This is a genomic window from Streptomyces sp. NPDC127114 (assembly GCF_042677525.1).
In the GTDB taxonomy this organism is placed as follows: Bacteria; Actinomycetota; Actinomycetes; order Streptomycetales; family Streptomycetaceae; genus Streptomyces.
The window spans coordinates 113,175-169,498 of sequence record NZ_JBHXTJ010000002.1 but is presented as its reverse complement, the minus strand read 5'-3'; the positions used below and the strand labels follow the sequence as shown (position 1 = coordinate 169,498).

The 56,324-nt window shown below is 73.2% G+C and carries 41 protein-coding genes and 1 pseudogene (1 of these 42 only partly in view); 16 read left to right on the top strand and 26 right to left on the bottom strand.

All coding sequences use genetic code 11. The annotated features are described in order from the left end of the window. Nucleotides 1-47 precede the first annotated feature (47 nt). Nucleotides 48-2,075, bottom strand: a complete 2,028-nt coding sequence (locus ACFVGS_RS02895; RefSeq protein ID WP_385689763.1) for a PKD domain-containing protein — start codon at nucleotides 2,073-2,075, stop codon at nucleotides 48-50. Nucleotides 2,076-2,279: 204 nt separating this feature from the next. Between ACFVGS_RS02895 and ACFVGS_RS02890 the strand changes: the two genes are divergently transcribed. Further along, nucleotides 2,280-3,323: a substrate-binding domain-containing protein gene (locus ACFVGS_RS02890; RefSeq protein WP_384409879.1), complete on the top strand. Its 1,044-nt coding sequence runs from the start codon at nucleotides 2,280-2,282 to the stop codon at nucleotides 3,321-3,323. On the opposite strand, the gene ACFVGS_RS02885 is transcribed toward ACFVGS_RS02890, so the two are convergent. From ACFVGS_RS02885 to ACFVGS_RS02875, 3 genes are read right to left on the bottom strand one after another with little or no spacing between them, the layout of a single operon-like run. Then, nucleotides 3,307-4,017 carry a sulfite exporter TauE/SafE family protein gene (locus ACFVGS_RS02885; RefSeq protein WP_384409877.1) on the bottom strand — a complete coding sequence of 237 codons (711 nt, stop codon included), beginning with the start codon at nucleotides 4,015-4,017 and terminating at the stop codon, nucleotides 3,307-3,309. The two genes, ACFVGS_RS02890 and ACFVGS_RS02885, sit on opposite strands and share 17 nt — an antisense overlap. Further along, complete coding sequence (locus ACFVGS_RS02880) at nucleotides 4,014-5,417, bottom strand: amidohydrolase family protein (protein WP_385689761.1); 1,404 nt, start codon at nucleotides 5,415-5,417, stop codon at nucleotides 4,014-4,016. Before ACFVGS_RS02880 ends, ACFVGS_RS02885 begins: the two co-directional genes overlap by 4 nt. Next, nucleotides 5,414-6,814: a uracil-xanthine permease family protein gene (locus ACFVGS_RS02875; protein ID WP_384409873.1), complete on the bottom strand. Its 1,401-nt coding sequence runs from the start codon at nucleotides 6,812-6,814 to the stop codon at nucleotides 5,414-5,416. Before ACFVGS_RS02875 ends, ACFVGS_RS02880 begins: the two co-directional genes overlap by 4 nt. Nucleotides 6,815-7,319: 505 nt before the next feature. Here ACFVGS_RS02875 and ACFVGS_RS02870 point away from each other — a divergent pair. The 5 genes from ACFVGS_RS02870 to ACFVGS_RS02850 all read left to right on the top strand — a co-directional run bounded on the left by ACFVGS_RS02870 (nucleotide 7,320) and on the right by ACFVGS_RS02850 (nucleotide 13,199). Continuing rightward, complete coding sequence (locus ACFVGS_RS02870) at nucleotides 7,320-8,744, top strand: nucleobase:cation symporter-2 family protein (RefSeq protein ID WP_385689757.1); 1,425 nt, start codon at nucleotides 7,320-7,322, stop codon at nucleotides 8,742-8,744. A 57-nt stretch (nucleotides 8,745-8,801) separates the two neighbouring features. Beyond that, nucleotides 8,802-9,500 (top strand): helix-turn-helix transcriptional regulator, encoded by a 699-nt coding sequence (locus tag ACFVGS_RS02865; protein WP_385689754.1) that lies wholly within the window; start codon nucleotides 8,802-8,804, stop codon nucleotides 9,498-9,500. Between the two features lie 204 nt (nucleotides 9,501-9,704). Continuing rightward, entirely contained in the window at nucleotides 9,705-11,447 is a 1,743-nt protein-coding gene (polX, locus tag ACFVGS_RS02860; protein WP_384409867.1) for a DNA polymerase/3'-5' exonuclease PolX, read from the top strand. Nucleotides 11,448-11,691: 244 nt separating this feature from the next. Beyond that, a complete protein-coding gene (locus ACFVGS_RS02855) occupies nucleotides 11,692-12,174 on the top strand; it encodes a DedA family protein (protein WP_384409865.1) in 483 nt (160 codons plus the stop codon). Nucleotides 12,175-12,263: 89 nt separating this feature from the next. Next, nucleotides 12,264-13,199, top strand: coding sequence for a MurR/RpiR family transcriptional regulator (locus ACFVGS_RS02850; RefSeq protein ID WP_385689750.1), 936 nt, complete (start codon nucleotides 12,264-12,266; stop codon nucleotides 13,197-13,199). A gap of 248 nt (nucleotides 13,200-13,447) precedes the next feature. Here the strand turns inward: ACFVGS_RS02850 and ACFVGS_RS02845 are convergent, their stop codons facing one another. The 6 genes and pseudogenes from ACFVGS_RS02845 to ACFVGS_RS02820 all read right to left on the bottom strand — a co-directional run bounded on the left by ACFVGS_RS02845 (nucleotide 13,448) and on the right by ACFVGS_RS02820 (nucleotide 22,747). Then, nucleotides 13,448-14,212: a hypothetical protein gene (locus ACFVGS_RS02845; RefSeq protein ID WP_385689747.1), complete on the bottom strand. Its 765-nt coding sequence runs from the start codon at nucleotides 14,210-14,212 to the stop codon at nucleotides 13,448-13,450. 65 nt (nucleotides 14,213-14,277) lie between these two features. Further along, nucleotides 14,278-19,056: a putative T7SS-secreted protein gene (locus ACFVGS_RS02840; RefSeq protein WP_385690028.1), complete on the bottom strand. Its 4,779-nt coding sequence runs from the start codon at nucleotides 19,054-19,056 to the stop codon at nucleotides 14,278-14,280. A 2-nt stretch (nucleotides 19,057-19,058) separates the two neighbouring features. Further along, nucleotides 19,059-19,715: a hypothetical protein gene (locus tag ACFVGS_RS02835; RefSeq protein ID WP_385689744.1), complete on the bottom strand. Its 657-nt coding sequence runs from the start codon at nucleotides 19,713-19,715 to the stop codon at nucleotides 19,059-19,061. A gap of 123 nt (nucleotides 19,716-19,838) precedes the next feature. Further along, nucleotides 19,839-20,144: pseudogene (locus tag ACFVGS_RS02830) on the bottom strand (hypothetical protein); the annotation flags it as partial. 246 nt (nucleotides 20,145-20,390) lie between these two features. After that, nucleotides 20,391-21,443: a TolB family protein gene (locus ACFVGS_RS02825; RefSeq protein WP_385689741.1), complete on the bottom strand. Its 1,053-nt coding sequence runs from the start codon at nucleotides 21,441-21,443 to the stop codon at nucleotides 20,391-20,393. Then, complete coding sequence (locus tag ACFVGS_RS02820; RefSeq protein ID WP_385689738.1) at nucleotides 21,440-22,747, bottom strand: MFS transporter; 1,308 nt, start codon at nucleotides 22,745-22,747, stop codon at nucleotides 21,440-21,442. The genes ACFVGS_RS02825 and ACFVGS_RS02820 overlap by 4 nt, the downstream gene beginning before the upstream one ends. 610 nt (nucleotides 22,748-23,357) lie before the next feature. Here ACFVGS_RS02820 and ACFVGS_RS02815 point away from each other — a divergent pair. The 9 genes from ACFVGS_RS02815 (at nucleotide 23,358) to ACFVGS_RS02775 (ending at nucleotide 33,102) form a co-directional block, all read left to right on the top strand. Further along, the gene (locus tag ACFVGS_RS02815; protein WP_385689735.1) at nucleotides 23,358-24,620 is read left to right on the top strand and encodes a hypothetical protein; all 1,263 of its coding nucleotides are present in this window, start codon (nucleotides 23,358-23,360) and stop codon (nucleotides 24,618-24,620) included. Further along, nucleotides 24,617-25,387, top strand: coding sequence for a WecB/TagA/CpsF family glycosyltransferase (locus ACFVGS_RS02810; RefSeq protein ID WP_385689731.1), 771 nt, complete (start codon nucleotides 24,617-24,619; stop codon nucleotides 25,385-25,387). The genes ACFVGS_RS02815 and ACFVGS_RS02810 overlap by 4 nt, the downstream gene beginning before the upstream one ends. Continuing rightward, nucleotides 25,387-26,643 (top strand): nucleotide sugar dehydrogenase, encoded by a 1,257-nt coding sequence (locus ACFVGS_RS02805; protein WP_384409847.1) that lies wholly within the window; start codon nucleotides 25,387-25,389, stop codon nucleotides 26,641-26,643. The genes ACFVGS_RS02810 and ACFVGS_RS02805 overlap by 1 nt, the downstream gene beginning before the upstream one ends. A gap of 5 nt (nucleotides 26,644-26,648) precedes the next feature. After that, nucleotides 26,649-27,752, top strand: a complete 1,104-nt coding sequence (gene wecB / locus ACFVGS_RS02800; protein ID WP_385689728.1) for a non-hydrolyzing UDP-N-acetylglucosamine 2-epimerase — start codon at nucleotides 26,649-26,651, stop codon at nucleotides 27,750-27,752. Between the two features lie 112 nt (nucleotides 27,753-27,864). Further along, nucleotides 27,865-28,842, top strand: coding sequence for a chain length determinant protein (locus ACFVGS_RS02795; protein WP_385689726.1), 978 nt, complete (start codon nucleotides 27,865-27,867; stop codon nucleotides 28,840-28,842). Nucleotides 28,843-28,856: 14 nt separating this feature from the next. Beyond that, nucleotides 28,857-30,425 (top strand): oligosaccharide flippase family protein, encoded by a 1,569-nt coding sequence (locus ACFVGS_RS02790; protein ID WP_385689723.1) that lies wholly within the window; start codon nucleotides 28,857-28,859, stop codon nucleotides 30,423-30,425. 1 nt (nucleotide 30,426) lies between these two features. Next, nucleotides 30,427-31,473, top strand: a complete 1,047-nt coding sequence (locus ACFVGS_RS02785; protein WP_385689720.1) for a hypothetical protein — start codon at nucleotides 30,427-30,429, stop codon at nucleotides 31,471-31,473. A gap of 175 nt (nucleotides 31,474-31,648) precedes the next feature. Next, nucleotides 31,649-32,311, top strand: a complete 663-nt coding sequence (locus ACFVGS_RS02780) for a class I SAM-dependent methyltransferase (RefSeq protein ID WP_385689717.1) — start codon at nucleotides 31,649-31,651, stop codon at nucleotides 32,309-32,311. Then, nucleotides 32,311-33,102 (top strand): glycosyltransferase family 2 protein, encoded by a 792-nt coding sequence (locus ACFVGS_RS02775; protein WP_385689715.1) that lies wholly within the window; start codon nucleotides 32,311-32,313, stop codon nucleotides 33,100-33,102. The genes ACFVGS_RS02780 and ACFVGS_RS02775 overlap by 1 nt, the downstream gene beginning before the upstream one ends. On the opposite strand, the gene ACFVGS_RS02770 is transcribed toward ACFVGS_RS02775, so the two are convergent. Further along, nucleotides 33,081-34,031 (bottom strand): glycosyltransferase family 2 protein, encoded by a 951-nt coding sequence (locus tag ACFVGS_RS02770; RefSeq protein WP_385689712.1) that lies wholly within the window; start codon nucleotides 34,029-34,031, stop codon nucleotides 33,081-33,083. The genes ACFVGS_RS02775 and ACFVGS_RS02770 overlap by 22 nt on opposite strands. Next, entirely contained in the window at nucleotides 34,031-36,121 is a 2,091-nt protein-coding gene (locus ACFVGS_RS02765) for an O-antigen ligase family protein (RefSeq protein ID WP_385689709.1), read from the bottom strand. The genes ACFVGS_RS02770 and ACFVGS_RS02765 overlap by 1 nt, the downstream gene beginning before the upstream one ends. A 44-nt stretch (nucleotides 36,122-36,165) precedes the next feature. Here ACFVGS_RS02765 and ACFVGS_RS02760 point away from each other — a divergent pair, with 44 nt between their 5' ends. Further along, complete coding sequence (locus ACFVGS_RS02760) at nucleotides 36,166-36,888, top strand: Wzz/FepE/Etk N-terminal domain-containing protein (RefSeq protein ID WP_384409830.1); 723 nt, start codon at nucleotides 36,166-36,168, stop codon at nucleotides 36,886-36,888. Between the two features lie 25 nt (nucleotides 36,889-36,913). Here ACFVGS_RS02760 and ACFVGS_RS02755 read toward each other — a convergent pair whose 3' ends face one another. From ACFVGS_RS02755 to ACFVGS_RS02690, 14 genes are all read right to left on the bottom strand, one after another. Further along, nucleotides 36,914-37,522 carry an acyltransferase gene (locus ACFVGS_RS02755; protein ID WP_384409828.1) on the bottom strand — a complete coding sequence of 203 codons (609 nt, stop codon included), beginning with the start codon at nucleotides 37,520-37,522 and terminating at the stop codon, nucleotides 36,914-36,916. A gap of 47 nt (nucleotides 37,523-37,569) precedes the next feature. Further along, entirely contained in the window at nucleotides 37,570-38,616 is a 1,047-nt protein-coding gene (locus ACFVGS_RS02750) for a glycosyltransferase family 2 protein (RefSeq protein ID WP_384409826.1), read from the bottom strand. Nucleotides 38,617-38,656: 40 nt separating this feature from the next. Then, nucleotides 38,657-41,911, bottom strand: coding sequence for a DUF4082 domain-containing protein (locus ACFVGS_RS02745; protein ID WP_385689706.1), 3,255 nt, complete (start codon nucleotides 41,909-41,911; stop codon nucleotides 38,657-38,659). Nucleotides 41,912-42,024: 113 nt separating this feature from the next. Continuing rightward, complete coding sequence (locus tag ACFVGS_RS02740) at nucleotides 42,025-43,140, bottom strand: DegT/DnrJ/EryC1/StrS family aminotransferase (RefSeq protein ID WP_385689703.1); 1,116 nt, start codon at nucleotides 43,138-43,140, stop codon at nucleotides 42,025-42,027. Further along, a complete protein-coding gene (locus ACFVGS_RS02735; protein ID WP_384409820.1) occupies nucleotides 43,140-43,850 on the bottom strand; it encodes an acetyltransferase in 711 nt (236 codons plus the stop codon). Before ACFVGS_RS02735 ends, ACFVGS_RS02740 begins: the two co-directional genes overlap by 1 nt. Continuing rightward, on the bottom strand, nucleotides 43,847-46,051 hold the full coding sequence (locus tag ACFVGS_RS02730; protein WP_385689700.1) for an aminotransferase class I/II-fold pyridoxal phosphate-dependent enzyme: 2,205 nt from the start codon (nucleotides 46,049-46,051) through the stop codon (nucleotides 43,847-43,849). Before ACFVGS_RS02730 ends, ACFVGS_RS02735 begins: the two co-directional genes overlap by 4 nt. Then, nucleotides 46,048-47,169 carry a Gfo/Idh/MocA family protein gene (locus ACFVGS_RS02725; RefSeq protein WP_384409816.1) on the bottom strand — a complete coding sequence of 374 codons (1,122 nt, stop codon included), beginning with the start codon at nucleotides 47,167-47,169 and terminating at the stop codon, nucleotides 46,048-46,050. The genes ACFVGS_RS02730 and ACFVGS_RS02725 overlap by 4 nt, the downstream gene beginning before the upstream one ends. A 52-nt stretch (nucleotides 47,170-47,221) precedes the next feature. Further along, the gene (locus ACFVGS_RS02720; RefSeq protein ID WP_384409814.1) at nucleotides 47,222-48,598 is read right to left on the bottom strand and encodes a sugar transferase; all 1,377 of its coding nucleotides are present in this window, start codon (nucleotides 48,596-48,598) and stop codon (nucleotides 47,222-47,224) included. Between the two features lie 622 nt (nucleotides 48,599-49,220). Continuing rightward, nucleotides 49,221-51,434, bottom strand: coding sequence for an NADase-type glycan-binding domain-containing protein (locus tag ACFVGS_RS02715; RefSeq protein ID WP_384409812.1), 2,214 nt, complete (start codon nucleotides 51,432-51,434; stop codon nucleotides 49,221-49,223). Beyond that, nucleotides 51,427-52,014, bottom strand: coding sequence for a phage tail protein (locus tag ACFVGS_RS02710; RefSeq protein ID WP_385689696.1), 588 nt, complete (start codon nucleotides 52,012-52,014; stop codon nucleotides 51,427-51,429). The genes ACFVGS_RS02715 and ACFVGS_RS02710 overlap by 8 nt, the downstream gene beginning before the upstream one ends. Continuing rightward, nucleotides 52,011-54,005, bottom strand: a complete 1,995-nt coding sequence (locus ACFVGS_RS02705; RefSeq protein WP_384409808.1) for a putative baseplate assembly protein — start codon at nucleotides 54,003-54,005, stop codon at nucleotides 52,011-52,013. The genes ACFVGS_RS02710 and ACFVGS_RS02705 overlap by 4 nt, the downstream gene beginning before the upstream one ends. Continuing rightward, on the bottom strand, nucleotides 54,005-54,427 hold the full coding sequence (locus ACFVGS_RS02700) for a GPW/gp25 family protein (RefSeq protein ID WP_384409806.1): 423 nt from the start codon (nucleotides 54,425-54,427) through the stop codon (nucleotides 54,005-54,007). The genes ACFVGS_RS02705 and ACFVGS_RS02700 overlap by 1 nt, the downstream gene beginning before the upstream one ends. After that, complete coding sequence (locus ACFVGS_RS02695; protein WP_384409804.1) at nucleotides 54,427-54,744, bottom strand: PAAR domain-containing protein; 318 nt, start codon at nucleotides 54,742-54,744, stop codon at nucleotides 54,427-54,429. The genes ACFVGS_RS02700 and ACFVGS_RS02695 overlap by 1 nt, the downstream gene beginning before the upstream one ends. Before the next feature lie 124 nt (nucleotides 54,745-54,868). After that, a protein-coding gene (locus ACFVGS_RS02690; protein ID WP_385689692.1) for a VgrG-related protein crosses the window boundary here: on the bottom strand, nucleotides 54,869-56,324 show its 3' portion. The gene runs 362 nt beyond the window's last position; the window shows 1,456 of its 1,818 coding nt (coding positions 363-1,818); its start codon lies off the right edge, out of view — the gene reads right to left on this strand; it ends in the stop codon at nucleotides 54,869-54,871.

Sequence of the window (56,324 nt, the reverse complement as noted above, 5' to 3'; positions counted from 1 at the left end):
CCACCGGTCCCTCCCTCGTGGGTGGGCCGGTGGCACGGCGTGGGGCGTCAGCCCTTGTGGATCACGATCGAGCCGCCGGCGAGGGCGGTCGTCGGGTCGGCGTCCGGTGCCGCGCCGATCTGGTTGTCGTAGACGAGGGTGTCGTCCGCGGTCTTCCAGACCCGCATCCTGAAGGTGTCCGGCGTGCCGTCGGTCGCGGTCAGCATGAACGAGTAGCCGGCGCTGCCGTTGACGGTGCCCGTGCCCTTGTAGATCGCCTTGTCACCGGCGACCACCAGCCACTGGTAGTCGGCGGAGTGGAAGTTCAGGTTCCCCGCCTTGAACTGGAACTCCGTGCTGCCGGTGGGCACGCTCGCGCCCTTCTTGTACTTCGACACGAAGCCGAAGTTCGCGCGGCCCGTGGCCCCCGGGTCGGCCGGGTAGGCGCCGGCCGGCGAGGTGATCCAGCCGCCGCCGGTGACGAACCCGCCGTCGGGGTCGTACACGACGACGAAGCCGCAGTGCTGGGTGTCGGACCCGCCGTCGTCGTCCGTGACGGTGACGGCGATGTCGTAGATGCCCGCGGCCGCGTACTGGTGCGTGCTGCCCACCGGGGAGCTCACTCCGGGAGTCTCGGTGGTGGTGCCGTCGCCCCACGCCACCGACATCGTGTGGGTGTCGAGGGTGCCCGGGTCGGTGAACGTACCGGAGAAGGCGACGTCCGTGCCGACCGCGTGGGGGTCGACCGGGCAGGTGGTCAGGGTGAGGTCGGGGGCGACGTTCTTCACGGCGACGGTCGTGGAGTCGTCGTCCGTGAGGCCGTTGTCGTCGGTCACGGTGAGCGTCACGGCGTCGCTGCCGTCGTCGAGGCCGTTGTACGTGGCCACGGGCGCGGACGCGTTGGTCAGTGAGCCGATGCCGGCGTCCGCGCCGCTCCAGGCGTACGAGACGACGCTGCCGTCCGGGTCGTGGCTGGCGGAGCCGTCGAGCGCGACCGCTGAGCCCTCGTCCACGGTCCTGTCGGGCCCGGCGTCCGCGACGGGCGGCAGGCAGTTGACGGTGACGACGACCTTGGGGAAGGTCACGGAGGCGTTCTGGTCGTCGTGGTAGACGACGGACTTGTTCACGTCCAGCGGCCCGCAGGGGGCGCCGCGGTGCTTCACCTGGTAGGTGATCTCCAGGTTCTCGTCCCCGAGTTCGGCCCGGGACCAGGTGAATCCGTCCGCGGTGACGTTGTTCACGGCCGATCCGGCGAGGCCGGCCGTCACCGTGCCGGGCACGAGCTCCCAGGGCGTGTCGAGCGTGACGGCGATGGACGGGTGGGTGGCGCCGGGCACCACGACCGCCTCCACGATCTGCTTCAGGAGGGTGTCGAGGCTGCCGAAGTCACCGGCCGAGAAGGTGTTGTCGGAGCCGGGGCCGCTGGCGATGACCTCCAGCGTGGCCTGCTGGATCCCGCCACCGACGCCCACGGCGAGAACGGTGGCCTTGGCCTGCAGGGCCGCCGCCTCGGCGGCCGTGTTGCCGCTGGTCGGCTGGCCGTCGGTGATGACGATCACCAGCTGGTTGCGGGCGGGATCGTCGGGACCCATCACGGCGTTGGCCTCGGCCAGGCCGCAGGCGATGCAGGTGCCGGTGTTCTGCTTGGGATTGGTGTCGATGGCGTTCAGGACGGCGTCCTTGTCGCCGCTGAGCGCGCTGACGGGCGGTGTCACGCCGTCGGCGAAGCCGACGACGCCGAACCTGCCGCCGTTGGTGAAAAGACCGTGGGCCGCCACGCCGTTGACCACGCTCTTGGCGAAGTCCTTCAGCTGGCCCCACTCGGTGCCGTCGATGCTGCCGGACTCGTCGAGGACGAGCACCAGGTCGGTCGGTGTCGACTGGGTGCTGGACTCGCCGTCGAGTCTCAGCTTCACGGTGGAGGTGCCGTACCGTGCGACGGCCGTGGGAAGGGCCGAGGCGTCGGGCACGGGCGCCGCCGAGGCGCCGGGCGCCAGGGCGACCAGGCCGGTCAGGGCGAGGGCAAGGACCGCGAGTCCGGCCAGGAGCGCCCGTACGGGCATGGGCATGCGCAGACGCGTCGATAACGCGTGCATCGATTCCCCCTAGGAATCCCCGCGGCGGGACGGGCACGCCGATGTCCCCGTCTCCGCCGGTGTCCGAGCACGGAGAGTGCCGAATTGTGTTCTTTACGTCAAGGGATTGTGCAGATCGGACGTGTGTACGTATCCGTGTGCGCGTCGCCCGGGTCGGCGATGATGGAGCCATCACCCGTGACGAGCACGCGAGGAGCGACGGAGATGCCCACTTCCGGGTCCGTGCCGAGGCCGCCGACGATCGCCGATGTCGCCCGCGCCGCCGGGGTGTCGCGGACGACGGTCTCCCACGCGCTCAACGGGATCGGCAAGGTCGATCCGCGGACCCGGGAGCGCGTCAAGCACGTGGCCGCCGAGCTGGGTTACCGGCCCAACCTGCGGGCGCAGCGTCTGCGGCGCGGGCAGGCCAGGGTCATCGCGCTCGCCTCGTCCATGCCGGTCGCGGTGGCGGGCGGGCCTTCGCGGCTCGGCTTCTACATGGAGATCGCCGCCGCCGTCGCGGAGAGCGCGCTGCTGCACGACTACGCGCTCGTGCTGGTGCCGCCCGTGCGGTCCGGTTCCGGTCTGGACTCCGTCGACATCGACGGGGCCATCGTCGTCGAACCCGACGTGAACGACGCGGCGGCGGCGCATCTGAAGCAGCGCGGGCTGCCGTACGTCACCCTGGGCAGGCCCGTGTCGCCGGAGGAGGCGGCGCCCTACGTCGACCTGCGCGGCGAGCTCGTCGCCGAGAAGCTGTTCTCCCACCTGCACGAGCAGGGTGCCAGGCGGCCGGCGCTGATGATCGGGTCGGGGGAGCGGCACTCGTCGGTCGACGCCCGCGCCGCGTACGAGCGGATCGCCGAGGCGTACGGCTGGCCGCCGACCGTGGTGACCGCACCCGAGGCGGGCGGGGAGGAGGCCGGTTACCGGAGCTGCGCGGAGCTGCTCGCCCGGCACCCGGAGACCGACGCCGTCTGCGGGCTGGTGGACGCGTTCGCCGTCGGGGCGGTCCGCGCGATCCGGGACAGCGGGCGCGCCGTACCGGACGACGTCATGGTCGTCACCCGGTACGACGGCCTGCGGGCACGGACCTGCGAACCGCCGCTCACGGCCGTCGACCTCCACCTGGACCGGGCGGCGTCCGACGCGGTCGAACTGCTCCTCGGACGGCTGCGCGGCGACGTGGCCGCCGACGAGGCGGTCACGTCGCCCGAGCCGCGGGTGATTCCGCGCGCGTCGTCGCTGAGGATCACAGCCCCAGTATGAGGAGCAGCCCGGAGACCAGCGCGAACCCGAGCACGGACAGACGCATCCTGCGGGCGTCCAGCCGGTCGTGCACCAGGCGGCTCAGCCACGCGCCGGCGGCGACGGCCGGCAGGAGCAGCACCGCCCGGCCGAGGTCCCCGGGATCACCCTGCCCGGTGGTGAACAGCAGGACCAGGGAGGCCACTTCCCCCACGAGGAAGCAGGCGGCGACGGTGGAGCGCAGCTCCGCCGGCGGCCGGTGCTGATAGACCAGCGCGAGCGGCGGACCCCCGACTCCGGTGGCCGTCTCCGTCAGCCCGGTCATCGCGCCCGCCGCGACGTAGGCGGCCCGGCCGGGGGCGAACGCGGGGGCCGCGAGGCTGAGGCCCGCCGCCAGGACGGTGGCGACGCCCACGAACAGGCCGAGGCTGCGGTCCGGGATCAGCCAGAGCAGGGCCAGTCCGCCGGGGGTGGCGGCGAGCCGCGCCGCGCTGATCCAGCCGGCCCCGCGCAGGTCGAGCGAGGCCCGCTCGCGCCAGGCGACGTACGCGTTGAGCGGGATCATCGACGCCAGGACGAACACGGGGAGCATCCCGGGGTCCAGGATCCCGGCCACGGGTGCGACGATCAGCGCGAAGCCGAGTCCGCTGCCGCCCTGGACGAACGCCGCGACGGCCACGGTGACGGCGAGGACGGCGAGTTCCTGCGTGCTCACCGCGCGGCGCTCCGTCCGCGTGCCGCGACGGAGGTGTGGTGCACCCGGGTGATGGCGGCCTTCGACACGGCGGTGCGGGCCAGTTCGGCGGCTCGCCGTACCAGCGCGGGGCCGTCCCAGGACGTGGGCCGGCCGCGCCAGAGCCGCATCCTGCCTCCGACGAACACCGCGGTGATCTGGTCGCGGTTGCCGCGCCGCACCAGCTCCCACGGCAGGTCCCAGGAGAGGGCGAGTTCGGGGTTGGTGACGTCGACGAGGAGGAAGTCGGCGGCCAGGCCCTCGGCGACGGTGCCGGTACGTGCCCGCAGGCCGACGGCGTCGGCGCTGCCGCGGGCGGCGTGTTCGAGCCACGTCCAGCCGGCGCCGCACGAGGAGTCGCCGCTGGCGAGGCCGTACGCGATCCGCTGGGCGAACTCGGCCGCCTCGGCGAGACGGAATCCGTCGCCACGGGTTCCGTCGGTGCCGAGGCCGAAGCGGATGCCGCGCTCGGCCATGGCCAGGGCGGGAGCCACCGCGTTCCCCTTCCACGCGCTGGCGACGGGGTTGTAGCTGACGGCGGTTCCGGTGTCGGCGAGGAGGGTCAGCTCGCGGGGCGTGAGCATGGTGGCGTGCGCGGCGAGCAGGTGCGGGCCGAGCGCGCCGACGCGGTGCAGGTGTTCGAGCGGCCGCAGGCCGTGCCGCAGCAGAGAGCGTTCGACACTCGCCAGGTGCTCGTTGACGTGGATCTGGACGGTGGCTCCCGCCTCCGCGGCGAGACGGGCGACGTGTGCCAGGGTCGAGTCGGTCGCCGCCTCGGGGACGGACACGGCGAGCGAGGGGTGGACGAGCGGGTCGCCGGCGTACCGGGCGAGGTGCCGTTCCGCCCGGTCGGGGACGGAGCGGACGCCGGTGGCGTGCTCCCCCTGGTCGGCGTCGTCGCAGACGAGCCCGAGCACGCAGCGGATTCCGGCGTCGCGGGCGGCGGAGGCGACGACGTCGACGTCCACGCCGGCCCGCGTGCCGGCGTCGGCGACCGTGGTGAAGCCGCCGCGCAGGGCCTCGTACGCCGCCAACTTGGCCGCCACGTACGCGGATTCCTCGTCCAGTGCGCCCTCCAGCGGCACCCACACCCGCCGGAAGATCTCGGACGGCTCCCCGAAGGCGAGCGCGGAGCCGAAGCTCTGCGTGAGGTGGTGGTGGGCGTCGACGAAGCCGGGCATCAGGAGATGGCCGGGCAGCCGTGTCCCGTCGAGGTGGGGATGCGCGTGCCGGAGCCGGTCGACGGGGCCGACGGCACGGAACGCGCCGTCGGCGACGACCACCCCGAAGCCGTCGGCAGGCCCTTCGGGCAGCAGGACGGCGTCCGGTACGAGGAGGAGCGGGCCGGGCCCGTCGAGGAGCTCGGGGACGATCGGGTTCATCGGTCACTTTCCGTGCGGCCGGCGGCCAGGCGGGCGACGACGCCCGGCCTGACGTGGTGGAAGAGGACGTTGAGGACGGCGGCGACGAACGCGCCGACGGCGACGCCGCTCTCGAGGAGGATGCGGAGGTTCGGCGGGAAGCCCGCGTACACGCCCGGGACGAGGATCGGCAGCAGGCCGAGCGCGAGGGCCACGGCGCAGACGAAGGTGTTCGTGTGCCGGTCGAGGTCGGAGCGGCCGAGCATCTGGATGCCGAGCACGGTGATGACCGCGAAGACGACCATGGCGGTGCCTCCGATGACCGCCGGCGGTATGACACTGATGGCGCGGGTCACGGGGGCGAGGAAGCCGATGGCGACGAGGACCACGCCGGCCGCGGCGGTGACGAAGCGGCTGCGGACGCCGGTGACGCGGACGATCCCGATGTTCTCGCCGCTCGTCACCATCAGCGGCAGTCCGAAGAACCCGCCGAACAGGGAGGTGAGCGCGTCGCCGCGGATGGTCCGGGGGACCGTGGTGCGCGGGTCGACGTCCTTGCCGACGGCCTCGGCGTTGATCACGGTCTGGCCGGTGGCCTCCGCCATGGAGGCGAGGCAGTAGAGCATCAGCGGCAGTGCGGCGAGGAGGTTGAACTCGGGCGAGCCGAACGGCATCAGGTGCGGCAGGCTGACCAGTCCGCCTTCCACGGCGTGGCCGGCGCCGACGTGGCCCAGCACCGCGGCCAGCGTGGTGCCCGCCAGAAGCCCCAGCATGACCGCGAGTTGGCGCAGGATCCCGGTGAACAGCAGGTAGAAGACGACGGTGAAGCCGATCGTCGCCACGCCGAGCCCCAGGTTCGTGGCGTCGCCGAAGCCCGGTGCGCCGGGACGGCCGGTGACCAGTACGGCGCCGACCTTCACGAGGTTGACGCCGACGATGACGATCATCGTGCCGATGACGAGGGCCGGGAAGAAGGCGAGCAGCCGCGAGAAGACCGGCAGGACGAGGAAGGCGAACACGGCGGTCAGGACGACCGCGCCGGAGGCCGTGCGCAGGCCGTGCTGCTCGGCGATCGAGAGGAAGAGGATGAGCGGCGCGCCGCCCGGCAGCATCACGAAGGGCAGCCGGGGCCCGAACCTCCACGGCCCCAGCGACTGGATCAGGGATCCGACTCCGCAGAGCACGAAGGCCGCGGAGAGCAGGTCGACGGTCAGGCCGGCGTCGAGGTGGAGGGTGGCGCTCATCAGGAAGATCGCCGAGATCGGCGTGGCGGCCATGACGAGGACGTGCTGGATTCCGAAGAGGAGGATCCGGCCCCACGGGCGGGACTCGTCGACGGGATGGACCTCCGCGGGTCCGGCGGGCTCCGCCGCGGGCGGCTGGTCCGTACCGGGGAGGGTCGGGCGGGGACTGGACACGTTCGAGCTCCGATCGGCGTGCGACACGTACGGGTTCGGCTGCGGTCCGGCCCTGGACGGGGAGCAGGACGAGGTGACACATCGAGTGGCCAAATCGATTTGGCCGTCAGTATGTGAGGGCACCCCAGGCCCGTCAAGGGTTCGCGCAGGGATGTGGTGACCGAGTGGCCGGCCGTACCGCGAGCGGGAAGGGGGCAACGAAATCCGCAGTCGAGGCGGTCGGTTCCCATGGAATCAAGAGTTACCGAAGGGTTTTGGTTAAAAAACCATGGGCCGCTGGCTTGCGTGCTGAGGTGCCCGTCCGCCAGGATCTGTGTCTGGCCCGGGCCGTGAGCCCCGGCCCCTCACGCCTCCATGTCTGGACGCCTGGCCGCGCACCGGCAACCCCGTGCCGCCAGCCGGTGAACCGCCTGATCCGCGCGGCCGCCCGGACCCCTTTCGCAGCTCTCCGCGCGACGCGACGTCGCGCCCCCTCTCATTCACCTACCCTCAAGGCAAGGCAGAGATGGCACCACTGGCCTCGCGCCGACGACCCCTCACCACCCCGCATCCGGTGGACGAGGTACTTCCGCTCCCCGCCCTCGCGCTCTACGGCTTCCAGCACGTCCTGGCCTTCTACGCCGGTGCGGTGCTCGTACCGGTGATCCTGGGCAACAGCCTCGGCCTTTCCCGGCAGGAGCTCGTCTACCTCATCAACGCCGACCTGGTCACCGCCGGGATCGCCACCATCGTCCAGGCGTGGGGCTTCTGGCGGATCGGTGCCCGGCTGCCGCTCGTCCAGGGCGCGACCTTCACCGCGGTCTCACCCATGATCGCCATCGGTCAGGGCGCGGGCGGCGGCACCGCCGGTCTCCTCGTGGTGTACGGCGCCGTCATCACCGGTGGTGTGGCCGCCTTCCTCTTCGCCCCCTTCGCCGGGCGGCTGACCGCGTACTTCCCGCCGGTCGTCACCGGCACCCTCCTCACCGTCATCGGCATCGTCCTCATCCCGGTGGCCCTCGAGGACGTCGGCGGCGGCTCGGCGCTCGTCGGCGGACCCCACTACGGGGACCCGGCCAACCTCGCGTACGCGGGGGGCACCCTCCTGTTCATCCTGCTGGTGGTGCGGTTCGGCGGTCCGGCCCTGCGCGGCATCGCGATCCTGCTCGGACTGGTCGGAGGAACTGCCGTCGCCTGGCTGCTCGGCGACGCCGACCTCGGGGCGGTCGGCCAGGCCGACTGGCTCGGCGTCAGCACGCCCTTCCACTACGGCCTGCCGCACTTCTCGGTCTTCCCCATGCTGGCGATGGTCGTCGTCATGCTCATCACCATGGTGGAGACGACGGGAGACGTGTACGCCATGGGCGAGATCACCGGACGGAAGGTCGACGGCGACACGGTCAGCCGCGCGCTGCGCGCCGACGGCATCGCCACCGTGCTGGGCGGGGTGTTCAACTCCTTCCCGTACGTGGCGTTCGCCGAGAACATCGGCCTGGTCCGCATCTCCCGCGTCACCAGCCGGTTCGTCGTCGTCGCGGCCGGCGTCTTCATGATCCTCATCGGCCTGGTGCCGAAGGCGGGAGCGGTGGTGGCCTCCGTCCCGCATCCCGTGCTCGGCGCGGCGGCCGTCGCGATGTTCGGCATGGTCGCCACCGTCGGCATCCAGATCCTCGGCAAGGTCGACCTGCGGGAGGAACGCAACGCCGTCATCCTGGCCGTCAGTCTCGGCGCCGCGATGCTCCCGACGGCCGTCGAGCCCTTCTTCGAGCGGATGCCGACCGAGGTGCGGGCCGTCCTGGGCAGCGGCATCACGCTCGGCACGCTGACGGCGGTGCTGCTGAACCTGTTCTTCCACGTCTTCGAGAGCCGCCGGAAACGGGAGGTCATCGACTGGGACGGGCTCGCCGCGTACGACCAAGGGACGGGCACGCAGACCGCCACGGCCCGCTGACCTTCCCGCTCCGCCGGGCCCGGCACCCCGCGGCCCGGCCCCCTGAGGTGATCCGCAGTGTCCACACCCCCGTTCTCCCCCACACAGGCCCGGGCGGCCCGTCTCCGCATCGGCCTGACGCATGAACAGACAGCCCTCGGCATGGCGCAGTTGGGCCTGCACCGCCCGGTTGCGGCCCTCGTCGCCTGGGAGTCGGGGGCGGTGGCGCCTTCGGAAGACGAACTCTTCGCCCTGGCCGACGCGTTGTGGTGTCCCGTGCCGGTGCTGATGGACCTGACGCCGAGGTCTCTTCGCGAGCACCGCCTCGCCCGGCGGTTCAGCGCCGAGCGGCTGGCCCGGCGCATCGGCATGGACGTACGCGACTACGCCCGCGCCGAGAGCGACCACCGCTGGAACGGAACCGACCGCCAGACCCTGCTGCTCGCTGACGCCCTCGGCCTTGAACCGGGCGAACTGCTGCGGGTCATCGGCCGGGCCGGCGACCTCGACGCCCGCCTCCGCCAGGCCGTCGAAGGCCGGTGGAAGCAGCACGCCGCCCCGCTCGCACGGCACGTCGGCGCCCCCGAGCGCACGGTCGCGCGGGCGCTGCGCACCCTGCACCAGGAGTACGCCCGTTTCAACGAGCGCTACATGGGCCATCTCGTGGCCCGCAGCGACGACGAGCGGCTGAAGGAGATCGCCAGGGAGCGGACCGAGTGGCTGCACGGCCTGTCGGACCGTTTCCTCCACCTCGTCGCCGGTGACGGCCGGGCCTGACGTCACGATCCGCGTGGCCCCCGGCCCGACCGCGCGATCCGCGCGGCGGTGGGCCGCGAGCAGCGGCTCCTACGGGCTGAGGCGGCGCATTTCCCGGGCGCCGCCACCCCGTTGGCGCGGGCGCCGGCGCGGTGGGCGAACGGGTCCGGCGGCGCTCGGCCGGACGGGCTCGCCCGGGCGCCGCGCGCGAGGGATCCTGGAGACATGGTCCGAGTCAACGACCAGGTCGAGGCGCTGCTCCAGGAGTACGCCGACCTGATCGCGATCCGGGGAGGGGAGGCCTTCAAGGCGCGTGCCTACGAGAAGGCCGCACGTGCTGTCGGCGGCCATCCGCAGGACGTCTCGACCCTGGACGCGAAGGGACTGCGCGAGATCCCGAACGTGGGGAAGTCCGTCGCCGACAAGATCCTCGAATACCTGCGGACCGGTCGCATGTCCGTCGTCGAGGAGGCCCGGACGTCCGTGCCGGCCGGAGTGCGCGAGCTGATCACCATCCCGGGTCTCGGGCCCCGCAAGGCCATGGTCCTGTACGAGGACCTGGGCGTCACCACCGTCGACCAGCTGGTCGACGCCATCCGCCGGGAACGGCTGCGCGACCTGAAGGGCTTCGGGCAGCGGACCGAGGAGAACATCCTGCGCGGCATCTCCGCCCTGCAGAAGGCAGGCGAGGGCCGGATCCTCGTCAGCGCCGCCCTGGACGTCGCCGAGCAGCTCGTCGCGGAGCTGTCGGACCTCCGCGGCTGCGTCCGGTGCACGTACGCGGGATCCCTGCGCCGCATGAAGGAGACCATCGGCGACATCGACATCCTGGTGGCGGCGCGCCGGTCGGCCCCGTTCATGGACGCCCTCGCCGCCCTTCCGCACACCGCCGAGGTGATCGCGCACGGGGCGAAGAAGACCTCCGTACGGACCGACACCGGCCTCCAGGTGGACCTGCGGGTCCTTCCCCCGGCGTCCTGGGGTGCGGGACTGCAGTACTTCACCGGCTCCAAGGCGCACAACATCCGCACGCGCGAGATCGCGGTGCGCCACGGCCTCAAGCTGTCCGAGTACGGGCTCTTCGACGCCGAGAGCGGCGAGACCCTCGCCTCCGAGACGGAAGAAGCGGTCTACGAGAGGCTCGGACTGCCCTGGATCCCGCCGACGCTGCGTGAGGACCGCGGCGAGATCGCGGCCGGGCTGCGCGGCGAACTCCCCGAACTCGTGACGGAGAAGGACGTCCGGGGCGACCTGCACACCCACACCGACCTCACCGACGGCCTGGCCCCGCTGGAGGACATGATCGCCGCGGCGGCCGCCCGCGGCTACGCCTACTACGCCGTCACCGACCACGCCCCGAACCTGTACATGCAGCGCATGACCGACGAGAAGATCCTCGCCCAGCGCGCGCGGGTCCGGGCACTCGACGGGGCGCACCACGGGATGCGGCTGCTGCACGGCACGGAACTCAACATCGGCCCGGACGGCTCCCTGGACTGGCCCGACGCGTTCCTCGCGGACTTCGACATCTGCGTGGCCTCGGTCCACTCGCACTTCACCCAGAGCAGGAGCGAACTCACCCGCCGTCTCGTCCGCGCCTGCGAGAACCCGCACGTGGCCGTCATCGGCCATCCCACGACCCGTCGGATCGGCAAACGCCCGGGCATCGACGCCGACTTCGACGAGGTCTTCGCGGCCTGCGCCCGAACGGGCACCGCCCTGGAGATCAACGCGCATCCCGAGCGGCTCGACCTGCGCGACGAGGACATCCTGCGGGCGAAGCGGTACGGCGTGAAGTTCGCCGTGGACTCGGACGCGCACTCCACCACGCACCTGCCGTACATGCGCTACGGCGTGGCCATGGCCCAGCGCGGCTGGCTGACCACGGACGACGTCATCAACACCTGGCCGCTGACGAGGCTGCGCCGGTTCCTGGCGAAGAAGGGCCCGCACCGGACAGGCACCTGAAGCGCTGCCCGCCGCTTCCCCCACGTCCGGCGCGGCCGACGGGGCGTCCCGCACCGATCACGGAACGGCCTCTGCCGCGCCGGGCGCCGTGTGCCCGGCGCACGCGCGTTCGGTTAACCTGGCTGCGCCGGGCGGGCCCGGCTCGGTGCCCCTGCCGGATGACGGTGCCGCCGCGCTGGAAAGGCGGGAGACCGCACGGGCAGAGGCGGATCACAGGCGAGAGACGGAGATCGGGCGAGGCATCGTGGATAAGGTCCTGCTCACCGCCGCCGCTCTGTATGTGATCGTTCTGCTCCGGGCCGGAGGCACGTTCGCCGTCGGGTGGCTCGCCGCGGCCGGCGCCCGGCGCAGCAGGTTCGCCGGGCGGATCTCCTCGGCCAGGTTCCGGCGCGCCGAGCGGGCGATCCAGCGGTGGGGCGCGCCCGTGGTGGCCGTCTCCTTCCTGACCGTCGGCTTCCAGACCGCCGCCAATTTCCTCGCGGGCAGCATGCGCATGCCCCTGACCCGCTACCTCCCCGCGCTGTTCCTCGGCGGAGCGGCCTGGGCGCTGCTCTACGCGACCGCCGGCCTGGGCGCGCTCGAAGTGCTGGGAAGGCTGTTCGCCGAGCGGACGGCACTCGGGGTGGCCGCGGTCGCCGCCCTCCTCCTCGCGGTGTGCGGCGTGGTGGTCCACCGCAGGAGGAGGGCCGCCGAGTCGCCCCGCGACACCGCGGCCGAGGAGTCCTGAGCCCACCCTCGCCGCGTGGCGCAGCACGGCCGGGATGCCCCGCCCCCTGAACTATCTTGGGCAGCAGCGAGTCGAGAGGGAGGCACCCCGTGTCATCTGGCCAGCAGGCGCGTGCGCAGGCAGCCGCGATCACGCCGGGCAGGCGGTCGGAGGAGGCGGAGACGGCTTCTGCCGCTTCTCCCGCCGAGCGGATGCGGGAGCTCTTCGGCGGCCACCGGCTGTCTCCCGCCCAGCGGCGGATCGCCCAGTTCCTGACCGACCACCTCACCGAGGCCGCGTTCCTGTCGATCACCGAGCTCGCGGAGCGGGTGGGCGTCAGCCAGCCGTCCGTGACCCGATTCGCCGCGTCGTTGGGGTTCAGCGGCTATCCCGCGCTCCGGGAGGCCCTGCAGCCCATCGCGCTCAGCGCGGTCGCCGGGGCCGCGGACGACCGCGAGGGACGGCTCCACAACGAGATCCAGGCGGCCGTCGACGCCGAGATCGAGAACCTGATGTCCCTGCGGCGGGTGTTCGCCGACCCCGACCGGATCCTCCACGTCGGCCGCGAACTGGCCCGGTCCGTGCCGCTGACCGTGCTCGGCCTGCGGATCTCGGTCTCCCTCGCCGAGTACTTCGCGTACGCCGCGCGGCGCATCCACCCGGACGTCCGGGTGGTGACGCGCGGCGGCAGCGTCGCCTACGACACCCTGCTCCAGGCGCGTGAGGCGGGCGGGACGTGGGTGCTGGCCTTCGCGATGCCCCGGCACGCCAAGGAGACCCTGGCCGCCCTCAGGGCCGCCCGCGGCGCGGGCCTGCGCGTCGCGCTGATCACCGACCTGGCGCTCGGGCCGCTCGTCGACGAGGCCGACGTGGTGTTCACCGCGGGCACCGGATCCCGGCTGGTCTTCGACTCGTACGCGGCGCCCGGGGTGCTCTCCTCGGCCATTCTCCAGGCCATGGCGGACGCGGACCCGGAGCGGACGCAGCTGCGGCTGGAGAAGTACGAGCAGGCCGCGGAACAGCACGCCTTCTTCCTGGACGAGTAGTCAGGAGGAAGCGGGAGAGCGGGGCGCGGAGAGCGTTTTCACGCCCGCGAGCTGCATGAAAATTTTCATTCTCTTGCTTTCTCTTCAGAAAGTATATTTACTGAAGGCGCCCCCACGGGCCCGAACAAACACTGCAGGGCTGCCCCCTCCTCCTCAGACGGCCCTCGTGTTTCAACGGCGCGGACCGCGCCTCGCGCGGTCGGCACTGTGGCGGCTCCGGTCAACCCCTGGGCCGGAGCCGCCACACCTCACTCCGCCGGTCCGGACCCGTAGTCCTCGACCAGGGTGGCCAGGAGCTCCCGCAGCGCCTCCGCACGCCGCCGGTCCTCGCGCTGGGTCCTCAGTGCTTCGTCGGTGGCGCGCAAGAGGGCCAGCGCGGCCGGGTCGCCGTCCATGACCAGATCGAGCACCGGGTCGGTGATCAGGTCCAGGCACGCCGTGAACAGGCGCCGGGTGGCGGCTGCCGGCGGCTCGTCGTCGGGCGCGCCGAACCACGGCGTCACATGACGGACGGGATCCGACAGGCTCCAGCCGACCACGGCGCCGTGCTGCACCAGGAGCGCCACGTCCGGGGCGATGCCGATCCGCGCCTCCAGGGGCTCGTCGAGCACGTCGAGGTCACGCAGCCCGGTCAGGACGGCGTCCCCCGGCGCCCGGCACAGCACCGCGCACGTCTCCAGGCGGAAGTCCCGGGCCTCGTCCGCGACGAGGCCCCCGGGGCGTACCTCGGGCGTCTCCGGGACACGGGCCGCGTCCTCGGCCGAGGCGGACTCCGGCGGAAGCTGGAACCCGACTGCCGCCAGCCGCCGCCCCGCGGGCTCGAAGCGGACCTCGTCGGGCGTGTCCCACAGCCACGCCCCGCTGCCGAACGTCTCCGTGCCGAACCGCTCCCGCTCCGCCTTGCCCACGGCCGGGCCGACCTGGACCGACCCGCCTTCGAACCGGGGCGCGAGGGCCAGCGGGGTGTCCGTCACCGTCGCCGTCCAGCCGTCGTCGCCCAGCGTCACCCTCATGCCCGTACCCACCTCGTCCGTCCGCTGCCTCACGTGCCGCCTCACTCGCCGCCCTGCCCGGTGTCCTACTTGATCTGCACCGCGGGCGGCATGAAGCCGTTCTTGCCCGGAATCCTGCCCTCCACGATGTCCTCGTGGGTGATCGGCCGGCCGGCGTCCGTGGCCTTGGCCCCGTTGCCGACCGCCGTCGCCCCCGATTCGCCCAGGACACCGGACGGACCGTACGCGGTGATGGCCTGGCCCGCCTCCGAGCCGACGCCCTTGGTCACGACCACGTCGTCGCCCTGGCGGAAGATGAGGTTCCCGGCGCCGCCCGTCGACCGGTAGACGGCGTCCGGGTTCTTCAGGATCTCCAGGACCCGCTCGTCGCTGAAGCCGTGCATCGTGTCGCCGTGGTAGTCCGGATGCTTCCGGAAGCGGCCGTCGGCCGCCCGGTCGATGACGTTGTCGGCCGCCTTGACCGCCCGCTGCCTGGCCTTCTCCTCAGGGCACTTGGGCGCGAGGCCCAGCGGGTCGCACCCGGTGGCCGGGTTGTCGACGTAGGCGACGGGGTTCGGCGCGGGCGCCAGGCCCAGCGGGTCGGGGGAGGCGTAGCGGCCGGTCTCGGGGTCGTAGTGCCGGAAGTGGTTGTGGTGGAGACCGGTCTCGGGGTCGTAGTACTGGCCGGGGAAGCGCAGCGGGGTGTACGCGCTGCTGTCCCGGGCCCAGGCCGTGGTGCCCCAGAGCGTGCTGCGGGTGTGCCAGGCGACGGCGCCCGACTCGTCGATCAGCTCGGTCGGCGTGCCGACGAGGTCGGTGGCGATGGCGAAGAAGCGCCGGTCGATCTCCTCCTGCCGGCTGTCGGCCGTGAGGATCCGCTCGGTCTGTGTCAGCGGCACGACGTCCCGGTGGTCCCAGGTCAGGGCGACCGTGTGCGGGTCCTCTGGCCGGTGGCTGGTCTGCTCGCACAGGGTGAGGCCGTCCCAGGTGAACCGGACCTCCTCGACCACGCCCTCGCCGTCCGCCGCCAGGCGCTGCTTCGCGGTGCGGCGGCCCAGCGGGTCGTAGCGGTAGCGCCACCGGGTGCCGTCGGGCGTGGTGACGGAGGTGAGGCGGTTCTCGGTGTCCCACGCGTAGCGCCAGGTGTCGGGCCTGCGGGACAGCCGGGTCTTCTGCCGCAGCACGATCCGCCCGAGCGCGTCGTGCTCGAAGCGGACCCCGCCGGCGCGGGTGATCCGGGTGCCGGAGTAGGCGCGCTCGCCGACGGCCTCGCCGCCCGGGTGCCGGTCCGGCCAGGACGCCGAGGTCTGGTTGCCGGCCGCGTCGTACGCGTACCGCTCGGTCCAGCCCTGGGCGTGGACGGCCGTGACCCGCCCCAGCGGGTCGAGGTCGTAGGTGCGGGTGCCGGAGAGCCGGTCGGCGACCGAGACCAGCCGGCCGTCGGCGCGATAGCCGTACGCGCGGCCGAGCACCGTCCGGGATCCGGCGGTGACGTGCTGGGCGGCGAGCCGGCCGGCCTCGTCCCAGGACGAGGTCAGTGTCAGCGACTCCCCGAAGACCCGGGCGAGTTCGCGTCCCTCGGCGTCGTGGCGGAAGCCGATCTCCCGGCCGCCCGTGGTCAGCCGCGTCGGAAGACCGTCGTCGGCGTAGGCGTACGAGGTGACGTGGCCGGTCGGGGTGGTGCGCCGGACGCGCCGGCCGAGCTCGTCGTAGCGGTAGACCATCGGCCGGCCGTCCACCGACTCGGTCTTGACCCTGCCGCGGCGGTCGTACTGGTAGCGCAGCTCGCCGTCCGGGCCCACCGCCTCCAGGAGCCGGCCCGCCCGGTCGTACGCGTAGCTCGTCACCCGGCCGTCGACGTCCTTGCGGATCACCTGCCCGAGCTCGTCCCGTTCGAAGGCGATCCTCCCGCCGAGCGCGTCGGTCCGCTCGGCGATCCGGCCCTCGGCGTCCACGCGATAGGTCAGCTCACGCCCGTCGAAGTCGGTCTCGGAGACGATGTTGCCGACCGCGTCGTAGCGGTAGCTCCAGCTCAGGCCCTGGGCGTTGGTGACCCGGGTGAGCCGCAGGTCCCGGTCGTGCTCGAAGGTGTGGCGGGTGCCGTCGGGGCGGGTGGTGGCCAGCGGCAGGTCGAAGTGGGTGTACTCGTAGCGGGTGACACCGCCCGAGGCGTCGGTGTGCGTCAGGCAGTTGCCCTCGCCGTCGTACGTCCACGCCTCCGTGGCGCCGCCGGGACCGGTGCGGCGGGCGAGGTGCCCGTCGGCGCTCCACTCCAGCACGGTGACCCGGCCCGAGGGGTCGGTGACCCGGACCGGCCGGCCCAGGCCGTCGCGTTCCGTGCGCGTGGTGGCGCCGGTCGGGTCGGTCACCTCGACGGTCCGTCCCGCCGCGTCGCACACCACCCGGGTCGTGTTCCCGAGGGCGTCGGTGACCGAGGTGAGCCGGCCCGCCTCGTCGTAGGCGGAACGGGTCGTGTTCCCGGCCGGGTCGGTGACCGCCGTACGGTTGCCGCGCTCGTCGTACGCGTACGCCGTACGGGCTCCGTCCGGTCCCACGACCTCGACCGGAAGCCCGAACGGGCCGCGCATCACACGGAGTTCGGATCCGTCGGCGCGGACGGCCGAGACCATCCGGCCCTCCGCGTCGTACCCGAAGCCGGTGGTGTGGCCGAGCGGGTCGGTACGGGAGAGCAGGTTGCCGTCGGCGTCGTGGCGGTACCGCGTCGTGTGGCCGAGGGCGTCCGTGGTGGCCGCGATCCGGCAGCCCGGACCGATCAGATGCCGGGTGACCCGCCCGTCGGCGGTCGTCAGGAGCGTCGTCCGGTGGCCGGTCGCGGCGTCCGGTTCGCCGTACGCCAGGGTGATCTGGACATGCCCGGCCTCGCCGCCCTCGGCGACCACCCGGTCCCGGTCGTCGTAGACGTAGTCGTAGCGGTGGCCGTTGGAGTCGGTCCAGGCGACGACCCGGTGCCGCTCGTCGTACGCGAAGCTGGTGACGGCACCCGACGGCCGCGTCACCGTGGTCAGTTCGCCGCCCTCGTAGCCGTACGACATCAGCGGAACGGCCGCGCCGTCCGTGCCGTCCGCGCCAGGGCCGGTCAGGGTCAGGCCGGTGACCCGGCCGTCGGCCGTGGCCAGCCGCAGGGCGTGTCCGGCCGAGTGGACCAGGGCCAGGGGCAGACCGTCCTCGGCGCGCTCCACGGTGACCGTGTGCCCGTTGCGTTCGGAGAGCCCGGACAGCCAGGCGGTGCCGTCGCCGCCGGGCTCCGCGCCGCGCGGGGCGGCGAAGTGGCGCACCACGCCCGCGTCGGGATCGGTCAGCGCGTAGTCGCCGTCCGCGTCCCTGGCGAGCAGGGTCCGGCCCCGGCCTGAGCGGGAGCGCGTGGGGGCGCCGGGCACCGGATGCGGGTAGGTGATCAGGAGCCCGTCGGCGGTGACGTGGACGACGCCGACGGCGTCGACCTCGAGGCGCTCGTCGACGGTGGACGACCAGGCGCGCCCCAGGAAACGGCCGGTGGCCAGGCCTGACTCGGTGCGCCGGGTGAACAGCAGCGGCAGGATGCCCGGGATCTCGGCATCGGTGTACGGCAGGTACATCCGGCCCGTGGCCAGGTCCACCGGGTCCGTGCCGTCGTGGACGCGCTCGTGGTCGCCGCGGTCGTGGGTGCCGTCCGGGCTGTCGTCGACGAGCTTGCGCACCCGCGCCGCGTCCGCCGCCTCCTCCGCGATCCGCACGCCCTTCGCGGCGGCTCCGCCGCCACCGGTGGCGACCGTCAGCGCGATGTCCGGGATCAGCCGGCCGAACCCCTCGGCCGGGTCCTTCATGAAGTCCTTGACCATCTGGGTGCCGGTGCCGACCGGGTCGTTCACGGCGACCACCAGACCGGCGGCCAGGCTGTTGAGCGAGGTCGCGTACTCCGCCGGATGCGTCAGGTTGTACGGATCCATCGGGTTGACCGAGCGGACGAAGTTCAGGATGCCGGCCGTGCCCTTGATCAGGCCGCCGCCGACGTGGTCGCCCATGATCTGCATCTCTTCGTAGCCGTCGCGCACCTGCTCGGCGTACGAGGGCTTCTGCGGCGCCATGTCCCGGGCGGCGCGGATCGCCGAACGCGCGGTCTCGGCGGCGGAGTTCCGCTGCCGGCGCGCTTCGGCGAGGATGTCCTGCGCCTCCTTCATCAGCTTCTTGCCGGGGTCGTCGAAGGTCGCGGCGGGCTTCGGAGGCAGCGAGGAGGGGTCGCGCTTGTCGGCGGGCTGGGCGTTGTAGCGGTCGACGGCGCTGTTGTAGTCGTCGACCTTCTTCCGGTGGGCGTCGGCGGCGTCCTCGGAGGCCTTGACGCCCTGCTTCCACTTGTCGATGGCCGTCTGGGCCTCGCCCTGCGCCCACGTGACGGTGTCGGCGAACCGGTCGAGCGCGCCGATGGCCTTCGAGCAGGCGTCGGCGGCGGCCCACCACTTGGGCGGCTGGGTGCTCACGGCCTTCCGCAGCGCCTCGGCGGTCTCGCCCTTCAGCTGGGCGGAGTCCAGGCCCTTCAGGCCGTCGCCGGTGTCGTCGAAGGACAGCTGGAAGGCGCGGAGCCGGTCCGCGGTGGCGTTGATCTTGCCGGGGCTGCCGTAGATCAGCTTGGTCTTGTCCTCGGTCTGTCCGAGGTCCATCTCGTCGACCTCGGCGCCGAGCCGGTTGGCGACCGAGCGGGACTGCTCGCGCACCCAGTCCGCGCCCGACTCCCAGCCGACGTCCTCCAGCCGGTCCGCGGTCCAGTTGCCCGCGTCCTCGACGCGGTTGCCGACCCACTCGACGCCGTCCTCGACCGCGTCCTCGACCGCGTCCGGCGTGATGTCACTGATGAAGTCGCCGATCCCCACCGTCATTCACCTCCGGACCCGGCCTGCCGCTCCTGCTGCTTCGCGCGCTCCTCCGGCGACGGGCCGAACGTGTCGTCGAGCGCCTGGTTCCACTGGTCGTCGGACACGCCGAGGAGCTCGTTGAGGATCCGCGACTGCCGGCCGCCCTGGCCCTCCGTCATCACCGTGCGTCCGGTGTCCTTCCAGGTCTGCGCCATCTCCTGGCCGGCCTTCTCGAAGGACTCGGGACTCCAGTCCGGGTCCAGGTAGTCCGGCGTGAAGATCTCGCCCCAGTCCTGCTTGGCGATGTCCTCCTCGCTCGCGTGCGGATTGCCGCCCATGATCGAGTTGGCACCCACCTTGAGCGCCCCCGCGATGTACTGGTCGTGTTCCCACTGGGTGCCCGCCGCCAGGCCGAGCCGGTTGGCCAGCTGGCTCGCGTCCCGGACGAGGGCGCGCACGCCCCACTCCCAGCGCTCGCAGAAGTCCTCGAAGTCCACCGAGAGGCCGTGGTGCCCGGCCTCCATGCCGGTCATGGCGAGCTCCGAGAAGCCCTTGCCCATGACCGAGCCGGTGGCGCCGCCGAGGTCGCCGAGCTGGTCGATGGTCGCGCCGACGCCCTGGGTGAACCTGGCGACCGAGGCCTTGTCGAGCTGAAGGTCCGCGCCGTCACCGCTCATGACCGTCCCCCTCCGTCACCGGCCGGGCCTCCGCCCGGCCAGGGATCCGTCGACCGTCCGCCGGTCGACCGCGCATCCGCCGACCGTGGATCCGTCGCGCGCGGGTCCGTCGACCGTCCGTCCGCCGGCGTCCACGGCGACCGCGTCAGGGACGATGCCGACGACCGGCGGGAAGAACATCGAGCCGTCCTCGGTGGCGATGTCGACCGCGAGTCCCGCGGGTTCGCCCAGGGACGGCACGATCTCGTCGACGATCCGTGCCCCGAGGAGCGCCGCGTAGTCCATGGCCCGGTCGCCCGGCCCGTGCCGCAGGGCGAACCGGGCCAGCGCGGTCTCGTCGGTGAACCCGCAGATCCACCGCACGCCGCCGGCCCGCACCGACCAGAGACCGCCGTCGGCCACCGGCACGAGCAGGACCGAGCGGCGCATCTCGCCGACCAGCGCGCGAGGGTCGTCGCCACCCCTTCTCCGTTCGGCGATGCGCTCCGCGAGCGCCGCCGCCCCTGGCTGATGCACGACCCCTCCCTGGTGATCGGTGGCTTGAAGGCACCGTAGAGCAGGACGCGGCAGGCGGGCAGGTGGTTCTCGTGAAGGTTTGCTCGTGTGTCGTTTGCGCGGGTGGGGCTGCCCGGCCCGGTCACGCAGCCGGTCACGAGCCGTCGTTCAGCAGGTCGCTCAGCGGGTCCGGGCGGGCGCCGGCGGCGCCTGGCCGTCCTCCAGCAGGACCTCGGGCGTGCCCGTGCCGTCGGCGGGAACGGTCCACACGTCCTCCGAGCCGGCGCGGGTGTCGGCGGGCAGGGCGTAGGCGAGGGTGTCGTCGTCGAGCCAGACGGCCTGGTCGTCCACGCTGCGGCGTTCCGCGAGCGGCGTGGACTTCAGGGTGCGCAGGTCGAGGACGTGCTCCCGCCACAGGGCGGTCCTGCCCATCACCCGCTTCTTGTACGCGACGCGGGTGCCGTCCGGAGAGAGCGACGGGCACTCGACGTTGCGGGTCAGCGTGGTGACCGTGCGCTTCGCGACGGAGCCGCGGACCAGGTAGGTCTCGTCGCCGGTCGCCAGGGTCGCGTAGAAGGTGTCGTCGTCGGCGGCGAAGGTGACGCCCCAGAAGTTGACGTCCTTGCTGCGGTACGGACGGCCGTCCAGGGTGATCCCGAACTCCTCGAGGTTCGCGGCGAGTTCCCAGCCGCGGGTGTCGAGGATCGCGGTGCGGGTGGAGAAGAAGGCCGTGCCGTACGACTCGCCCTTCACGAACACCGTCCAGGCGGCCAGCCTGCCGCTGGGGGAGACCCGGGCCCGGCTCGGGATCCCGGCCAGCGGGTACGTCCGCACGGTGCGCAGCCCGGAGTCGAGGATCCGGGCCTCGTAGGCGGGCCGGCCCAGGACCGTCGTCGACCGCAGACACACGCCGGTGCCCGCGGAGGAGTGGAAGCGCAGGCAGCCGACGTCCGACACGGTGCGCACGGCGCCTGCCGGGCCGCCGTCCCGTCCGTCGGCCGGGACGGAGACCAGCCGGTCGCGGTGCGGCCCGGCCGCCGTGTTGCGGAAGACCAGCCGGCCCGGCTCGTCCAGACCCACCTTCCCGGCCGCGAACGCCGGACCGCCCGGCCGGGGCTTGTTCTCCTGCGCCGCCCGGTCGGCGGCGGAGAGCACGGACCAGGCACCGACGCCCCCGAGGAGCAGCACCCCGACGGCGAGGATCAGCAGGCGGCGCAGCGGGGTGAGCGTCATCGCGGGACTCCTGTGGGCGAGGGGCGCAGGGCGACGCCGCAGGCCGCCGCGCAGCAGGCGAGGCCGGCCGCCGCCGCGGCCAGGGCGGGGCCGTCGCCCCACGCGGCCCACGCGGCGCCGAAGGCCAGGGAACAGCAGAAGCGGGCCAGCGCCTGACCGGTGCCGACCAGGGCGATGCCGCTGGCGCGCAGCCGCTCGGGCACCACCGCGGCCACCGCGGCCGGGAGCACGCCGTCGGTCGCGGCGTAGAAGGCGCCGTGCAGCACCAGGACCACGTACGGCAGGGCGGGCGTCGCGGGCGCCCACAGCAGCAGGCCGTACGCCAGCAGCAGCCCACCGTGCCCGGCGAGGAACACCGTGCGCCGGCCCACCCGGTCGGCGAGCCGCCCCAACGGCAGCGCGAGCAGCAGGAACACCGAGGCGGTGCCCAACGGGAGCAGCGGGAAGAGCTGTTCGTCGATCCCGGTGCGGCGCTGCACCAGCAGATAGAGGAAGGCGTCGCTGACGGTGGTCAGCCCGAGCAGCACCGCGCAGCCGAACAGCACCCGCAGCCGCCGGGTCCGCAGCAGCCCGAACGCCGCCCGCAGATCCGTCCTCGGCTCCGGAGCCGGCCGTTCCGTCCCCGCCCGCGACGCCGGCACGTCCGGCGTGCCGCCCGCCGGGGCCGGCGCACGCTTCCCGCCCGGTACGAAGAGCAGCAGCACCAGCACCCCGAGCGCGGCCACGCACCCGCTGACCGCGAACACCGCGTCGTAACCGCCCGCTGCCACCCCGAGGATGAGGAACGCGAGGACCGGACCGAGCAGCGCCCCCGTGGTGTCCATCGCCCGGTGCACGCCGAAGGCCCTGCCCTGCCGGTCCGGCGGTGTCGAGAGCGAGATCAGGGCGTCGCGGGGAGCGGTGCGCAGCCCCTTGCCCGTACGGTCGAGGGCGAGCGCGGCGCCCAGCGCGCCGAGGTGTCCGACGAGCAGCAGCGGCTTGCACAGCGCCGACAGGCCGTAACCGATCCCCGCCACCAGCTTGTGGTTGCGCACCCGGTCGGCGAGGTGGCCGCCGGTGAGCTGGACGAGGGCGCTCACCCCGTTCTGCAGGCCGTCGAGCACGCCGAAGCCCAGCGGGCTGAGACCCAGCCCCATCACCAGGTACAGCGGCAGGACGGCGGTGACCATCTCGCTCGAGACGTCGGTGACCAGGCTGACCGTGCCGAGCGCCAGGACGGTCGGGGAGACCGCGCGGACCGTGCCGCGGAGGCGGTCCGGCGCGTCGGTCGTCCCCTGCGGGGTGGAGCGGTCGGCCAGGTACACGGGAACTCCAGCCTCGTCGAGCGGGTGGACGCGCGCCCACTGTAACCGCCGGCACCCGGCGGAACGGCAGGATCGGGGCGGCTTCGCGACCGCTTGCCACCAATTCCGCGAAAGGCCTCATCGTCACCGTGTTGTGCGCCTATCTTCCCGTTGTACGCTGCGAGTTGAGCACAACGTTCGAGCTGTCGACCGCTGTGCCCAGGGGGTGTTCGTGGGGGATTCCACCGGCAGGAGGCCGAAGCGCCGTCGCTTCGACGCCGACTGCCTTCATCGGCATGCTCACCATGCCCGGGACCGTCGGTACCGGGTCCGATCGCGCGTCGACGCGCCCGGGGACCGGGAATCCACCGGGCAGTAGCGCCGTCGCGCGGGCACGGCCGCGCCCAGGGGTTCTGAGGAGTGCCCCTCGGCCCGCCGTGATGTCGTCCCCGCGCCGACCGGCGTCCCGTCGCCGGACACCCGCTTCACCAGCACGCATCACAACGACCCGCCGACGGCGGGCCGTTCAGTAGCCGATCCGGACCAGCCGCTCTGGTCCGGTACCGACCCGAGGGGGGTGGGTGTGTCAGTTCGTCCTGCCAACACACCCGACATTCCACGCAGTTCACGGATGACGGCGCTCGCCCGAGCGGACCGACCGCTCCACGACCTCGCCACCCGGCTGCTCGCCGTGGCCGAGCGGGGGCTGCCGCGCATGCTCACGCCGGACGGCACCGGCTTCGTCTTCACCCGCGCCGGGCGCCCCGCGGGCGACGGCTCCTGGGCCCTGGAACAGCGCGGCACCAGCATCCGCTACGCGGCGATCACCGCGCTCGGCGCCCGCTTCCTGCCCGCCGACCGGCAGCGCGCGGTCCTCGGCGGACACACCGCCGAGGAGTTCACCGGCCTCCTCGTCGAGCGGCTGCCCGGCGTGCGCAACCTCGGCGACGCCGCGCTCGTCGCCTGGGCCGCCGCCGAGACCGGTCACCCCAAGCTCTCGGACGCCCTCGACCGGGTCGCCGTCCTCGACGTGCCCGGCAGGCCCCAGTACACCGTCGAGGCCGCCTGGGTGCTGTCCGCGCTCGCCGCCGCCCGGCCCACCCTCGACGTGGAGCAGCGGCTCGCCGCCGCCCGCGACCGCCTCCTGCGCGCCCGCATCGGCGCAAGCCCGCTCTTCCCGCACGCCACCGGGCCGGGACTCACCCCCTGGTACCGCGCGCACATCGGCTGCTTCGCCGACCAGACCTACCCCCTGCAGGCCCTCGCCCGCGCCCACGCGAGCGGCGACGACCCGGAGGCGCTGGCCGCCGCCGACGCCTGCGCCACCCGCATCTGCGCCCTCCAGGGCGACGGCGGCCAGTGGTGGTGGCACTACGACGCCCGGCGCGGCACCGTCGTCGAGGGCTACCCGGTCTACAGCGTGCACCAGCACGCCATGGCCCCCACCGCACTGCTGGACCTCGCCGAGGCGGGCGGCACCGACTTCGCCGAGCCGATCCGCCGCGGCCTGCGCTGGATGACCGAGGTGCCCGAACTCGCCCGCGCGGGCGCCGTCGAGCCGATGATCCTCGACGAGCTCGGCGTGACCTGGCGCAAGGTCCACCGCGGCGACCCGAAGAAGGCGGTACGCGCCGCCCGCGGGCTGAGCACCCGGTTCGTGCCCGGGCTGCGGCTCGGGCCGCTCGACGCGGTGTTCCGCCCCACGGCGGTGGACCGCGAGTGCCGGCCGTACGAGTTCGGCTGGATGCTCTTCGCCTGGCTCGGCTCGATCGGCGACGCCGGCACCACCGGCGGCACGGCCGGCACGGGCGGAACCCGTGAGGCCGACGGCGCCCGTGAAGCCGCCGGCATCCGTTCGGCCGACGGTGCCCGTGAGGCCGGTGAGGTGAGATGACCGCGCGGCAGAACCTCTTCGGCGTCACGCTCGACGCCCTCACCATGGACCAGACCGTGGCCCGCTGCCTCGCCGCCGTCCGCGCCGGCGAGCGCCTGGAGATCGGCGTCGTCAACGCCGCCAAGCTGGTCAACATGCGCCGCGACCCCGCCCTCGCCCGGGCCGTCTCCGGCTGCGACCTCGTCCTCGCCGACGGCCAGGCCGTCGTGTGGGCCGGCAGGCTGCTGCGCCGCCCGCTGCCCGAACGCGTCGCCGGCATCGACCTGTTCATGCGGCTGCTCGCCGAGGCGGAACGCGAAGGGCTCTCCGTCTACTTCCTGGGCGCCCGGCAGGACGTCCTCGAGCAGATGCTCCGCCGGGTCGCCGTCCGCTTCCCCGGCCTGCGCGTCGCCGGCAGCCGCAACGGCTACTTCGACGACGGCGAACAGCCCGCCGTCGCCGACGCCATCGCCGAGAGCGGCGCCGACATGCTGTTCCTCGGCATGACCTCGCCCAAGAAGGAGATCTTCACCGCCGGTTACGGCGAACGCAGCAAGGTCGCGCTCGTCCACGGCGTCGGCGGCTCCTTCGACATCCTCGCCGGCATCACCCGCCGCGCCCCCGAGCGCTGGCAGCGGCTCGGCCTCGAATGGCTCTACCGCACCCTTCAGGAGCCGCGCCGCCTCGGCCGCCGCTACCTCACCACCAACGTCTCCTTCGCCCTCATGACGGGACGGGAGCTGCTCCGCCGTACACCTTCCATCAGCACCGCGAGCAGGGAGTCGTGATGCGCGTCGTCGTCGTCGGACAGGGATACGTCGGACTGCCCCTCGCCATCCGGGCTGCCGAGACCGGACACGAGGTCATCGGGTACGACGTGGACACCGAGCGGGTCAAGAGCCTCGCCGCGGGCGAGTCGTACGTCGAGGACGTCTCCTCGGAGCGCATCCGCGCCGCCCTGGAGGCCGGGAGCTACCGGGCGAGCGACTCCGTGCGCGACTGCGGCGGCTTCGACGTCGCCGTCGTCACCGTGCCCACCCCGCTGCACGAGGGCACGCCCGACCTGCGCTACATCGAGGAGTCGGCCCGCGCCCTGGCCCGCTATCTGCGCCCCGGCGCGACCGTGATCCTGGAGTCGACCACATACCCGGGCACCACCCAGGAGCTGTTCGGCCCGCTCCTGGAAGAGGGCTCCGGGCTCGTCGCCGGATCCGACTTCCACCTCGGCTACAGCCCCGAGCGGATCGACCCCGGCAACCCGGTGTGGGGCTTCGAGCAGACCCCGAAGGTCGTCTCCGGCGTGAACGCCGCCTCGCTCAAGGCCGTCCAGGACTTCTACGACGGCCTGGTGGACACCACCGTGCCCGTCGGCTCGCCGAAGGAGGCCGAGCTCGCCAAGCTCCTCGAGAACACCTTCCGGCACGTCAACATCGCCCTCGTCAACGAGATAGCGATGTTCGCCCGCCACCTCGACATCGACGTGTGGCAGGCCATCGACGCCGCCTCCAGCAAGCCCTTCGGCTTCATGCGCTTCACGCCGGGCCCCGGCGTCGGCGGGCACTGCCTGCCGATCGACCCCTCCTACCTCTCGTGGCGGGTCCAGCGCGAACTCGGCCAGAGCTTCCGCTTCGTCGAGCTCGCCAACGACATCAACAACCACATGCCCGACTACGTCACCCGGCGCCTGGTCAACGCCTTCAACACCCGCAAGCGCGCCGTCAACGGCTCCCGCATCCTGCTGCTCGGCCTCGCCTACAAGAAGAACACCGGCGACGCCCGCGAGTCGCCCGCGCTGCGCATCTCCCAGCTCCTCCTCGACATGGGCGCCGAGGTCCGCGCCGCCGACCCGCACGTGGTCGAGGGCCAGCGGGTCGACAACCGGCTGGTCCGGGTCGAACTCACCCAGAAGGAGCTGGCCGCCGCCGACGCGGTGGTGCTCATCACCGACCACGACGCCTTCGACTACGGGCTCGTCGAGGCCCACGCCGACTACGTACTCGACTGCCGGCGCCGGCTGAGCGGTCCCAGGATCGAGGTGCTCTGACCCCCATGCGGATCATCTGCGTCGCGGGCGCGCGACCCAACTACATGAAGATCAAGCCGGTGATGGACGCCCTGGAGGCACGGGGCGCCGAGACCGTCCTCGTCCACACCGGCCAGCACTACGACCCGGCCATGAACGACGTCTTCTTCCGGGACCTCGGTCTGCGCCCGCCCGACCACTTCCTCGGCGTCGGCTCCGGCAGCCACGCCACCCAGACCGGCCGGGTGATGGCCGCCTTCGAACCGCTCGTCGCCGAACTCGCCCCCGACCTCGTCGTGGTGGTCGGCGACGTCAACTCCACCCTCGCCTGCGCCCTCGTCACCGCCAAGGCGGGCCCGCTGCTCGCCCACGTCGAGGCGGGGCTGCGCAGCCGTGACTGGTCCATGCCCGAGGAGGTCAACCGGGTCGCCACCGACCGGATCAGCGACTACCTGCTCGCCCCGTCCGAGGACGCCGCGGAGAACCTGCGCGCCGAGGGCTACCACGACGACCAGGTCCACGTCGTCGGCAACGTCATGATCGACACCCTCTTCGCCAACCTGGAACGGGCGAAGGAGTCCCGCTCCCTGGCCGAACTCGGCCTGCGACCAGGGGAGTACGGGCTCGTCACCCTGCACCGGCCCGCCAACGTCGACGACCCCGAGATCCTCGCCGGACTCCTCAAGGGGCTCGGCGAGGTCGCCGCGCACTGCCCGCTCGTCCTGCCCGTGCACCCGAGGGCCGCCGAGCGGATCGACGCGGTCGGCGTCCCCGGCGGCATCCGGCTCGTCCCGCCCGCCGGCTACCTGGACTTCATCGCCCTGCAGGCGGGCGCCCGGATCGTGCTCACCGACTCGGGCGGCGTCCAGGAGGAGACCACCGCCCTCGGCGTACCGTGCGTGACGCTCCGGGACAACACCGAGCGCCCGATCACCGTCGAGCAGGGCACCAACGTCCTGGCCGGCCGCGATCCCGAGCGGATCGTCGCCACCGCCGTCGGGCTGCTCGCCACGCCACCGCCGCCCCGCCGCCCCGAGCTGTGGGACGGGCGCGCCGGCGAACGGATCGCCCGGGTCCTGCTGGAAGGGGGCACCGCGGGCGGCCGTCCCAGGCCGACCGACCACCGCTGAGCCGCACACGTGGTGATCGCGAAGGGCTCACACCTTGTCGCGATCCCACCTATTCTCATCTGCGGTACGGCAGTTGAGCAGCCGCCGATCGGGGCGCGCAAGGGGGAATGCCATGGACCTCGCAGAGATCTTCCGGGTCATGTGCCGGCGGTGGTACGTCCTGGTGCCCGGGCTGCTGCTCACCGCGGGTCTGACGGTGGGGGCCTGGCTGCTCGTGCCCGTCTCGTACGAGTCCCAGAGCACCGTCGCCATGCTGAACTCCCGCAAGGGCACGGAGGCGGACGGCAATCCCTTCCTCAGCATGGAGCCCTCGCTGACGGGCATGGCCGACAGCCTCGCCCGCAACGTCAACTCCGACGCGTCGAAGACGGAACTGAAATCGCGCGGCCTCGACCTGAAGTACGAGGCCAAGATCGCGGACAACGCGCAGGGACCGCTGCTGTGGCTCACCGTGACCGGTGAGGAGCCGGACGCGGTCCTGAAGGGGAACAAGACGCTGATGGCCTTCACCGCCGAACGGCTCGAGGAGCTCCAGGCCGACCAGTCGGTGGCCCGCGACGCCATGATCAGGATCACCACGATCGTCCCGCCGCAGGACCCCCAGGCCAAGCTCAAGTCGAAGGTCCAGTACCTCGTCATGGCCGCCGGCCTCGGCCTCGTGCTCAGCCTGGTGGCGACCTTCTTCGCAGAGGCCCGCCGCCGCGGCGCGAAGCAGGCCAGGCACCGCCAGCGGCCGGAGACCGAGCAGGCGAGCGCCGAAGGCGGCCGCCCTGAGAGCGCACCCGCCGAGGCCACCGGAGCCGCCGCGCCCGCCGAGGCCGCGGAGAACCGGCCCGAGCGGCCCGAGCGGCCGGGACCGGTCCGCCCGGCCGCGCGGCTCGACCTGGGCGGTGACCTCCGGGACGGCGTGCTCTCCGGCACCGACGCGCACACCGAACCCCACACCGACCCCGCCCCGCGACGCTCCGACGAGTCCGCCGACGCCGACGGCGACCGCCCGCAGCAGCCCGACCAGCCCACCGTCCAGCTTCCCGTCCTGCCCGTCGCCGAGCGCCGCCCCGCCAAGCGACCGCCGTCCTGGGTCAAGTGACGGGCGGTCAGCCGATGGGCAACGACACCGCCGAGGCCGATCAGACGGCCCTCGGCACCAAGGTCCGCTCCGCGACCCGCTGGAGCCTCGTCAACACCATGGTGATGCGGCTCGGCAACTTCGCCACCGGCATCGTCCTGGTGCGTTACGTGCTCGACCCGGCGGCCTGGGGTGTGTACGGAGTCGCACAGACGGTCCTCATGGTGCTGCTGTCCGCGAACGAGCTCGGCGTCACCCTCGCCGTCGTGCGCTGGGAGGGCGACGTCCGCCGGTTCGCGCCGACCGTGCTGACCCTCGGCGCCCTGTCCAGCAGCCTGCTCTATCTGTCGCTGTTCGCCGCCGCGCCCGCCGTCGCCGCGCTGCTCGGCGCCCCCGAGGCGACCGCCGTGCTGCGGGTGATGTGCCTCTGCCTCATCCTGGACGGCCTCTCCCAGGTGCCCGCGGGCGTGCTCACCCGGGAGTTCCGCCAGGGCCGCCGGATGGTCATCGACGCCCTCAACTTCGTCGTCAGCACCTCCGTGACGCTGGTGCTCGCCCTCCAGGGCTGGGGCGCCATGAGCTTCGCCTGCGGCGCCGTCGCCGGCAACGTGGTCGCCCTGGCCGGCTGCGCGCTCGCCGCCCCCGGCATGCTGCGGTTCGGCTGGGACGGCGAGCAGGCCAGGGCGCTGCTCCGGTTCGGCCTCCCGCTGGCCGGCGCGAGCATGCTGTCCCTCGCCGTGGTCAACGCCGACGCGATGATCGTCGGCGCGGTCCTCGGCCATGTCGCCCTCGGCTACTACATGCTGGCCTTCAACATGGCCGGGTGGCCCGTCCGGGTCATCTCCGAGACCGCCCGCCGCGTGTCCTTCGCGGGCTTCTCCCGGCTCGCCGACTCGCCGAAGGCCCTTTCCGACGGCTTCGCCCGCGCCCTCGGCGTCCTGATGACCGCGACGGTGCCCGCCTGCGTGCTGCTCGGCGCGCTCGCCGGGCCGCTGATCGAGCTCGTCTACGGCGCGAAGTGGCGGCCCGCCGCCGAGGCGCTGCCCTGGCTGATGGCCCTCGGCGTGGCGAGGATCGCCGCCGAGCTCACGTACGACTGCCTGGTCGCCGTCGGCAGGCGCCGCTCGCTGCTGCTCATCCAGGGGCTCTGGCTGGTCGCCCTCGTGCCGGTCCTGGTCGTCGCCGCACGCGCCGGAGGCATCGAGACCGTCGCCGCCGGCCATGTGGTCGTCGCCGGCGCGGTCGTCCTGCCCGCCTTCCTGGTGGCCCTGCGGCGCGGCGGCGTCGCCACCCGGGCGCTCGCCCGGGTCGGCGTCCGTCCGGTACTCGGCGGCCTGGTCATGGCCGTGGTCCTCGTGGTCCTGCGGCAGCGCCTCGGCGAGGGAATCCTCGCCCTGTGCGCCACGAGTGTCATCGGACTCGCGTGTTACGCCGTGTGCGCGCTGCCCGCCCGCACACTGGTGCGCGGGGCACTGGCCCGGCGCCGCCCGGGCCGGGGCGCCGACGCACCCGCGGCGCAGGCCGCGCCCTCCGCGGACGAGGCGGGCGCCGTCCCGTCCGTACCGGCACAGCAGCGGCCGGCCGCCCCGGCCCGTGAACGATGAGGTGAGTTCCCTGGCCCGACCCCGCCGCCGCAAGGCCCTCGGCGCGGCGCTGCTCGCCGCAGTCCTGCTGTTCGCCCTGTTCACCTTCACCGGGCTCGGCCAGCAGGCGCTCTGCCTGGGCGGTGCGGCGCTGTGCGACTCCCGGGCCATCACCGAGCCCGGCGCCGAGGCCTCCAGACGGCCCGGACCCGGCACCGCCGACGGCAAGCCGCCCGCGCCCAGGGGCTGCGCCCGGCCCCGTGACTGCGGCTATCCCGACGAGACCACCACCGGTCCGCGGACCGCCACCCTGACGCCGCAGAGCACCGGCAACGCGGCCATCCGCACCGACGGCACCGTCATCCGCGGCTGGGACATCACCGGCTCCCTCGACATCTACGCCAACAACGTCACCGTCATCGACAGCAGGATCACCTCTACCAACTGGTGGGGCATCAACCTGCGCCCGGGCTTCTCCGGTCTGCGCGTCCTGCACACCACCATCACCGCCGTCCCCGGCAAGGGCCCGAACAACGGCGGCTCGGACTACGCCGTCTCCAACATGAGCACCAGCTCGATCGAGATCGCCCATTGCGACATCTCCGTGTTCGGCGACGCCCTCTCCATGGGGCAGGGGAACATCCACGACAACTACGTCCACGACATCCAGCCGTTCAAGAACCTGGACGGCGAGTGGCAGCACACCAACGCCGTGATCAGCAACGGCGGCGGCAAGGGCAAGCTGACCATCCGTCACAACACGCTGCTCAACCCGACACCCGTCGAGAAGGGCGCCTCCGCCGCGATCGGGCTCTTCGCCGACAGCGCGCCCGTCACCCACACCGTCGTCGACGACAACTGGCTGGCCGGCGGCGCGTACACCCTCTACGCGGGCGGCAAGGACTCCGCGGGCATCGAGGTCACCGACAACGTCATCTCGCCGCAGTACTACCCGGCAGGCGGCAAGTACGGTGCCGTCGCCTACTGGAACCCGGCCGGGAAGGGCAACGTGTGGCGGGGCAACCGGATGGCGGACGGCACCCCGGTCGAACCCGCGCCGCAGCCCTGAGGACACGAGGCCGGCGACCAGGAAAGGGAGAGGCGGACGGCCCGGAAAGCGCCAGGCCGGCAGAACGGAAAGTGCGAGGCCGCGTTCCGGGCATCCGCCTGATAAATCCCCTCATCGCGCACTACGGTTGACCGCGTTCCCACCCCGCCTTTCCGAACCCCAGGTGGTTGATGCGATGTCCGGCATCCGTGCCCTCCGCAACCGTTTCGTCGACGCGCCCGACTCGCTCGGCGAACGATTCCGCGCGGCCCGCTGGGAGCGCTTCCGCTCCTGCTTCCCGGCCATCACGGAGATGCGGGTGGTGGACCTCGGCGGCACCGCGGACAACTGGCTGCGCTCCCCGCTCCGGCCCCGGCACGTGCACCTGGTGAACCTGGAGGCGCACCCCGCCGAGCTGCCGGACTGGATCAGCGCGGAGATCGCCGACGTCACCGACCCCAACATCCCCGACTCCCTCGGTCAGTTCGACCTGGTGGTCTCCAACTCCACCATCGAACACGTCGGCGGACCGAGCCAGCGGCGCCGCTTCGTCACGGCCATCGAGAAGCTGGCCCCGCTGCACTGGGTACAGACCCCGTACCGCTACTTCCCGGTCGAACCGCACTTCCTGGCCCCGGGCTTCCAGTTCCTGCCGCTCGCCGCCCAGGCGAAGCTCGTCCGCCACTGGCCGCTGACCCACAGCCGCCCCGGGAACCCGGAGGAGGCCATGGACGCCGTCATCAACATCGAGCTGCTCACCCGCGCCGAGATGCGCTACCTCTTCCCGCGGTCGGTGATCCTCAGCGAGCGGGTCGCCGGGCTGACCAAGTCGCTCACCGCCGTCCGCACCCGGGCCTGATGCGGCGCGTCCTCAGAGCCCCCTGGGAGCTCCTGAAGCGGCTCTTCGGCTGGCTCGTCCTCTACGAGCTGCGCAACAAGGTGCTGCTCGCGCCGACCGCCCGCCGGCTGCGGCGGGTCGAGGACGCCGAGACGGCCCGGCTCGCACGGCGGCTCGGGCGGCCGCCCAGCGCCCGCGTCGCGACCGTCATCGCCACCCACCGGCGGCCCGAGGCGCTGCTGCGGGCCGTCGGCTCGGCCCTGGACCAGACCGTGCGCGACCAGGTCGTCATCGTCGTCGACGACGGCGCCGGGCTGCCCGAACTCCCGAACGACCCACGGCTGTTCGCGGTGTCGCTCGCGCGCAACACCGGCGTCGCGGGCGTGGTGCGCAACGTCGGCATCCGGCTCACCGAATCCGCCTACGTCGCCTTCCTCGACGACGACAACCTCTGGGAACCCGAGCACCTCCAGGAGGCCCTGGCCGCCATGGAGGCCCCCGGAGGGCCCGACGCCGTCTACACGGCGCTGCGCCGGGTACGGCCCGACGGCACCGACATGGACGTCCTGTCGGTGCCCTTCGACCGGCGCAGGGCCGCGCACGAGGCCTTCCTCGACACCAACGCCTTCGTCGCCCGCCGATTCCCGGCCCTGCGCTTCAGCCGGCTGCGGCGCACCCCCGAGGTGCTGCCCCGCGAGGACTGGGAGCTGATCCGCCGCTACGCCCGCGCTCACCGGGTGGTCCACCTGCCCCGGCCCACCGTCCGCTACCTGGTGAACCCCGGCAGCTTCTACACCTCCTGGCGGGACTGAGCGGCCCCCAGGAGGGCCGTGACGGCCGCCCGCGCGGGCGGCCGGCCGAGCGCCGCACGGGACAGCTCCCGCAGCAGGACCGCGCCACGGAACGCCGTCGCGGCCGCCAGGCCGTGGCGGCGCCGGTAGAGCCGCACCCGGTTGACCACGAGCAGCGACCACAGGCGCGGCGAGACCCGCGACTCGCCGCCCAGATGGGTGGCGCGGGCCGCCGGTTCGAGCCGGGTCCGCAGCCCGAGGTCCCGGGCGCGCAGGCAGTACTCGGTCTCCTCCGAGTAGAGGAAGAACGACTCGTCCCACGGCCCGCTGGCCGTCACGCACTCCCGGGACAGCGCCATCAGCGCCCCCGTGGCCCAGTCCGCGCAGGTCCGCGCGCGGTAGGCGGCCGGGGCGGTCACCAGCTCGCTCAGGGACGGGAACCGGCCGGCCCTGCGGTTGCCGATCACCGCCTCGCCCAGCGCCCGGGACAGACTGGACTCACGGCGCAGCGAGTGGATCAGCGTGCCGTCCTCCTCGTGCAGCAGCGGCACCGAGATCCCGACCCGGGAGCCGTCCGGCAGCGGTGCGCCCAGGGCGTCGACCAGCGTCGCGGCGCAGCCCTCGGCCATCCGGATGTCCGGGTTGCAGACGAGCACGGCGCCATGGCCGTCCTCCCAGGCCGCGGCGGCCCGCAGGGCCGCGTTCACGCCGAAGGCGTAGCCGCCGTTGCGGCCGGTCTCCACCACGGTGGCCTCGGGGGCCAGCTCGCGGACCAGGGCGACGGTGTCGTCGGAGGACTCGTTGTCGGCGACGACCAGCTGCCAGTCCAGCCCTTTCATCCCGGCCGGGAGCGAGTCGAGGAAGCCGGGCAGCACGGCCGCGCTGTTCCAGGTGACGACGACGACGGCGACGGGACGGCCGGCGTCGGCGTCAGTGCCTTGACGGTGCATCAGATCTCCAGGAGACGGGAGGAGCCGGGTGTACGAGCGGACGGCACGGCCGGCCCGGGCGACGCGGGTGCCGGCGCAGGCCCCGGGAGCCCCGGGGGCGACGAGGACGGTTCGGCGGTCACCGGCTTGCCGGTCGCCTCGCGCCGTACGAAGCCGACACAGCTCCCGCCCGCGCCCAGGAGCAGGGAGAACACGCCCGCGAACATGGGGAAGCTGAGGGTGTCGAAGGTCGCGCCGATCACCAGGGCGACCATCGCCGAGGCGAAGAACGCCTGCCCCAGCTCCCGGTCCGACTCGCTCCGGGCGAGCCGCCGCAGCGAACCGCCGTTGTGCACCCCGGAGAGCCCCAGGAGCAGCAGACAGCCGACGCCCACGGCACCCAGCTCGGCGAGGGTGAGCAGGTACTGGTTGTCGGTGAAGAAGTAGCGCTCCGGCGTGAACGTGCCGAAGCCCCGCCCGAAGACCGGATCCTGCACGAAGTACTCGTAGATCTTCGGGTACTTGACGGTCCGGGCCTGCGTGCTGCTGTCGGCGTTGTTGAGGCTGCCGGAGAACAGCCCGGTGATCGTTCCGATCAGACCCGGCACCAGGACCTTGAACACCGCCACCGCCGCGAACAGGATGCCGATCGCCGTCCAGCGCCGCTGCGGCTTCCAGCGCGGCACCATGACGAGCACCACGACCGCGATCCCGATGATCGACGTGCGTGACACCGTCAGCGGCAGCCCGCCGCCGAGCAGCACCACCGGCGCCCAGCGCCGGAACCTGCTCAGACCGGCCCGCGCCGGGTCGAAGGCGTACCAGATCGCGAACGGCAGCAGGATCGCCAGCATGCCGCTGAACTCCAGCGGATGCGCGGTCAGCGAGCGCGGCCGGGTGAACGAGCCCCGGTCCAGGACCGCCACGCTCGCGACACTGGAGTTGAGGCCCGGGATGCGCAGCGAGTCGGCGATGTTGGTCCCGGTGAAGAAGTCGTACAGCCCCAGGGCGGCCACCACCGAGCCCATCACCACCAGCCGGCGCAGCAGCACGTCGAGCCGCTTCCGGTCCTGGATCCCGGCCGTGGTCAGCACGACCAGCGCCACCCACACCAGGAGCACGATCAGTCCCCGGTCGGCCGCCAGGATCTCCTTCTGCGTACTGATCCGGTCCTGGTTCGCGATGTACGACAGGAGGACCGTGAGGGAGAGGACCAGCATCACCAGGCGCATCGGGCGGGTGCCCGGCGCCGGGGAGATCCGCCCCGCGCACCAGGTCGCCAGGTACCAGAACAGGCCGAGCAGCGCGAACACGTTCGCCGGAGTCCCCGCGCCGCCCAGCGCCGGCAGCGCCAGGTTCGACGGCAGGAACAGGGCGAGCGCCAGATAGCCGGTGAGCACGGCGGTGGCGTCCAGCGGGCGGGTCAGCAGGACGCGCAGCCGCCCCGCGCCGGGCCGGGGTACCGGGGGAGTGTCCAGGAGCCCCGGCAGGCACCGGGCGCGGCGCCGCGCCGACGCCCAGGTCTCCAGGAGGAACGACAGCAGGAAGCCGCCGGTCACGCCGAGGACGACGACCGCCGCGACCTTCTGGTAACGGGACTTGGGCTGCGAGACCGGCTGCTGCGGCGGCACGATCCGCGCCGACTCCACGTAGTAGCCGTCCGGCACCCGGGCCTGCTTCTGGAGCGCCTCCAGCTGCTCGGCCGCGTACTCCGTGAGCTTCCTGGTCTCCTCCAGCACCCGCCGCCGGTCGTCGCCCTTGACGGTCAGGGTGAGCAGCGGACCCTCCGCCTGGGCGGCGAAGTCGACCGCGTACTCGTCGGTGACACCGTGGCTGCGCAGCACCTCGACCGTCTCCGCCGACTGCAGCGCCCGGATCAGCACGTCCGCCGTCCCGATCAGCAAACCGCTCGCGTAGGCCAGGGTGTTGCCGTAGCTCGGGGCGGGGCGGGCGACCCGGCTGGAGTTGAGCAGCGCGAGCTGGCTCTGCGACTCGTACGTCACGGGCACGGTCGTGTACAGGTAGCCGCCCGCGAGCACGCTCAGCAGGGTCATCGGCACCATCACGTACCAACGCCTGGCCAGCACGCGGAAGATCTCGGCGATGCTCACGAACCCTCCCCCGGTTCCCCTCGGTGGTGCCAGTATCGGTTCTGATGGAACCGCTGACGCACAACACAGCCCCCGCGTCCCGCACGGCCGACGCAGCCGGGGCGGCCGACGCAGCCAGGGCGGACGAAGACGCGCTGACGCCCGAAGGGCTCGCCCGCGTGCTGCTCCGCCGCTGGTACGTCCTGCTGCTCACCGCGCTCGTCACCGGTGCCGCCTGCTACCCGGCGCTGCGGCCCGCGCCGCGCTACCAGAGCTCGGCGGTGCTCGTGGTGAAGCCGCCGCGCACCGACAACCAGCCGAACCAGCTGACCAACCTCCAGCCCTCGCTGGCCATGGTCTCCTACGCGGTGGTCCAGCGGCTCCAGTCGCCCGACGGCCGCGCCGAGCTCAAGGCGGCGGGAGTGCACGGCAGTTACCGGCTGACCCCCCGCAACAGCGGCACCAGCGCCACGCCGTACTACTCGATCCCCACGCTGCAGATCGAGGCGGAGCAGACCGCGCCCGAGGAGGCCGACCGCGTCGTGCAGTCGATCATCGACGTCTACGGCCGGCACCTGAAGGCCCTGCAGACCGAGCAGAAGGTGCCGGCCGCGACCCTGCTCACCGTCGACCTGGTCAACCGCCCCGGCACCGTCGCACTGCCGCCCAACCGCACCCGCGCCGTCGCCGGGACGGGCGCGCTCGGCACCCTGGCCGGGGTGATGTGCGCGCTGTGGACCGAGCGGTACGCGAAGGCCCGGCGCCGCCGCCGGGCGGCGGCCCCGTAGGGCGCACCGCCACGGACCGCGGGGGTCAGCGCGCGTCACCGTGCTCCGTGAGCCGGCCGTCCCGCTCCTCGTACAGGGCGCCCGTCTCCGGGCACTCCCACACCCCCGGGCGCTCCGGGTGCGCGGTGAGCCGCACGCCCGCCTTGCCGACCCAGCCCGCCTGCCGGGCCGGGACGCCCATCACCAGGGCGAAGTCGGGCACGTCGGAGGTCACCACCGAACCGGCCGCGACGAGCGCCCAGCTGCCGATGGTGACCGGCGCGACGCACACCGAGCGGGCGCCGACGGCCGCGCCGTCGCCGATCCGCACCGCGACCGGCTCCCAGTCGCCACTCCGCTTCAGCTTCCCCTCGGGATCGACGGCCCGCGGGTTGTGGTCGTTGGTGAGCACCACCGACGGGCCGACGAAGACCCCGTCGCCGAGGACGGCGGGCTCGTACACCAGGGCGTAGTTCTGCAGCTTGCAGTTGTCGCCGATGGTCACGCCGGGACCGACGTACGCTCCCCGGCCCACCACGCAGTTCTCGCCGAGGCGGGCGTCCTCACGGATCTGGGCGAGCTCCCACACGCTGCTGCCGGCGCCGACGACGGCCTTCTCGTCGACCTGGGCGGTGGGCTGGACCCGGTAGTTCACTGACGTGCCTTTCTTCGCAGGGAGAGGTGGGGATACGCGAACCGTGCTCAGATCCCGCGGCGCTTCCACGACTGCCACCACCACCACTCGCGGGCCCGCTCGGCCACCGCCGACAGGATCAGCGGCTGCAGGTACGGCATGGCCCGGGCGCCGATCCGGCGGCGCAGCCGCAGCGCCCGGTACTCGGGCAGCGTCTCCGCGTCCGGCCGGCACTCGCGGGCGAAGGCCACCAGCTCGTCCACCGGGACGACGTCCGTCCGGCCCCGGTCGTAGGCCCGGTAGGCCCGCCGGAGCGCCTGGCGGGCGAGCCGGGTGTCGACCAGGCGGGCGAGGTGTCCGGCCTGCGGGAGCCGGTCGGCGCACTTGTCGAGGACCGCGGCGAAGGCCGCCCGGCGCTGCCGGATGTCGTCGAGCTGGCCGCCGAAGTCCGTGGTGGACATGTTGTCGCCGTGCACCCGGTAGAAGGCCTGGTCCGCACCGGCGACGTAACCGACGTCCGCGTGCGAGGCCAGGCGCATCCACATCTCGATGTCCCCGGCGTGCGGCAGCTCCGGGTCGTAGCCGCCGACCTTCCGCTGGAGGCTGGTGCGCACCACCACCTCGGGAGACGTGATGCACCCGGTGCCCTCGCGGAAGCGCCGCTCCAGCCACCAGTGGCCCGGATAGACCACGGAGCCGGTGGACCGGGTGCGGGCCGCGGGCAGCGGCCCGCCGTGCCGGAAGCGCAGCGGCCTGCCGTAGCAGAAGCCCGCCTCCGGGTGGGCGTCGAGCAGGGCCACGGCCCGCACGAGCGCCCCGGGGACCAGCCGGTCGTCGGCGGACAGGAGCACGACGTAGTCGCCGTCCGCCCACTCCAGCAGGCCCTCGTTGTACGTGGCGATGTGGCCCTTGTTCCGTTCGTGGACCCGCACCTCGATCCTCGGGTCGGAGGCGGCCAGTTTCCTGGCCACCTCCGCCGAGTCGTCGGGCGACGCGTCGTCGATGATCAGCACCCGCACGTCGAGGCCGGGCTGTTCGTCGAGCACGCTGCGTACGCAGTCGGCCAGGAAGTGGCCGTACTTGTAGCAGGGGATCACGACGCTGACAGAGCTCATGTGGTGCGTTCCCCGGTTTCGTTCGGTCGGTCGGTCAGGGTCAGCCGGTCGTGAGGACCGGGGCGACCCAGTAGTTGGTGGCGTTGTAGGAGTTGTTCGGGAAGACGGTCGAAGCGCCGTACCGGTAGAGCCCGTTGCGGCCCTCCGCCGCGTCGGCCGGTGCGGTCAACGGGTAGTTGAGATGCGAGCCCGCGAAGTAGGCCGAGTCCGCGGCGTAGTTGCCGTTCGGAGCGTGGTACGAGACCACGTAGGTCGTCCCGGCCGTGATGTCCACCGGGCTCGCGAAGGTCATCCGCTGCCAGCCGGTCGCCGTCTCGTTGGTGAAGGTCCCGGTCGCGAGCAGGGTGCCGTTGTCGCTCCACAGGCTTCCGGTGTGGGTGCCGGTGTTGGTCGCGCCCTTGTAGAACGTGACCCCGGTGACCTTTCCGTCGAGCGCGGACCGGAAACGGGTGCCCAGCTCCAGGGAGTTGCCGTCGCCGGTCTCCGCCGCCTTCGCGGGCACGGTCTGCGCGCTCCACAGGGTGCACGGGCAGTTCGCCGGCGGCGGGGTCGAGCCGGTGGTGAAGGTCCAGGTCACCGGTTCGGCCATCGCGTTGCCCCACAGGTCGGCCGCCTGCACGGACACCGTGTACGTGGTGCCGAGCGCGAGCTGGCTGCTGAGCGTGAAGGCGACCGTCCTGCCGTCGCCGTCGAGCGCGGTCCGGCCCGGGACGGCGGTGCCGCCGGGGCCCTTCACGGTGAGGGCCAGGGTGCTCGCGTCGATGCTCTGGTTGAAGGTCACCGAGACCGGAGCCGTGATGGACACGCCGGTGGCGCCGGGCGCCGGCGTGCGGGCGGTGATCGTGGGCGGGGTCGTGCTGGCCGAGCCCGTCTCCAGGATGGCGTCGACCCAGTAGTTGCTGCCCGAGGAGGCCTGGGACGGGAAGCCGCTCGTGGAGCCGTACCGGTAGACGCCGTTGCCGCCGTCGGTGCCGGACTGCAGCGCCGTGAGCGGGGCGAGTCCCGCACCCTTGTCGGTGAAGTAGTGGGCGTCGTAGGCGTATCCGCCGTTGGGCGCGAAGTACGAGGCCACGTACGTGGTGTTGGCCTTCACCGGCACCGGACTCGCGAACTTCAGTTCCTGCCAGCCCGACGCGGTCTCGTTGGTGAAGGTGCCGGTGGCCAGCAGCTGGCCGGAGGACGACCACAGGCTGCCCTTGTGGGTGCCGGTGTTCGCGGTCGACTTGTAGAACCGGACGCCGGTGACGGTGCCGGGGACCGAGCTGCGCACCTTCACGCCCAGCTCCACGGAGCTGCCGTCCCCGCCGTTGGGCTTGGCCGGGGCGGCCGAGGCGGGCCACACGGTGCACGGGCACTGCTGGTCGGCCACGGTGAGCGGCACGGTGGTGACGGCGCCGATGTTGACGCTGTCGTCGACGGCGCGGACCTTGAGCTGGACCGGGCCCGGCGTCATCGGGGTCCACTTGTAGCTCCAGGAGCCCGTGCCCTCGGCCGCCTTCCACGTGGTGCCGCCGTCGGTGGAGACCTCCACGCGGGCCACGACGCCGCCGCCGGAGTCGGCCGCGGTGCCGGTGACGGTGATCTGCCGGAGCGCCGGCACGGAGCCGTTCGCGGCGGGGCTGGTGACGGTGACCGCCGGGCCCGCGGTGTCGGTGGAGGCGGTCGCCGGGACCAGGCCGGCCTGCAGCGACTTCGGCTGGAGGCCCATGTCGGCCAGGATGTTCACGGTGGCCTGCTGCATGCGCTTGTCCTCGGTCACCACGCCGCCGCCCGGGTCGGCCGTCGGGACGTTGGTGAGACCCCAGGACCACTGGACGGTGCCGCTGCCGAAGACCAGCGCCTTCGAGGTCGGGTCGCGGAAGGCGACGAGGCTGTGCGTCGCGGTGCCGTTGCCGTAGTTGTTGCCCCAGTCGAGCAGGTAGTTGCCGTCGTTGATGTCGACCGTGGTGGAGGACATCCGGATCTGGCCCGTCGGACGGCTGGCGTTCTCGACGTCGCTGTTCCACTCGTAGCCGAGCGTCCCGGTCGGGAAGGTGGCGACCTGGTTGCCCGTGAGACCGGCGACGGAGGTGTTGCGCCACAGCCGCATCCTCGCGAAGGCGGCGGGCACGGTGATGGCGTCGTTGCGCGGGCCGTTCACCTGGAACAGCGAGCCGGTGAGGATGTTCTGCGGCCGGTAGGGCTCGCCCTCCAGGGTGCTGTCCGGGTCCATCCAGGTACCGGTCCACACGTTGCTCGGGTCCGGGACGCCGTTGGGCGTCGGGAACTTGAGCTTGGTCTCCTTGTAGCAGACCAGCGTCCGGTTCGCCGTGCCGCTGCCGTCGATGCTCGGCTCCAGCCGCGTCTTCCAGAAGATCTCGTTGCCGGCGAAGTACGTCTGGTGCTGGCCCGCCTTCCGCGCGTTCAGCACGTTGGTGAACTGCTCCTGCGTCCAGTACTCGTCGTGTCCGTGGGACATGAACATCTTGTGGTTCGCGAGCAGCGAGGCGCCCCGGGTGGCGGTGTCCAGGCCGGAGACGTAGCTCAGGTCGTAGCCGTTGCGCTCCAGCCAGGAGACCATCTCGTACTCGGAGCCGTAGATGCCGTTCTCGCCGCCGATGTCCATCGGACGGTTGTAACTCACCTTGTACGCACGCCCGTCGGGCGCCGGACCCTGGCCGTCGTACAGATTGGTGCCGCCCCAGTCGTTGTACGCCTGCCACGTCTGGTCCGAGGTCTGCACCAGGATCTCGGAGTGGCTGGAGTCGTTGCGGACCACGAACGGGTACGGCATGAGGCCGTTGCCGTCGGCCTGGTCGAAGTTGGCGACGTAGAGGCCCGACACGGCGTCGCTCGGCACCGTCCAGCTCGCGGTGGTCGCCCAGTTGCCGCAGTCCATCAGACCGGTCGGCTGGTCCTTGAGACAGCTGGGACGCTGCGAGCCGTAGGTGGCCGGGTACGTCTGTGCGGCCTGCGCCGGTGTGGACATCAGCCGGGCGCCGTCGCCGCCGTACCAGCCGAGCCGGTAGATCTTCACGTGGTACGACGACGGGGACTGGACCTTGAACGGCAGGGTCTCACCGGGCTGGAGACTGATCTTGGTGGGGAATCCCGCGATGTCGCCCCAGGAACTCCCGGCGAACCAGTCGGACATGGGCGTGCCCGGCTTGGAGTTCTCGCAGACGATCGGGTTGCTGCCCGTGCCGCAGGGGTCGGCGACGGCGCTCGCCTGCCCGCTCGCCGGCAGGAATATCGCTGTCAGCGCCGCGGCCAGGGCGAACACGGCGCCCCTGGCCCGGCGGTAGTGGTTCTGCATCGCTGTACCTTTCACGGGCAGTGCAGGTCCCGGCCTGCGGCCGGGGTGGGGGAGCGGCCCCTGGGACCGGTCCTGGGGAAGGTGACCGGCCCGTCAGTGGCGGACGTGCCCTGTCAGTCCAGGGCGTTCACCAGCGCGTCCACGACCCGCCGCTGCTGGTCGTGGGTGATCTGCGGGAACAGCGGCAGTGAGAGGATCTCGTCAGCCGCCCGTTCCGCGTGCGGGAAGTCCCCGCGCTCGTGGCCGAGATGGCGGTACGCGGGCGTCAGGTGCACCGGCGTCGGGTAGTGCACGCCCGCCCCGATGCCGTTCGCGTTCAGCTTGCCCACCACGGCGTCACGGTCGGCACCCGGCACCCGCACCACGTACAGGTGCCACACGTGCAGGTTGCCGTCGGCCGTCACCGGGCGGACGACCCGCCCGGCGTCGGCGAGCGGGGCGAGCAGCTCGTCGTAGCGGGCGGCGGCCGTCCGCCGCGCCTCGTTGCCGGCGGCGAGCCGGCGCAGCTTGGCCCGCAGCACCACGGCCTGCAGGCCGTCGAGCCGGCTGTTGAAACCGGGCACGTCGTGCCGGTACTTCGCCACCCCGCCGTGGTTGGCGATCGCCCGCACCAGGGCTGCCGCCTCCTCGTCGTCGGTGACGACCGCACCCGCGTCGCCGTACGCGCCCAGGTTCTTGCCCGGGTAGAAACTCGTGGCGGCGATGCCGCCGCTGCCCGGCGTGCGGCCGTCCCGGCCGGCGCCCTGGCTCTGCGCCGCGTCCTCCACGATCCGCACCGTCCCGGGCAGGGCGTCCGCGAGCGCGGCGACGTCCGAGCACTGCCCGTACAGGTGCACCGGCACCACGGCCCGGGTGGCGCCGGTGACCGCGGCGAGCGCGGCCCGCGGGTCGAGCAGCAGGGTGCCGGGATCGCAGTCGGCGAGCACCGGGCGGGCGCCGGTCCTGGCCACGGCGCCCGCGGTCGCGATGAACGTGTTCGCGGGCAGTATGACCTCGTCGCCCGCCCCGACACCGCTCGCCCGCAGCGCCAGCTCCAGGGCGTCCGTGCCGTTGGCGACGCCCACGCAGTGCGCCACACCGCCGAAGGCGGCGTACTCCCGCTCGAACGCGGCGACCTCCTCGCCGCCGATGAACGCGGTGCCGGAGAGGACCCGGTCGAAACCGGCCCGTATCTCCTCGTCGACCTCCGCGTGGGCCGCCTTCAGGTCGACCAGGGGGATGTGGTTCATCAGCCGAGTTCTCCTTGTGCGTCGGCCCACTGAGCGGCCTCGCCGCCGTCCGCCGGGAGCTGGTCCACCGCCGGGTCCGTCGCGCGCAGGCGGCGGGCCGGGTTGCCGACCCACACCTCGCCCGGCGGCACGTTGCCGAGGACGTTGGAGCCCATGCCGATCAGCGACCCGTCGCCGATCTCCGTGTTCTCGCGGACCAGCGCACCCGCCCCCAGGTAGACACCCCGGCCGATCCGGGCGCCCCCGCCGACCCGTACCCCGGAGGCGAGGGTGGCGAAGTCGCCGATGACGTCGTCATGGGTCAGGACGGTCTGCGGCATGACCGCGACATGGCGGCCCAGCCGCACGGACGCCGTGAGGACGGTGTGGGCGAGCAGCACCGTTCCCCGGCCGAACGTCGAGGTCGCGGACACGATCGCCGTGGGGTGCACCACGGAGGTGTAGCGCTCCTCCGGCAGCGCGAGCCGGTCCACCAGACGGGACCGGGCGGCGGGGTCGCGCGGGTTGCCCACGCACACCACGAAGGACACGTCACGCAGCTCGCGTACGAGCGTGGTGCCGCCGAGCACGGGCACGCCGTCGACCTTGGTGCCCCACAGGGCCGGGTCGTCGTCGAGATGACCCGCCAGGTGCAGGCCGGCGGTGAGGGCGGCCTGCGCGGTCTCCCGCGCGAAGCCGCCGGCGCCGATGATGACGAGCTTCTTCCTCATGGACGTGCCGTCGCTTCCCGCAGCACCGCGACCACGCGGTCCTGCTGCTCCTCGGTCATGGTGTGGAACAGCGGCAGGATCAGCGAGTCGCGGCTGATCCGCTCGGTGACCGGCAGCGGCGCCGCCGGATGCCCCGCGTAGGCGGGTTCGAGGTGGCTCGCCATGATGCCCCGGCGGGCCGACACCCCGGCCTCGGCGAGGAGGGCGAGGAGCGCGTCGCGGCCCACCGGGAAGTCCTCGGCGAGCAGCACCCAGTACGACTGGAAGTTGCCCCGGCCGTACGCCGGGTCCCGCACCGGTTCCAGGCCGGACACCCCGGCGAGCAACTTCGTGTAGCGGGCGGCGAGTTCGCGCCGCCGGGCGACCAGCGCGTCCAGCTTGTCCAGCTGGGCGAGACCGACGGCGGCCTGGATGTCGGTCATCCGGTAGTTGAACCCGGTCTCCAGATAGCTCTCCAGGACCGGCGTGCCGCTCGCGTGCCGCTCGGCCGCCGACACGTTCATCCCGTGCTCGCGCAGCCGCCGCAGCCGCGCCGCCCGGTCCGCGTCGTCCGTCGTGATCATGCCGCCCTCGCCGGTGGTGAGCAGCTTGCGCGGATGGAAGGACCAGGCGGCGAGCAGCGCGCCGCGCCCGACGGACCCGCCGTCCACGGTCGAGCCGATCGCGCAGGCGGCGTCCTCCACCAGCGGCAGCCCCCAGCCCTCGCACGCCGCCCGCAGCGCGGTGACGTCGGCCGGCACACCGGCCTGGTGGACCACGAGCACGGCCTTGGTGCGCCCGGTGCGCACCGCGTCCACGGTGGCCTCGGTGAGGTTGCCGGTGGCGAGGTCCACGTCCGCGAAGACGGGCTCGGCGCCCACGTACCGTACGGCGTTGGCGGTGGCGATGAAGGACAGCGACGGCACCACGACCTCGTCGCCGGGACCCAGCCCGAGCGCGACGAGCGCCAGGTGCAGGGCCGTCGTGCAGGAGCTCACGGCCACCCCGTGCCGGGCGCCGACCCGCTCCGCGAAGGCCTGCTCGAAGGCGGCGACGCGAGGCCCCTGGGCGACCCAGCCCGAGCGGACGGCGTCGGCGGCGGCCGTCGCCTCCTCCTCGCCGAGCCACGGCACCATCACCGGGATCCGCACCGGCGCCGCGGAGGCTTCCTCGGCGGCCCTTCCGGCGGCCTCTTCGGCGGCCTCTTCGGCGGGCTTGCCCGCCGCCTGTCCGGCCGCCTTCTCCGCGTCGGTCGCGGTCGCGCCCTTCTCGGCGCGCCACCAGTCGACCAGGTCCCTCAGACCGGTCCGCAGGTCGATCTCGGCCTTGAAGCCGAGCCGCTCCTCCGCCAGTGTCGTGTCGGCGAGCCGCCGGGTCACGCCGTTGACCGCGCGCGCCGGGCCGTGCACCGGCTCCAGGTCGGAGCCCATCACGTCGAGCAGCGCGTCGGCGAGCTCGCGCAGCGAGGTCTCCGTCGCCGAAGCGATGTTGAACACCTCGTCGGTCAGGTCGGCGCGGGCCGCGAGGATGTTGGCCCTGGCGATGTCCCGGACGTCCACGAAGTCCATCGTCTGCGTGCCGTCGCCGAGGATCAGCGGCGGCTCGCCCGCCGCGATCCGCTCCATCCAGCGGATCAGCACCTCCGTGTACAGGCCGTGGATGTCCATCCGAGGGCCGTACACGTTGAAGTAGCGCAGCGCCACGTAGTCCAGGCCGTACATGGCGTGGAAGCTGCGCAGCATGCCCTCGTTGAACGCCTTCGCCGCGCCGTAGAACGTGTCGTTGTTGTACGGGTGGTGGCGCTCGTCCGTCGGGAAGGACTCGGCGAGTCCGTAGACGGAGGCCGAGGACGAGGCGATCACCTTGCCGACCCCGGCCGCCGCCGCGGCCTCCAGGACGTTGAACGTGCCGTCGACCATCACCTCGTTGGCCAGCCGCGGCTCCTCCGCGCACTGCGTGATCCGGATCGCGGCCAGGTGGTAGACCAGATCGGCGCCCTCGGTCACCCTGCGGACCGTCGCCGCGTCACGGATGTCGCCCTCGACCAGCCGGACGCGGCCGCTCGCCATGGCCCGCGCGAGATTGGCCCGGCGGCCGCGCACGAAGTTGTCGAGCACGACGACCTCGCGCGCACCTCCCTCGACGAGGAGGTCCGTCACATGGGAGCCGATGGTGCCGGCCCCGCCGGTGACCAGGATCCGCTTGTCCCGAATGTCGCTCAACGCCGTTCCCCCGTTGCTTCGTTCGCGTTCTTCAGGGACCGGTCGGCACCGGTCCGCAGGCCGACGACCGCACCACGGAACTCCAGGCTCCGCGAGGCCGCCTCCAGAATGTCCAGCACCCGCAGCCCCGCCCGCCCGTCGGTCAGCGGAGCCCGCCCCTCGGTGATCGCCGCCGCGAACTCGTCGACCATGCTCCGCAGCGCCTCCTTCTCGCCGAGCGCGGGCGCGACCATGTCGCCGCTGCGGTACGAGATCAGGGCCTCGCGGCGCTCGTCCGCACCCAGGTCCTGCGGCGTCGCCAGGTCCACCCCGCGGTCGAAGAGCGCGACGCGCTGCGCCGGGTTCAGGTCGTCCCAGATCAGGGTGCGCTTGGCGCCGCCGACCATGGTGGTGCGTACCTTGGTCGGCGAGAGCCAGTTGACGTGCACGTGCGCGATGGCCCCCGTGTTGAGCTGGAGGGTCAGGTACGTGATGCAGTCCCGGCCCGCGCCGATCGGGTCCGCGCCGTGCGCGGCCACCGCCACCGGCTCCACGTGCTCCGGCAGGATGAAGTCCAGGATCGACAGGTCGTGCGGGGCGAGGTCCCACAGCACGTCGATGTCCTTCTGCACCAGGCCGAGGTTGATGCGCACCGAGTCCACGTAGTGGATGTCGCCGAGCGCTCCCTGGTGCACCAGCTCGCGGATCTTCCCGACGGCCGGCGTGTAGCAGTACGTGTGGTCGCACATCAGGGTCAGGCCGCGCTCCTCCGCCTCGGCCACCAGCCGTGCCCCGTCGGCGTAGGTGGTGGCCAGCGGCTTCTCGACCAGGACGTGCTTCCCGGCCCGCAGCGCGGCGAGCGCCACGTCCAGGTGCGTGCCGGCCGGGGTGGCGACCGCGACGGCGGCGACCTCGGGGTCGGCGAGCACCGCCGCGTAGTCGTCGGTGGCCTGCACGGTGGAGTAACCGCCGAGGACCCGACGGGCGCGGGCGACGTCGAGGTCGCACAGCCAGCGCAGCCGGAACCGGTCGCTGGCCTGGAAGTTGCGCACCAGGTTGGGCCCCCAGTAGCCGGCGCCTATGACGGCGACTCCCAGGGCCTGTCCCGGCCGCTCGTCGTGCCGGTCGGCGTCGTTCAACGTGTTCCCCTCCATGTGGGCGGGCGGTTCTACGGGAAGGTGGGCGCGCATCTCAGTAGGCGCCCGTCGCGCGGACGACGGCGGGGCCGGTGCGCAGCAGGATCACGGCGTCGAGGCCGAGCGACCAGTTGTCGACGTACGCGAGGTCGAGCCGGACGGCCTCCTCCCACGGCAGGTCGGAGCGACCGCTCACCTGCCACAGGCCGGTGAGACCGGGCTTCACGAGCAGCCTGCGGCGGATCTCGTGGCTGTAGCCCGCGACCTCCTCGGGCAGCGGCGGCCGCGGTCCTATCAGCGCCATCCGCCCGCTCAGGACGTTGATGAGCTGCGGGAGTTCGTCCAGCGAGTAGCGCCGCAGGGTGGCGCCGATCCGGGTGACCCGCGGATCGTCGCGGACCTTGAACAGCAGACCGTCGCTGTTGTGGTTGGCGGACGCCAGCTCCGCCCGGCGCGCCTCGGCGTCGGTCCGCATCGTACGGAACTTCAGCATCGTGAACTGCTTGCCGTGCAGGCCCACCCGGACCTGCCGGAACAGCGCGGGCCCCTTGCTGCCGAGCCGCACGGCGAGCGCCACCGCGAACATCAGCGGCGACAGCAGCAGGAGCAGCACCGCGGCGATCAGCCGCTCGGCGACCTCCTTGGGAAGCCGGGCGAGCCGCGAGAGCCGGGGCGCACGGACGTGGACGAGAGGGACCCCGCCGACCGGCCGCACCTCCAGGCGCGAGGCGGCCACGTCGCCGAAGGCCGGCGCGATCAGGAAGTCGCCGCCGGCGGCGGCCGTGCTCCACGCGAGACGGCGCAGCAGCGGCGCGTCGATCTCGGGCGACGGCAGCACCACCACGGCACTGGAGTCACCGAACGCCCGGATGGCGCCCGGTACTTCGTCCACTCCGCCGAGAACGGGCACGCCGAACCGGTCCACCGAGGCCTCGTTCACCGGATCGGTCAGACACACCCCGGCGATGTCCATGCCCTGGAGCACCGAGCCCGCCGGGGCCCCGGGCCGCCGGTCGCGCAGCAGCGCGGTCAGCAGCTCCGCCACCCCGGCCGAAGGGCCGACGAGCACCGCGGTGGTACGGCGCCGGCCCCGCGCCCAGTGCTCGCGCAGCCGGCGCCGCAGCGCGAACCGGGCGACGAGCGACAGCGCGGCGGCCGCCGGAGCGGCCAGGATCATCCCGTACATCAGGTCCGGGTCGCGGGCCAGCCCCCAGCCCAGCACGGCGGCCACGGCGGGCAGCACCAGGGCGCCGCGCAGCACCCGCCGGTACACCGCCGTGCCCGATCCGAGCTGGCCGCGCGCGTAGCCGCCGTGGACCTGGAGCAGCGCGGTCCAGGCCGGCGGCAGCACGACCACGACCGGCCAGTGCCCTCCGGTCCGCAGCACGAACAGTGCGGCCAGCGCCGCGGCCGTGGTGTCCGCGGCCAGCAAGGCCAGTTGATGCCTCCTCCGCCACCACGGGCGTGGGATGTCGACATGTGTGGATTCGACACGGTGCCGCTCATGCGTGACCGGCAGGACGGTCATCCATTCCCCCCAAGGGCGCTTCGCGCGCACCCCGTTGAACCCTCGCGGTCCTTCCCCCCGATTCGCCCGCGGGCGCACGACTCACGGGCAGGGGAAGGGCAGCGAAGGTCGACGAGGGTACGCGGCTCTTCCGCCTGACTGAACGGTGCGGACCGAGTCGCAAGTCTCCCCAGCCACGGCCGGGTCCGCACAGGACGCAGAAACCGCCCGGGACACGAGTGTGTTCGCGACCGAGCGGGTTCGGCAGCGCTCAATCTAGACCAACTAGGGCAGGCCATCCAGGAGTTGTGTGAAACTCCTACCGATACTTGAAGGAAGTGTAAGAGTCGGGCAATCAGTTGAGGACTTGCCCGTCACGGCGGAGACGTCAGACGACGTCGGGAGACCTGTCCAAGCAGGAACAGGTGGTGCTCTCCCGCCTGACCGGCCTGAAGGCCGAAACGGAGGAAGCCCTGCGGAGCTTCTGGGAGCCGGAGCCCCCCGACCCGGTGAGCGTGCCGGACGCCGCCGAAGGGGGCGCGGCACCTCATCCGCGTTGGAAGAACTCCACCTCCGCCAGGGCCAGATGACGCTTCCCCGTCAGGCCGGCGGGGGAGCCGAGCGTCAGACGGATCGTGGTGGCGTCGCTGATGCCGGTGGGGAAGGTCTGCGGTCCCGCCTTGTCGCTGAGGTTGAGCGTCCTGCGTTCCACCGTGCCGTCCTTCGTCGTCACCTCCATCTCGATCCGCAGCGCCCGCCCCTGGAGCGCGTACGCCTCCGGCGCCGACGAGGCGCCGTTGGTCACGATCACGTCGACCAGCCGGAACGGCCTGGCGAAGCTGTACGTGACCGAGGCGCCGGAACCGGGTGCGCCCCAGTAGCGGTTGCTGAGCCCGTCCGTACTGGCCGTCGCCGCGTGCCCCGGCACCTCGGCGCTCGCCCGTACCCCGGTCGCCGTCACCGGCTTGGCCTTGCCCAGCTTGTCCCGGGTGTCCTCGATCAGATGCCGCCCGGCCGGCAGCAGCAGGAACCCCGCCGCGCAGAGGGCCAGCACCACGAACAGCACCGTCAGGAACCGGGCGAGCCGCCCCGAACCACCCCGCGCGCGACGCCGGAACGGCCACACCGTCCGCCACCAGGGCAGCGGCGCCGCGGCCGTCGTCGGCGTCAGCGGCGCCGCGCACCGCCGGCAGAAGTTCCGCCCCGGCGCGTTCGGTGTCCCGCACGCCGGGCACGGCGGCCCCGCCGTGTCCTCCGCCACCGACACCTGCCGTACGACCGGCCGCGAGGCGACGGCCTTAGCGGGCTGGACGGGCCCGGGGGAGCCGTCCGCGGCAGGCGACGCCGAGGGGCGCCGCGGCGGGGGCGGGGCGGCGGCCGCCGGAGCGGCGGGTGCGGGGCGGAAGGGTGCGGGTGCGGTGGGCCGGGCGGGGCCCGGGGACGGGGCCGGGGGGCTCTGGGGTGATGCGCCGGTGGGTGCCTCGTGGGAGTGCTGTGCGGTGCGCGACGACGGGTCCGCCGGTGAGGCCTCCGGCATCGGCGGGACCTCCGGCGCCGTCGGGGCCGTCGGGGCGGCCGGGAGGTCAGGAAGCTCCGGCAGGCCAGCGGTGGCGCGCCCCATGGCGCGCCGCAGCCAGCCGCGGGCCGTGTCGGCCGCCTCGGAGGCCAGGGGGTCCTGGGTCGCCGCCGGGGGAGCGTCGGCGGAGGCCCGGCCGGTGCGCGCCTCCTCGTGCGCCGGTGCTGCGCCCGGAGCCCCGGCTCGTGGTGTGCCGTCCGTTGGGTGCGGATCCGCCGCGCCGGTCCCGTGCGCGGGCGCGGGCGCGTTCCGTACGGGCCGGGGTGCGCCGGGCGGCGCGGGGGGAGCGTCGGCACGCTGCGACGGCAGGGCCTGCGGTGCACCGGCGGACGCCTCGACGGCTGGTGCCTCCAGCGCGCCGCCGGTGCGTTCGCCGGGCCGGGACTCCTGGGTTCCCGGCGGGCCGGTGGGCCGTTCAGCCGTCCTCGGCTCCGAGGTGCCGGTCAGGTCGGGCCGGTCGGCGGTCTGCGAGACATCGACCGAGGGACGCGTCGGCGCCGAAGGCCCGCCGGGCCCGTGCGGCGCGGTGTCCGGCGAGGGCGGTGCCCCCGCGCCCACCGGGAGCACGGCCGTCTCGGACCCACCGGAGGCGGGTCCGTCGCTCGGCCGCCCGGTCGTCCTCGGCTCCGGCAGGCCGGCCGCCTCGGCCGGACGTCCACCGGCCGCCGAGGGGCGCGTTGCCTCGGTACCTCCGGTGCTCGGCGTCGTGACCGCAGGCTCGGCGGCCCGGGTCACGGAGGCCGCCTGCGCGCCGTCCGTTCCGGCAGGGGGCGCGCCGGCTGCGCGGGGCGCGCCGGCCGTCTGCCGCGCTGCCTCGGAGGCTTCGGAGCTCGCGAAGTCCTCGGACTCCGAGGGCTCCGGTGCGCGGGTCGGTGCCTCGGGTCCGGCTTCCGGCACGGCCTCGGGCGCTGGGACGGAGCTCCCGTCCTCCTGCGCACCGGTCGGCGGGGCCGCCGTGGCGCCCTCGGAGGCCTCCGACCAACCCCCGGTCCCGGAACCGGAATTGGCCCCGGCCCCGGAACCTGCCTCCGACACGCCCGCGTCCGTGTCCACGCCCGCGTCCGCGTCCCTCCTGCCCCGCCCGGGCGCGCCGCGCCCGTCCGACCAGGCCAGGTACGCGCCGCAGTTGTGGCAGAAGTCGTCCGTCGGGGCGTTGGAGGCCCCGCACGCGGGACATTCACGCACGGTGATCACTCTTCTCGACCTCTTGCTCGTCGGCCGGCGGGCCGGACAGGATCTCCACGCGGCAGAGCGTGTGGACCGGGCACAGGGTGCGGACCAGGGCGTGGACGCGGTCGGCGTCGATCTCGGAGGTGCGGCCGGGCCAGACCCGTACGAGCACCGACTCCGCGGCGGGCGGTGGTGTCGCGCCGCCCGGCGTGGCGGACCAGACCGCGCCTCCGTCGCCGGTGACGTCCGCCGAGACGCCGAGGACCAGCCGCAGCGCCTCGACCAGGCCGCGGCGGGTGCCGCGCAGGCGGTGGAGCTCGACCGCCCGGGCCACCGCCTCGCGGCGGAGTTCCAGCGGCCGACGCGGGTCGTCGGCGCCGCCCACCCAGGCGGCCAGCCAGGACAGGAAGTCGGGCGGGGCGAGCCGGGGGTCGAAGTAGCCCGCCAGGTTGTCGAGCGTCGCGAACACCGGCGCCAGGACCGTGTCGAGCCCGGCCGTGAACCGCTGGGCGAAGTCGTCCTCGGCGTACAGCGCGGGCAGTTGCTCGCCGATCGGGTACCTGCTGGGCAGGCCGGGGACGGCGGCGCGGCTCATGACCGTACCTCCGGGTCCGTGGCGGTGACGACCACCTGGTGCTGGTACGAGAAGACAAGCGCGCCGGGACCCAGGTCGATCCGGTCGACCGGCGCGCCGCGCCGCCCGGTGATCGGGTCGGCGGCGAACATCCGGACGTCCTCCACCAGCACGTCCCCGACGGCGCGCTGGAGAACGCCGAACAGTTCCCCGTACTGCACCGGCCGCCCGAACGGCCAGCCCGTGCCCTCCGGTCCGCCGCGCAGCGGGTTGAGGTGGCGGAAGAGGGCGGCGAGCGCCGCGTCCCGGACCCGGTCGGCGTCCGCCGCCGGCGCCGAGAGCCGCGCCACCACGGTGACGCCCTGGTAGACGGGAGGTTCCACGACCAGCCGGGTGCCGATGAGGCGCCGCTCGTCGAGGGCGCGGGTGACCGCGGAGAGCACCTGGTCGGAGGGGATCAGCTGCTCGAAGCGGAGCCGGTCGCCCTCGTCGGCGACGGCGTCCGGCACCACCAGCACCCGCACGGCGCCGTTCCCGGCCTGCCCGCCGTTCCCGCCGTCCGCACCGCCGTCGCCGGCGTACGGCAGGCAGCGCACCCGGCGCACCGACGGCGCAGCCTGCCGGGCGATGATCTCGTGGTCCTCGGCGGTCACCGCGCGCTCCTGCATGCGCAGCGCTTCCGGCGCCCGCAGCTTCGCGTTGTCGAGCGTCTCCCCGGCGACACCGCCCCGCGCCGCCTCCCGGTTGTCCACCCGGGCGACGTACGGCACGGAGCTGCGCAGCACGGAGATCGCGCCGCGCGCCACGTTGCCCGCCGGGCCGCCGCCGGTGCGGTAGCGGGCGACCCGGATCCGGGCGCCCTTGGGCGGCACGGCGCCGCGCGCGCCCAGCGTGCCGTCCGGCTCGCGCAGCACCGGCGGGAAGGAGAACTCGCCGGTCGTGGCGTCCACCCGGACGTGCCGGTCCTCGGGGCCGGAGCGCCCGAAGTGCTCCACCACCTCCCAGCGCTGCCACCCGTCCGCCGAGGACACCTCCACCACCGGCGGTTCGCCGTCGAGCAGCACCGGCGGCCGGCCGAGCCGGAACCGCTGCCCGGCCACGCCCTCGGAGACGCCGAGCGGCACGTCCGTGACCGTCTCGGCGTGCTCGACGGTCATCGTGCCGCCGATGGTGAAGACCTCTGCCTCGCGCACCGTGGGGGACTCCGAGTAGAAGGGCTGGCCCGGCTCGGCCTCGGTCACCCGGCAGCGGAGCCAGCCCGCGCGGGTACCGCCGATCAGCGACGCGCGGTGCCCGGCGGGCACGTGGACGATCACCTCGCCCGGACGGTTGAGACCGCCGGTGGTGTCGTCGCCGGTCTCGCAGCGCCGCCAGTGGCCGCCGTCCCACGCCTCCCACACCAGCGGCGGCTGGCGCGGGTCGACGCCCACGCCCTGCACCCGGCTGTCCAGGCGCACCACGACCGCACAGCGCGGCACCGCGGTCGGCAGTCCGAACAGCAGCGCGTCGCCGGGCTCCGGCACCGCCTGGAAGCACGGGATGTCCCGCCGCTCGGCGAGCTCGGCCGTCCGGTCGGTCTGTTCGCCCGTCCGGGGCGCCGTGAGGAGCCGCGTCAACTCGCTCGGCAGAATGCGGAGTTCCTCGGTGGTCGCGAAGACCACGCCCTCCTCGGTGTCACCGGCCGCCGTCGTCACCTCGGTGCCCGCGGGCAGCGTCACCGTGTCCGGCTGCGGCGCCGACAGCCAGAAGTCGACCTCGGCGACCGCCGCCGTCGGCGGGAACAGCTGGATGCCCAACAGATCGAGGAAGGCCAGGTAGTTCTTGTCCGGGACCCGGTTCAGCCGGTACAGCAGCTGGTCCACCAGATAGGCGAAGGTCTCGATCAGCGTGACGCCCGGATCGGAGACGTTGTGGTCGGTCCACTCGGGTGCGCGTTGCTGCACATAGCGCTTCGCCTCGTCGACGAGCTGCTGGAACCGTCGGTCGTCCAGGTTGGGGGAGGGCAGGGCCATCAGTCCGCGACCATTTCCTCGGCCCCCTCCTCGGAGGGGATCGTGTAGAAGGGGAAGACCAGGTTGCGCCGGTCGTTGGTGCTCCGCACGGTGTAGTGCACGTCGATGTAGAGGGTGCCGGCGTCCACGGAGTCGAAGGCCACGACGACCTCGTCGACCGCGATCCGCGGCTCCCACCGCTCCAGCGCCTCGCGCACCTGCTGCGCGACCCGCCCGGCGGTGTCGCCGTCGCCCGGCGCGAAGACGTACTCGTGGATGCCGCAGCCGAACTCGGGCCGCATCGGGCGCTCCCCGGGCGCGGTGCCGAGGATCAGCCGGATCGCCTCTTCCAGCTCCCGCTCCCGCTCGACCATGGCGATCCCGCCGGTCGGCCCGACGCGCAGCGGGAACGCCCAGCCGCGGCCGATGAACCGTTCGCTCATCACACGCCCCCGATGAGGACGTTCACGGCACCGGTCAGGATCATCGCGCCGCAGGTCGTCCGGTCACGGGCGCGCGCGGCGGGCAGCCCGCCGATGAGGACCGGGCCGGCCGCGGCGGCCGCCGGGTCGGGCATGAGCACGTTGCCCGGCCCGAGCGCCGCGTGCGGCGGGACCACGCAGACGTGCAGGCTGCCGGTGACGGCGGCGGGCAGCCCGCCGATCAGCACCGTCGCCACGCTCCTGGCGGCGGCAGGCGGCGGGGTGCCGACCCGGCCGCCGTGGTCGGTGGGATCGCCGAGACGGGCTGCGGCTGGCATCACGGACTCCTGGAAGTGGGTACGAGGGGGTGCGGGGGGATCGGAGGGGGCGAGCGTCGGCAGCGGGCCGAAGGGGACGCGGGGCGCGGCGGTTCCGCGCATCGGAACGGGCATGGGCGGCACCTCAGTTGATCCTGACGAGGCGGGCCTTCAGCACGGCGAGCAGACCGCCGTCGACGGTGACGTCCGCGCTGCCGGCCACCTTCACCGTGCGGCCGTCGACGTTCACGCCGGCCGTGGCGCCGATGTCCACCTGGCGGCCCGTCAGCTTCACGGTGCCCTGCCCGGCGTCGAGCGTGATGCCCTGCCGGTCGAGGACGACGGAACTGAGCGGACGGTTCTTCCCCGCGAACACGGTGACCTCGATCCGGTCGCGCCGGTCGTCCATGCGCACTTCGAGCCGCTCGTCCCCGGTCACGAGCCGCAGCCCCGAAGGGCCCGGCGCGGGCGCGTCGAGCAGCTCCACCCGGTGGCCCGAACGCGACACCACCGAACGGCGGTTGACCTTGCCGCTCGTCCGGTCGACCAGCGGCACGTCGTGCGGCGAGGGCTGGTCCACCCCGTTGTAGAGCCCGCCGATCACGTACGGGCTGTCCAGCAGGCCCTGTTCGAAGCCGACGAGCACCTCGTCGTTCACCTCGGGGCTCACCACCCCGCCGCCGCCCTTGCCGCCCCACTGGACCGTCCGTACCCAGTCGGTGACGTACGTGTCGTCCAGCCAGGGGAACGTCAGCCGCACCGCGCCGCGCTGCGAGCCGTTCGGCTCGCGCACGTCCGTCACGATCCCGATCGCCAGACCGGGCATGCGCGCCCCGCGGCCCGGCGCGTCGGCGCCCGTGACCAGACCGGTCAGGGAACGGTCGGCGCCGGCACTGACCCACACCGTGGTGCGGTAGCCGCCGTGCGGCTCCAGGACGTGCTGCACGGCCGTCGCCGTGTACCGGCCGGAGAACGCCTGCCCCACGTTGCCGAGCGCCACCGGCCTGCCCGCGCGCAGCATCGGATTGCCCTCGGCCAGCGCCTCCAGCTCCCCGAAACCGGCGCTGACCTGCGCGGCCGTCGCGTCGGCCACCGCCGCCGTCTCCGCCTGCGTACGGTACGGGGTGTCCGCGACCGTCACGACCGGCGCGCCGAACACGGCGGCGGCCTGCGGGCGCATCCCCGGCACCACCGTGTCGCTCACCACCGCCGGCTTCTCGGCCAGCAACGGACGCTTGGTGGTCGTGTCCCAGCCGCGCACCCGCACCTTCGCGGCACCGTCGGCCGCCGACAGCGCCGCCCGCAGGGCCAGCAGGTTCCGCCCGTACTCCAGGACCATCGGATCACGGACGGCCGAGGTCGACGGCGCCGGGGCCCCCGCGGCCTTCACCGGCTTCGTGAACTGCAGCACGCCCTTGTCGTCCACCCGGACGTGCGCGCCGCTCTCGCCCGCCAGGTACTGCAGGAACTCCCAGTCGGACACGTTCGCCTGGGAAAGCTGCCGGTACGTCACCGGCGCGGCCTCCACCTTCCCGACCGCGAGGCCCGCACCCGCCGCCACCTTGCGGACGATGGCGGACGCCGTCATGTTCCGGTACGCC

What these genes read in the sequence shown, in the direction of transcription:
- ACFVGS_RS02895 (WP_385689763.1), bottom strand. Translation starts at nt 2,075, where the DNA reads ATGCACGCGTTATCGACGCGTCTGCGCATGCCCATGCCCGTACGGGCG.
- ACFVGS_RS02890 (WP_384409879.1), top strand. Translation starts at nt 2,280, where the DNA reads ATGCCCACTTCCGGGTCCGTGCCGAGGCCGCCGACGATCGCCGATGTC.
- ACFVGS_RS02880 (WP_385689761.1), bottom strand. Translation starts at nt 5,417, where the DNA reads ATGAACCCGATCGTCCCCGAGCTCCTCGACGGGCCCGGCCCGCTCCTC.
- ACFVGS_RS02870 (WP_385689757.1), top strand. Translation starts at nt 7,320, where the DNA reads ATGGCACCACTGGCCTCGCGCCGACGACCCCTCACCACCCCGCATCCG.
- polX (WP_384409867.1), top strand. Translation starts at nt 9,705, where the DNA reads ATGGTCCGAGTCAACGACCAGGTCGAGGCGCTGCTCCAGGAGTACGCC.
- ACFVGS_RS02845 (WP_385689747.1), bottom strand. Translation starts at nt 14,212, where the DNA reads ATGAGGGTGACGCTGGGCGACGACGGCTGGACGGCGACGGTGACGGAC.
- ACFVGS_RS02835 (WP_385689744.1), bottom strand. Translation starts at nt 19,715, where the DNA reads ATGAGCGGTGACGGCGCGGACCTTCAGCTCGACAAGGCCTCGGTCGCC.
- ACFVGS_RS02825 (WP_385689741.1), bottom strand. Translation starts at nt 21,443, where the DNA reads ATGACGCTCACCCCGCTGCGCCGCCTGCTGATCCTCGCCGTCGGGGTG.
- ACFVGS_RS02815 (WP_385689735.1), top strand. Translation starts at nt 23,358, where the DNA reads ATGACGGCGCTCGCCCGAGCGGACCGACCGCTCCACGACCTCGCCACC.
- ACFVGS_RS02810 (WP_385689731.1), top strand. Translation starts at nt 24,617, where the DNA reads ATGACCGCGCGGCAGAACCTCTTCGGCGTCACGCTCGACGCCCTCACC.
- ACFVGS_RS02805 (WP_384409847.1), top strand. Translation starts at nt 25,387, where the DNA reads ATGCGCGTCGTCGTCGTCGGACAGGGATACGTCGGACTGCCCCTCGCC.
- wecB (WP_385689728.1), top strand. Translation starts at nt 26,649, where the DNA reads ATGCGGATCATCTGCGTCGCGGGCGCGCGACCCAACTACATGAAGATC.
- ACFVGS_RS02795 (WP_385689726.1), top strand. Translation starts at nt 27,865, where the DNA reads ATGGACCTCGCAGAGATCTTCCGGGTCATGTGCCGGCGGTGGTACGTC.
- ACFVGS_RS02790 (WP_385689723.1), top strand. Translation starts at nt 28,857, where the DNA reads ATGGGCAACGACACCGCCGAGGCCGATCAGACGGCCCTCGGCACCAAG.
- ACFVGS_RS02780 (WP_385689717.1), top strand. Translation starts at nt 31,649, where the DNA reads ATGTCCGGCATCCGTGCCCTCCGCAACCGTTTCGTCGACGCGCCCGAC.
- ACFVGS_RS02775 (WP_385689715.1), top strand. Translation starts at nt 32,311, where the DNA reads ATGCGGCGCGTCCTCAGAGCCCCCTGGGAGCTCCTGAAGCGGCTCTTC.
- ACFVGS_RS02770 (WP_385689712.1), bottom strand. Translation starts at nt 34,031, where the DNA reads ATGCACCGTCAAGGCACTGACGCCGACGCCGGCCGTCCCGTCGCCGTC.
- ACFVGS_RS02760 (WP_384409830.1), top strand. Translation starts at nt 36,166, where the DNA reads ATGGAACCGCTGACGCACAACACAGCCCCCGCGTCCCGCACGGCCGAC.
- ACFVGS_RS02750 (WP_384409826.1), bottom strand. Translation starts at nt 38,616, where the DNA reads ATGAGCTCTGTCAGCGTCGTGATCCCCTGCTACAAGTACGGCCACTTC.
- ACFVGS_RS02745 (WP_385689706.1), bottom strand. Translation starts at nt 41,911, where the DNA reads ATGCAGAACCACTACCGCCGGGCCAGGGGCGCCGTGTTCGCCCTGGCC.
- ACFVGS_RS02740 (WP_385689703.1), bottom strand. Translation starts at nt 43,140, where the DNA reads ATGAACCACATCCCCCTGGTCGACCTGAAGGCGGCCCACGCGGAGGTC.
- ACFVGS_RS02735 (WP_384409820.1), bottom strand. Translation starts at nt 43,850, where the DNA reads ATGAGGAAGAAGCTCGTCATCATCGGCGCCGGCGGCTTCGCGCGGGAG.
- ACFVGS_RS02710 (WP_385689696.1), bottom strand. Translation starts at nt 52,014, where the DNA reads ATGAGCCGCGCCGCCGTCCCCGGCCTGCCCAGCAGGTACCCGATCGGC.
- ACFVGS_RS02705 (WP_384409808.1), bottom strand. Translation starts at nt 54,005, where the DNA reads ATGGCCCTGCCCTCCCCCAACCTGGACGACCGACGGTTCCAGCAGCTC.
- ACFVGS_RS02700 (WP_384409806.1), bottom strand. Translation starts at nt 54,427, where the DNA reads ATGAGCGAACGGTTCATCGGCCGCGGCTGGGCGTTCCCGCTGCGCGTC.
- ACFVGS_RS02695 (WP_384409804.1), bottom strand. Translation starts at nt 54,744, where the DNA reads ATGCCAGCCGCAGCCCGTCTCGGCGATCCCACCGACCACGGCGGCCGG.